49 protein-coding genes (2 of these 49 running past the window's edge) are annotated in these 57,671 nt (G+C 68.7%); 16 read left to right on the forward strand and 33 right to left on the reverse strand.

Annotated features, from left to right (window positions below; genetic code table 11):
• Window positions 1-339 carry the 5' end (the start) of a DUF222 domain-containing protein gene (locus tag R3E10_11350; GenBank protein MEZ4416330.1) on the reverse strand. 1,002 nt of this gene lie to the left of the window's left edge, so 339 of the gene's 1,341 nt are visible here — the first part of the coding sequence; its start codon is at window positions 337-339; its stop codon lies beyond the left edge, outside the window.
• A gap of 513 nt (window positions 340-852) precedes the next feature.
• Between R3E10_11350 and R3E10_11355 the strand changes: the two genes are divergently transcribed.
• Window positions 853-1,005 (forward strand): lasso RiPP family leader peptide-containing protein, encoded by a 153-nt coding sequence (locus R3E10_11355; protein ID MEZ4416331.1) that lies wholly within the window; start codon window positions 853-855, stop codon window positions 1,003-1,005.
• A gap of 147 nt (window positions 1,006-1,152) precedes the next feature.
• Here R3E10_11355 and R3E10_11360 read toward each other — a convergent pair whose 3' ends face one another.
• The 10 genes from R3E10_11360 to R3E10_11405 all read right to left on the reverse strand — a co-directional run bounded on the left by R3E10_11360 (window position 1,153) and on the right by R3E10_11405 (window position 12,889).
• Window positions 1,153-1,569, reverse strand: coding sequence for a hypothetical protein (locus R3E10_11360; protein ID MEZ4416332.1), 417 nt, complete (start codon window positions 1,567-1,569; stop codon window positions 1,153-1,155).
• 20 nt (window positions 1,570-1,589) lie between these two features.
• Window positions 1,590-3,212, reverse strand: a complete 1,623-nt coding sequence (locus R3E10_11365) for a hypothetical protein (protein ID MEZ4416333.1) — start codon at window positions 3,210-3,212, stop codon at window positions 1,590-1,592.
• Between the two features lie 201 nt (window positions 3,213-3,413).
• Window positions 3,414-4,643: a hypothetical protein gene (locus R3E10_11370; GenBank protein ID MEZ4416334.1), complete on the reverse strand. Its 1,230-nt coding sequence runs from the start codon at window positions 4,641-4,643 to the stop codon at window positions 3,414-3,416.
• Window positions 4,640-4,999: a hypothetical protein gene (locus R3E10_11375; protein MEZ4416335.1), complete on the reverse strand. Its 360-nt coding sequence runs from the start codon at window positions 4,997-4,999 to the stop codon at window positions 4,640-4,642. Before R3E10_11375 ends, R3E10_11370 begins: the two co-directional genes overlap by 4 nt.
• 10 nt (window positions 5,000-5,009) lie before the next feature.
• On the reverse strand, window positions 5,010-5,441 hold the full coding sequence (locus tag R3E10_11380; GenBank protein ID MEZ4416336.1) for a hypothetical protein: 432 nt from the start codon (window positions 5,439-5,441) through the stop codon (window positions 5,010-5,012).
• 239 nt (window positions 5,442-5,680) lie between these two features.
• Window positions 5,681-6,865 (reverse strand): serine hydrolase, encoded by a 1,185-nt coding sequence (locus R3E10_11385; GenBank protein ID MEZ4416337.1) that lies wholly within the window; start codon window positions 6,863-6,865, stop codon window positions 5,681-5,683.
• Window positions 6,862-7,644, reverse strand: coding sequence for a helix-turn-helix domain-containing protein (locus tag R3E10_11390; protein ID MEZ4416338.1), 783 nt, complete (start codon window positions 7,642-7,644; stop codon window positions 6,862-6,864). The genes R3E10_11385 and R3E10_11390 overlap by 4 nt, the downstream gene beginning before the upstream one ends.
• Window positions 7,645-7,793: 149 nt before the next feature.
• Complete coding sequence (katG, locus tag R3E10_11395; GenBank protein ID MEZ4416339.1) at window positions 7,794-10,004, reverse strand: catalase/peroxidase HPI; 2,211 nt, start codon at window positions 10,002-10,004, stop codon at window positions 7,794-7,796.
• Between the two features lie 129 nt (window positions 10,005-10,133).
• Entirely contained in the window at window positions 10,134-11,783 is a 1,650-nt protein-coding gene (locus R3E10_11400; protein MEZ4416340.1) for an FAD-binding dehydrogenase, read from the reverse strand.
• Window positions 11,759-12,889, reverse strand: a complete 1,131-nt coding sequence (locus tag R3E10_11405) for an MBL fold metallo-hydrolase (protein ID MEZ4416341.1) — start codon at window positions 12,887-12,889, stop codon at window positions 11,759-11,761. The genes R3E10_11400 and R3E10_11405 overlap by 25 nt, the downstream gene beginning before the upstream one ends.
• Window positions 12,890-13,019: 130 nt before the next feature.
• On the opposite strand from R3E10_11405, the gene R3E10_11410 reads away from it, so the two are divergent.
• The 4 genes from R3E10_11410 (at window position 13,020) to R3E10_11425 (ending at window position 15,986) form a co-directional block, all read left to right on the forward strand.
• Window positions 13,020-14,609, forward strand: coding sequence for a serine hydrolase domain-containing protein (locus R3E10_11410; protein MEZ4416342.1), 1,590 nt, complete (start codon window positions 13,020-13,022; stop codon window positions 14,607-14,609).
• 78 nt (window positions 14,610-14,687) lie between these two features.
• Entirely contained in the window at window positions 14,688-15,248 is a 561-nt protein-coding gene (locus tag R3E10_11415) for a sigma-70 family RNA polymerase sigma factor (protein ID MEZ4416343.1), read from the forward strand.
• Window positions 15,241-15,597 carry a hypothetical protein gene (locus tag R3E10_11420; protein MEZ4416344.1) on the forward strand — a complete coding sequence of 119 codons (357 nt, stop codon included), beginning with the start codon at window positions 15,241-15,243 and terminating at the stop codon, window positions 15,595-15,597. The genes R3E10_11415 and R3E10_11420 overlap by 8 nt, the downstream gene beginning before the upstream one ends.
• The gene (locus R3E10_11425; protein MEZ4416345.1) at window positions 15,594-15,986 is read left to right on the forward strand and encodes a hypothetical protein; all 393 of its coding nucleotides are present in this window, start codon (window positions 15,594-15,596) and stop codon (window positions 15,984-15,986) included. The genes R3E10_11420 and R3E10_11425 overlap by 4 nt, the downstream gene beginning before the upstream one ends.
• Window positions 15,987-16,047: 61 nt before the next feature.
• On the opposite strand, the gene R3E10_11430 is transcribed toward R3E10_11425, so the two are convergent.
• Window positions 16,048-16,962 carry a retropepsin-like aspartic protease gene (locus R3E10_11430; protein ID MEZ4416346.1) on the reverse strand — a complete coding sequence of 305 codons (915 nt, stop codon included), beginning with the start codon at window positions 16,960-16,962 and terminating at the stop codon, window positions 16,048-16,050.
• A gap of 179 nt (window positions 16,963-17,141) precedes the next feature.
• Entirely contained in the window at window positions 17,142-19,157 is a 2,016-nt protein-coding gene (locus R3E10_11435) for a hypothetical protein (protein ID MEZ4416347.1), read from the reverse strand.
• Window positions 19,158-19,430: 273 nt separating this feature from the next.
• On the opposite strand from R3E10_11435, the gene R3E10_11440 reads away from it, so the two are divergent.
• The 4 genes from R3E10_11440 to R3E10_11455 all read left to right on the forward strand — a co-directional run bounded on the left by R3E10_11440 (window position 19,431) and on the right by R3E10_11455 (window position 26,425).
• Complete coding sequence (locus tag R3E10_11440; protein ID MEZ4416348.1) at window positions 19,431-20,711, forward strand: aminotransferase class V-fold PLP-dependent enzyme; 1,281 nt, start codon at window positions 19,431-19,433, stop codon at window positions 20,709-20,711.
• Between the two features lie 148 nt (window positions 20,712-20,859).
• On the forward strand, window positions 20,860-21,987 hold the full coding sequence (locus R3E10_11445; protein ID MEZ4416349.1) for a serine hydrolase domain-containing protein: 1,128 nt from the start codon (window positions 20,860-20,862) through the stop codon (window positions 21,985-21,987).
• A gap of 95 nt (window positions 21,988-22,082) precedes the next feature.
• On the forward strand, window positions 22,083-24,083 hold the full coding sequence (locus tag R3E10_11450) for a sulfatase-like hydrolase/transferase (GenBank protein ID MEZ4416350.1): 2,001 nt from the start codon (window positions 22,083-22,085) through the stop codon (window positions 24,081-24,083).
• Between the two features lie 245 nt (window positions 24,084-24,328).
• Window positions 24,329-26,425 carry a tetratricopeptide repeat protein gene (locus R3E10_11455; GenBank protein ID MEZ4416351.1) on the forward strand — a complete coding sequence of 699 codons (2,097 nt, stop codon included), beginning with the start codon at window positions 24,329-24,331 and terminating at the stop codon, window positions 26,423-26,425.
• A gap of 65 nt (window positions 26,426-26,490) precedes the next feature.
• On the opposite strand, the gene R3E10_11460 is transcribed toward R3E10_11455, so the two are convergent.
• From R3E10_11460 to R3E10_11515, 12 genes are all read right to left on the reverse strand, one after another.
• Window positions 26,491-28,140 (reverse strand): M1 family metallopeptidase, encoded by a 1,650-nt coding sequence (locus R3E10_11460; GenBank protein MEZ4416352.1) that lies wholly within the window; start codon window positions 28,138-28,140, stop codon window positions 26,491-26,493.
• Window positions 28,141-28,233: 93 nt separating this feature from the next.
• Entirely contained in the window at window positions 28,234-28,944 is a 711-nt protein-coding gene (locus tag R3E10_11465) for a hypothetical protein (GenBank protein MEZ4416353.1), read from the reverse strand.
• On the reverse strand, window positions 28,941-29,789 hold the full coding sequence (locus tag R3E10_11470) for a glycosyltransferase family A protein (protein ID MEZ4416354.1): 849 nt from the start codon (window positions 29,787-29,789) through the stop codon (window positions 28,941-28,943). The genes R3E10_11465 and R3E10_11470 overlap by 4 nt, the downstream gene beginning before the upstream one ends.
• Window positions 29,790-29,833: 44 nt before the next feature.
• Window positions 29,834-30,685, reverse strand: a complete 852-nt coding sequence (locus R3E10_11475; protein MEZ4416355.1) for a hypothetical protein — start codon at window positions 30,683-30,685, stop codon at window positions 29,834-29,836.
• A complete protein-coding gene (locus R3E10_11480; protein MEZ4416356.1) occupies window positions 30,682-30,990 on the reverse strand; it encodes a PqqD family protein in 309 nt (102 codons plus the stop codon). The genes R3E10_11475 and R3E10_11480 overlap by 4 nt, the downstream gene beginning before the upstream one ends.
• On the reverse strand, window positions 30,978-31,205 hold the full coding sequence (locus tag R3E10_11485) for a hypothetical protein (protein MEZ4416357.1): 228 nt from the start codon (window positions 31,203-31,205) through the stop codon (window positions 30,978-30,980). Before R3E10_11485 ends, R3E10_11480 begins: the two co-directional genes overlap by 13 nt.
• A 168-nt stretch (window positions 31,206-31,373) precedes the next feature.
• Window positions 31,374-31,502 (reverse strand): lasso RiPP family leader peptide-containing protein, encoded by a 129-nt coding sequence (locus tag R3E10_11490; protein ID MEZ4416358.1) that lies wholly within the window; start codon window positions 31,500-31,502, stop codon window positions 31,374-31,376.
• 88 nt (window positions 31,503-31,590) lie between these two features.
• Window positions 31,591-33,498, reverse strand: coding sequence for an asparagine synthase-related protein (locus tag R3E10_11495; GenBank protein ID MEZ4416359.1), 1,908 nt, complete (start codon window positions 33,496-33,498; stop codon window positions 31,591-31,593).
• A complete protein-coding gene (locus R3E10_11500) occupies window positions 33,495-34,760 on the reverse strand; it encodes an amidohydrolase family protein (GenBank protein ID MEZ4416360.1) in 1,266 nt (421 codons plus the stop codon). The genes R3E10_11495 and R3E10_11500 overlap by 4 nt, the downstream gene beginning before the upstream one ends.
• A 23-nt stretch (window positions 34,761-34,783) precedes the next feature.
• Complete coding sequence (locus tag R3E10_11505) at window positions 34,784-36,301, reverse strand: serine hydrolase domain-containing protein (GenBank protein ID MEZ4416361.1); 1,518 nt, start codon at window positions 36,299-36,301, stop codon at window positions 34,784-34,786.
• A gap of 208 nt (window positions 36,302-36,509) precedes the next feature.
• Window positions 36,510-36,914: a hypothetical protein gene (locus R3E10_11510; protein MEZ4416362.1), complete on the reverse strand. Its 405-nt coding sequence runs from the start codon at window positions 36,912-36,914 to the stop codon at window positions 36,510-36,512.
• A gap of 16 nt (window positions 36,915-36,930) precedes the next feature.
• On the reverse strand, window positions 36,931-38,163 hold the full coding sequence (locus R3E10_11515; GenBank protein MEZ4416363.1) for a hypothetical protein: 1,233 nt from the start codon (window positions 38,161-38,163) through the stop codon (window positions 36,931-36,933).
• 214 nt (window positions 38,164-38,377) lie between these two features.
• Here R3E10_11515 and R3E10_11520 point away from each other — a divergent pair, with 214 nt between their 5' ends.
• A complete protein-coding gene (locus R3E10_11520; GenBank protein MEZ4416364.1) occupies window positions 38,378-40,456 on the forward strand; it encodes a PQQ-binding-like beta-propeller repeat protein in 2,079 nt (692 codons plus the stop codon).
• 48 nt (window positions 40,457-40,504) lie between these two features.
• Here R3E10_11520 and R3E10_11525 read toward each other — a convergent pair whose 3' ends face one another.
• Both R3E10_11525 and R3E10_11530 read right to left on the reverse strand, forming a co-directional pair.
• Window positions 40,505-41,464: an aldo/keto reductase gene (locus tag R3E10_11525; GenBank protein ID MEZ4416365.1), complete on the reverse strand. Its 960-nt coding sequence runs from the start codon at window positions 41,462-41,464 to the stop codon at window positions 40,505-40,507.
• A 35-nt stretch (window positions 41,465-41,499) separates the two neighbouring features.
• Window positions 41,500-42,624, reverse strand: coding sequence for an epimerase (locus R3E10_11530; protein MEZ4416366.1), 1,125 nt, complete (start codon window positions 42,622-42,624; stop codon window positions 41,500-41,502).
• A 216-nt stretch (window positions 42,625-42,840) separates the two neighbouring features.
• On the opposite strand from R3E10_11530, the gene R3E10_11535 reads away from it, so the two are divergent.
• Together R3E10_11535 and R3E10_11540 are read left to right on the forward strand one after the other, a co-directional pair.
• Complete coding sequence (locus R3E10_11535) at window positions 42,841-44,172, forward strand: MFS transporter (GenBank protein ID MEZ4416367.1); 1,332 nt, start codon at window positions 42,841-42,843, stop codon at window positions 44,170-44,172.
• 75 nt (window positions 44,173-44,247) lie between these two features.
• Window positions 44,248-45,393, forward strand: coding sequence for an NAD-dependent epimerase/dehydratase family protein (locus tag R3E10_11540; GenBank protein MEZ4416368.1), 1,146 nt, complete (start codon window positions 44,248-44,250; stop codon window positions 45,391-45,393).
• Between the two features lie 16 nt (window positions 45,394-45,409).
• On the opposite strand, the gene R3E10_11545 is transcribed toward R3E10_11540, so the two are convergent.
• From R3E10_11545 to R3E10_11555, 3 genes are all read right to left on the reverse strand, one after another.
• On the reverse strand, window positions 45,410-47,794 hold the full coding sequence (locus R3E10_11545) for a molybdopterin cofactor-binding domain-containing protein (protein MEZ4416369.1): 2,385 nt from the start codon (window positions 47,792-47,794) through the stop codon (window positions 45,410-45,412).
• Window positions 47,794-48,312: a (2Fe-2S)-binding protein gene (locus R3E10_11550; protein ID MEZ4416370.1), complete on the reverse strand. Its 519-nt coding sequence runs from the start codon at window positions 48,310-48,312 to the stop codon at window positions 47,794-47,796. The genes R3E10_11545 and R3E10_11550 overlap by 1 nt, the downstream gene beginning before the upstream one ends.
• A gap of 129 nt (window positions 48,313-48,441) precedes the next feature.
• Window positions 48,442-49,143, reverse strand: a complete 702-nt coding sequence (locus R3E10_11555; GenBank protein MEZ4416371.1) for a DsbA family protein — start codon at window positions 49,141-49,143, stop codon at window positions 48,442-48,444.
• 253 nt (window positions 49,144-49,396) lie between these two features.
• Here R3E10_11555 and R3E10_11560 point away from each other — a divergent pair, with 253 nt between their 5' ends.
• The 4 genes from R3E10_11560 (at window position 49,397) to R3E10_11575 (ending at window position 53,577) form a co-directional block, all read left to right on the forward strand.
• Window positions 49,397-50,179, forward strand: coding sequence for a hypothetical protein (locus R3E10_11560; protein ID MEZ4416372.1), 783 nt, complete (start codon window positions 49,397-49,399; stop codon window positions 50,177-50,179).
• Window positions 50,176-51,618, forward strand: coding sequence for a hypothetical protein (locus R3E10_11565; GenBank protein ID MEZ4416373.1), 1,443 nt, complete (start codon window positions 50,176-50,178; stop codon window positions 51,616-51,618). Before R3E10_11560 ends, R3E10_11565 begins: the two co-directional genes overlap by 4 nt.
• Before the next feature lie 104 nt (window positions 51,619-51,722).
• Entirely contained in the window at window positions 51,723-52,226 is a 504-nt protein-coding gene (locus R3E10_11570) for a hypothetical protein (protein ID MEZ4416374.1), read from the forward strand.
• A complete protein-coding gene (locus R3E10_11575) occupies window positions 52,210-53,577 on the forward strand; it encodes a lanthionine synthetase LanC family protein (protein MEZ4416375.1) in 1,368 nt (455 codons plus the stop codon). The genes R3E10_11570 and R3E10_11575 overlap by 17 nt, the downstream gene beginning before the upstream one ends.
• A 42-nt stretch (window positions 53,578-53,619) precedes the next feature.
• Here the strand turns inward: R3E10_11575 and R3E10_11580 are convergent, their stop codons facing one another.
• The 3 genes in view from R3E10_11580 to R3E10_11590 are tightly spaced (at most 14 nt apart) and all read right to left on the reverse strand, a layout consistent with a single transcriptional unit that may run on beyond the window.
• Window positions 53,620-57,183: a choice-of-anchor D domain-containing protein gene (locus tag R3E10_11580; protein ID MEZ4416376.1), complete on the reverse strand. Its 3,564-nt coding sequence runs from the start codon at window positions 57,181-57,183 to the stop codon at window positions 53,620-53,622.
• Window positions 57,180-57,521 (reverse strand): hypothetical protein, encoded by a 342-nt coding sequence (locus R3E10_11585; protein MEZ4416377.1) that lies wholly within the window; start codon window positions 57,519-57,521, stop codon window positions 57,180-57,182. The genes R3E10_11580 and R3E10_11585 overlap by 4 nt, the downstream gene beginning before the upstream one ends.
• Window positions 57,522-57,535: 14 nt before the next feature.
• Window positions 57,536-57,671, reverse strand: partial view of a hypothetical protein gene (locus tag R3E10_11590; GenBank protein MEZ4416378.1) — the 3' portion only. 104 nt of this gene lie beyond the right edge of the window; the window shows 136 of its 240 coding nt (coding positions 105-240); its start codon lies off the right edge, out of view; it ends in the stop codon at window positions 57,536-57,538.

Consider the following 57,671-nt stretch of genomic DNA (forward strand, 5'->3'; position numbering starts at 1 on the left):
GATCTGCGGCAGGCGCCCCAGCGCCCGAGCTGCCCGCACCTTCTCGCGCGCCGAGCCCAGGTCGATGCCGGTGCGCCAGGCAAGCCAGTGCGCGCACGTGATGTGGCCGGACAGCTCCCATCCGCGTCGCTGGTCGAACTCCGCGATCAAGGCGAGCTGCCGATGGGTGGCCGCGCTGATCTGAGCGGCGAGACTGGCGATCTCGTCGCTCAGGTCCTCGAGTGCATCGAGTTCGTCGTTGGAGAGTTCGAAGGGAGAGCGCGTGCCTTCTGGTGGGGGAGCCGCCTCAGGGATGGACGGTGGAGCGAAGGCAGTGGCGGCGGCAGGAGCGAAACCCATAATGAAACACCTGTGAAGCGAAGAGGAGTGGGCGTCGAGCAGCGGCCCACAGGGTGCGCATGCGTGACTCCTCAAAGTTACGGGTGGGTTTCGCAGCGCCTCAGGGACCACGAGGGGGCACAATCTCGACGTCGGGCGACCAGAAGGAGTGCCTGCCGTTGCGATGCATCATTGGGCGGCTGCGAGGGCCGTTCAGTGAGGCGCTTGAGGGAGGTCTCGGACCTCATCGCCACCGGGCAGCCGAAAGGCGTCAATGGCAGAATGGGACAGGAGGCCATCTCGGAGTCGCCCACTCAGGCAGACGTGCCCAGCTTCAGAGTGATTGGACTGTCGCGACGGTGACACACCTGTTGTGGGATCCGCGCACGCCAACCGCGCTCAACAGAGGTCAGCGACCGGCCGCGATGGCGCCACGAAGCCATCAACGCCGGTTGGAGTAGCGCCTTCCGTCCGGCACGCCGATTGCGCCTGGAGGCGCCGATTTCGGAATCACACCTTTGGCTCGAGGCATCGATGAAGACGGCTCAGACGTCGCAGATCACCCAGTCCTACCAGGCGCCGCAGTTGACGCAGTTCGGGAGCTTCCGGGAGCTCACGCTGCGGGGTGGCGGCGGCTGCTCAGACCACCCGATTGGTGACGCGGTCGCCTGCCCGACGCGTAGCTAGGCGGAGTTCGCTGACCCGGAACCGGCAAGGCCAACCGGGTCACGCAGGACCAGTCACGCAGGAACGGAGGGGCCGGCATCCCGAGGGGTGCCGGCCCCTCTTCGCGTTGGGGTCCAACGCGCCGGCCCAGGTGCCAGCGATCGAACCCTACCCCACCACCTCCGACTGCTTGGGCAGCGTGGCGCGCTTGCCTCGGACCTTGCCTTCCTCCGGGAGCGAAGGAAGCCGCGCGGGCAGCTTGGCCCCAGTGTCGGCGAACTCGGTCCCGTCCAGAGAGAAGCGCAGCCGTTTGCCCCGGTGGCGGGCGAAGAACTGACGGTCGGAGACGGTGAAGTAGATGCCGTCGCTGTATTCCCAGTATTTGGGGATCAACTCGTCGCCCGCATACAGGCGCCAGGCAAGCCCCGTGGCCGGCGGCTTCTCCTTGAGGCGCACCAGGACGACGTACACGGCAGCGGGCGGTTCGGCGCGTCCTGCCTGCGCGCTGGCCACGCGGTCGACTTCCGTGGGCTGCGCGGCGACGACCTGGACCGCAGCGATCTTCGGTGGTTTCGGAGGCCGCATGGGGTCAACCTCGTTCGAAGTCAGGTGGTGAATTGGACGTCACCTACATAGAGGACGCCTCGTCTACGGCGATCGAACACGAATGCGATGGTACGAACGTCGCTGGGGTCCACTCCGCACTCGAGCAGTCGGGACACGGGAAGGCGGAGCGTCTGCAGGACGATCTTGGCCGGTCCGAACGGAGGCGGATCGGGATAGAGGAGCCGGTGCAGCGAGCTGGCCGGGAAGGTGGCCGTGCGTGAACCGCTCGACACCTCGAGACTGAAGTCCTGGTCCCGGTCCGCCGCGTTCGCCGCTTCGTTGGACTGGGCGATGCGCAGCGCCAGGATCGGGTAGCGCTCTGCGGGTACGGTGGCCGGGTCGACCCGCAGCAGGAAGCGGGCACCCAGTGTGTTCCAGGCGAGACGCAGCGTGATGGTGGTCGTGGGCGCGCCACCGACGAGCGGCGTCAGTTGTCGCTGCGCCGTGACACCGTTGCGCGCCACCGTACCCAGCACCGGCAGCGAGATCACCGGGGGCGCGATGCCTTCCTGATTGTGCTGGACGTAGAGGCGATCCCGACCCATGAACTGCGACACGAGCTCCGTGCCAGGGGGATCCCACGCGGACGCCACCCCGTGATCCTCCAGCACCGCCCCATAGCGCCGGTGGTCGAGCAGCGCGAACTGGGCGAGGGCCCCGAGGTGGACCTTGGCGATCTGCTCCTGGCTGGCGCGCGACATGGCCGCACCCGGGGCGCTTTCCGGAGCCCACACACTGTTGAACTGGTTGTGGTTGGCCTTGTGCACCCAGAGCATCCCTTTGAAGCCGCCGGCGGACGTGGAGGGGTTGGCCGGATCCACGGCGTGGGCGCGTTCGTACGTGTGGTACCCCTCGAAGTTGAACACGTCCGAGTCCTGGCTCCCATGGACGATGTAGTAGGAGTCAGGAACGACCGTGGGGCCGGAGGCTGGAGTGAACTGGCCGTCCGTGGGTGCGATCGCTGCCACGGCGCTGAGGCGGAAGCGGTAAGGGCCGAGCCCGGCCGAGCCGTCGAGCGGTACGGGCCCGATGGACGGCAGGCGGTTGAAGAAGGAGGCGTGGCCCACGCCTTCCCCGCCGCGGGAGTGGCCCACGATCAGGATCCGATTCAGGTCCACCCGGGCGTGCAGCGGATGCGCCGGCGTGTGATTCCAGGTTCGGAACTGCTTCAGGTGCTCGAGATGGACGATCGCTCGCCCGTCGTTTTCACCGAAGTTGAACCCGTTGAGGAAGTTGACGTCGATGGTGGCCGCGATGATCCCGTGCGAGGCGAGCAGCTCGCAGAGGTAGAGATACCCCGGCGTCGAGTTCTCGAACGCCGAATGATTGCCGTGCGCGAACACCGCGAGGGGAAAGGGGCCCCGGCCCTGAGGCACGCACACGTGTCCGTTGAGAGGAACGTTCGCGTTTGTGAAGGGCCAAGCTCCGGAACCGAGGTTCGCGAAGGCCGAGACGTTGATGCGACCCGTGACGTAGTCGGGGTGCGGCGCGTTGTAGATCGTGTACTGCGAAAGGGACGCCGGGTAGGCCAGGGGCGGCGCGCCGTACACGAACGTGTCGAACGGGTTGGCCCCCGGCAGGGCGGGATTCCGGAGCTCCCGGGCTGCCTCCGTCACGGACATGGTTCCTCCTGGGCTCGAGGCCGGTCCTGGTACGACGACAAGGGGCCGACCCATGGAGGGGAGCGGGCATGGTTCCATGGATGCCGCGGCGCTCCTGACTCGGCAAGCGTGGTGCGTGGCGTGCCGAGATGGGCGACCCATCTCCAATGGCGCAGGGAGCGGGAGGGACCGGACAGAGCGCCCTGCCGGCGTGGGCGTGCGCTACCCCTCCGGTTGCATGACCAGCAGCTTGGCGGTGACCGAGCGAGTCCCAGACGAAGCGGTCCCCCGCACTACGAACACGTACTCGTCCACCGGGGCTGCCGCGCTCGTCTTGAGGGAGAGCTTCACGGTGGCGTCGGGGGCCACCGGTGAGGCCGGACTGAACGTGACAACCACGTCCTTCGTCAGTCCGGCGGGCACGCTCAAGGTCACCGGATCGGCGACCGAGGGGTTCAGCCGCACGAGCTCGACGTTGTAGACGGCCGTCCCTCCGGGAGCGACCACTCGCGTCGGCGGCAGTACCCGCAACAGGAAGTCGGCCCCGGGGCACTTATCCGGGCAGGCGTCGGCACTGAAGAACGGGTTGGCGTCGGTTGCCTTCACCAGATAGTCGACCGACGTCACGTCGTGGATCTCGTTCCAGCCATGATCTCGATCGTGGACCCACTCCCCCTGGATGGTCAGGCAGGAGCCACACATGGCGGTGCCCCAGACGTCGTGGAGGTCCTCGCCCGCGTCGACGATGGAGCCGATGCCGTGTCCGATCTGGGCACCGATCTCGGTTCCCAGCAGCGCGATGAGCGCGGAGAGGATCAGCACGAACAGCAGGCAGAACGGGGCGAAGACACCGAAGGCGGCACACGTGGGTGCGGCGCTGGTGAGGACTGCCAGTCCCAGGGCACCCCCCAGCAGGGCACCCGCCTTTCCGAACTCGCAGCCCAGGGACTGCTTTGAAGACGGGATCTCGCAGTGGAGGGTGGGTTGCCCGCGCGCCTTGTCTTCCGAGTTGCTGCCGCACTCGAGCACGGGCTTGTAGCAGCGCACGTATTCGGCGCCCTCGCAGATCAATTGCGAGGGGTTGTTCCGCGTCGAACCCCTGGGGATCAGATCGAACGTCCAGTCCGGGTCGTAGGTGATCCCTGCGAGGAAAGGCGGGTGCTCGTTGCGGGCGATCCGCGCCACCAGACCCGACACGCAGCGAGATCCGCGCTTGGGGTCGAGCCGGCCCGACCTCGCCAGGCAGTAGCCCCAGGCAAAGCCGATGACGCTTCCGGCGCCGCCGCCCGCCGCAGCGAGCGCGCCAGTGAGCTTCGGGTCGGCTCCCGCCAAACCCGCGATCCCGGCCAGCAACGTGATCAAGGTAGGACCGCCCACGATGGCGAGGATCAGCCCAGTCTGCGCCGAAGGAGGGACGATCTCCTCACCCTGCCATCCGCACGTGCAGCTCATGGCTCCCTCCTGGGTCCGCAGCGCCAGCAGAGCAGCAGCCCCACGAGCATCCCGAAGATCGGCCCCGCGATGAGGCTGACGGCGAGCGGAAACGCGTAGCCGAGGTAGGCGCCGCCCGCTCCCGGGATCAGCCCGAACAGCCCACCGACGAGAAGCCCGGCGCGCAGGTCGCAGCGGTAGGGCATTCGGAAGAGGTACCCGAACAACGCCCCCGTCGTGGCCCCGATGGCCAGACCAGCGAGAACCGCGGGGGCGGCGGCCAGCGGCGCCTGGAGGGCCGCCAGCTCGGTCAGCAGCGCCCCGTAGAAGGCGGTGGCCGCGCCCAGCAGCGCACACACGACCGCTCTACCGCTCATGCGTGTCTCCTCAGTCCACCAGCACATGATAGGTGAACGTTACTCCCTGTCCGAGATTCAGGCCCTTGAGCAGCGGACCGGAGACGACCTTCACGTTGGGACTGAATCCCATTTGAAACGTGCCGATGTCGTCCGGCACCAGGACTCCGGTCAGGTGCACGACGTGGCTGCCGGCGTACGTGTCGAAGGTGGTTGTGGCCTTGGTCACGGGGGCGGGTGGGTGCAGCACGACACGGCCGTCGAAGCGGACCTCGAAGATGTCATCCACGTCGCCGCCCCAGTCTCCGACCCACACGGTCACCGGAACGATGCGCAGCAACCGCTTGGGCAGTGGGAGGCAGGGATAGGGCTTCTTGGAGTCACAGTGCGCGAAGAAGCGGTTCAACAACGCGCACCACCGCTGTCGGGGCGACAGCGTGCGCACCACCTGCATGGCCGTCATCGGGACCCGCCCGGAGAGACGTTGCGGGGGGCTGATCCACCATCGGTCGCCGGCGGCTCACGCGAACGTCGCCAGGCCGACAGGATCAGCCTAACGGGCCCGTGGGCGCCCGCCCATCGGAAGGCCCCCTCGCCCGCGTGTGGGGGAAGGCACTCCGCTTCCGCGGTTCCCGGGGCAACCCGTGACCCTGGTTGGAGGGCGGTCGCACCCGGCGCTCAGGGCTCCCTTGGCGATTCGGATCAGGTCGGCGCGCCCTGGTCCAGCTCCCGAACACGACGTGCCACCAACTCGAACACCGAAGGCCAGCGCACGTCCCCGTCCTCGGATCCCGTCCGCACCATCACCAGTTCGAGATCGGGGACCACATAGATGAACTGCCCGAAGCGCCCCTCGGCGAACCAGCTCGGGTGCTGGCCCTCGACGGGGTTCACCCACCAGAAGTAGCCGTAGCGGTCCTCGAGGGGGCCGGCGGTCACGGACGCTCGCACCCAATCGGCGGAGAGGAGCGCTTCTCCGTTCCAGCGACCCTCATGGAGAACGAGTCGACCCAAGCGCAGCAGGTCCCGGGGGGCGGCGTTGAACCCGCTCTCCATCTTCTCGAATCCATGCTTGCGACTGTCCAGGCTCCAGGACGCATCGGCTTCTGCACCGATGCGGCTCCAGATCCCTTCGGACAGCAGTGCGCTGAGGCTCATGCCTGATGCCCGCTCCACGGCGAGCCCCACCAGGAGCGGGTTGTAGAAGTTGTACCGGAAGTCCGTGCCCGCGTCGCCGGAGATGTCGCGGCTCAGGGCCACACTCCGCAGGTCGGGATGGTAGTAGGAGCGCGCCTCGTCTCCCCACGGCATCTTGCTGCGCTCGAAGCGGACTCCGGACGTCATCGTGAGCAGATGCTCGAGCGTCACCCGCTCGAACCGGGGGTCGCGCTGCGCGAGCTCCGGTAGATAGGTGGTGATGGGATCGTGGACCGAGGCGATGAGGCCACGGTCGATGGCCAGGCCGACGCCGAGGGAGACGAGGGACTTCGACACCGAGAAGGTGGTCTCGACCTCGCCGCCGTCGTGCCCCGCGAAGCCCCGCTCGTAGACCAGGGTGTCAAGCCGAAGCACGAGGAAGGTCCAGCTCTGCCTCGACTCCAGGAAGGCGTCGAGTCCAACCGTATCGCTCGCCTGGTCCCGCTGCACCACCAGTGGTGCGAAGACGCCGTCGTAGCGCCCCGGCGTCGCTGGCGCGAAGGCGAAGGGCGTGCCTTCTCCCGCTGCAATGACGCGAGCGGGGAAGCGGTCGATGTCGCCCATATCCGCGTCCATCCAGAGAATGGCGCGACCCATCATGGAGCGCTCGGTGATCCAGCCGCACGAGCTGCAAGCCAGGCCCAGCACCAGCGTCAGAGCGCAGCCCACGGTCAGGTACAGACGGTTCACGAGCGCTTCCGTTGGAGAGAGCGGCGAGGGGAGGCCCCGTCACGCACGCCCGCGTCCGTCGCGGGAGGCGCCTCCGCGGGTGTGAAGGCGGCGACCAGCATGCCGATCACCGTTTCGCGTGAGACGTCCTCGTCCAGGTAGTCGGAGTCCGGCCGCACGTGACGATGCATCGCGAAGAAGGCAATCGCCTCCACCACCACCCGCAGCGCGTGATCCGGGTCCGGACGGGAAGCGTCGGGATAGGCGCGGATGACTCCTTCGGCCATGCGTCGCTGAAACAGCCCCGCCGCTTTGGCGAAGACTCCCCGTCGGAACTGCTTGTAGTAGAGCATGTGCAGATCCGGCCAGTCGCGTGCGCAGCGCTCGATCAGCTCGATGGCCCGCCAGTAGCGGGACTGCCAAGCCCACACCTCGCGCAGCACCTGCTCCAACTCCGATAGCGGCTTCGCCGGTGCCGGGCGCGCCGCCGCGGCGTCGAGTGTCGGGAAGTGCGCGATCTCGCCGAACCGCTCCCAGACCCAGGAGACCAAGGCCGAGCCTTCGGTGCTCTGGAAGGGGAGGGACTCGAGGTCCGGCGGTGGCTCCCGCAGCGCCGCGCGCAGCACGAGCTCGAAGAGCGCTTCCTTGTCTGCCACGTACGAGTAGACGCTCCCTACGGACACCTCCGCGCGCTCGGCAACGTCCTGCAGCGTGGCTCCCCGGTACCCGTTCTCGAGGAAGGAGAGGAGTGCGGCGTCGAGGATGCGCTCCAGCCTGGATTCCGTCCGAGTTCGTGCCATGGACAATAAATGAATGAATTGTTCATTCATGTCAAGAGGCGCTCAGCTCGTTGCTTCGAGAAGAGGGGTGGTGCCCCCGCCTGCTGGGACACCACCCCCCTGACGCCGACGGGCGCCCCGACCGACCCGAAGGGCTTGTTGTGCGGGTGCTACCGCACGTCGAAGCGGTCGAGGTTCATGACCTTGTCCCAGGCCGCCACGAAGTCACGCACAAACGCCTCCTTGGCATCGTCACAGGCATAGACCTCCGCGATCGCCCGTAGCTCCGAGTTCGACCCGAAGATCAGGTCCACGCGGGTGGCGGTCCACTTGAGGTCGCCCGTGGCGCGATCGCGCCCCTCGAACAGGGTCTCATCGTCCGAGGTGGCGTTCCACCGGGTCCCCATGTCCAGAAGGTTGACGAAGAAGTCGTTGCTGAGCGCGCCGGGTCGCCCCGTGAAGACCCCGTTTTGCGACGCGCCGACGTTGGCGTTCAGGACGCGCATGCCCCCGACCAGCACGGTCATCTCCGGCGCCGTCAACGTAAGCAGCTGCGCCTTGTCCACCAGCAACTCCTCGGACGTGACGCTGTAGCGTTCCTTTTGGTAGTTGCGGAACCCGTCCGCGAGCGGCTCGAGCACCGCGAACGCCTCGACATCGGTCTGTGCCTGGGTCGCGTCTGTGCGCCCCGGCGTGAAGGGCACCTCCACCGTGTGTCCGCCGGCCTTGGCCGCCTGCTCCACGGCCGCACAGCCACCCAGCACGATCAGGTCGGCGAGCGAAATCTTCTTCCCCCCGGACTGCGCGCCGTTGAACTTCTTCTGGATCGCTTCCAGCTTGCCCAGCACCTTGGCCAGCTGGGCGGGCTGGTTGGCGTCCCAGTCCTTCTGGGGCGCGAGCCGGATGCGCGCGCCATTGGCGCCACCGCGCTTGTCGGAGCCACGGAAGGTGGAGGCCGACCCCCAGGCCGTCGACACCAGCTCGGAGACGGAGAGCCCCGCGCCGAGGATCTCTGCCTTGAGGGAAGCGACGTCGGCCGCGTCGACCATTGGGTGATCGACCGCGGGAACCGGGTCCTGCCACAGCAACTCCTCGCCCGGGACCAACGAGCCCAGGTAGCGCGAGCGCGGACCCATGTCGCGGTGCGTCAGCTTGTACCAGGCCCGGGCGAAGGCGTCGGCCAGCTCGTCCGGATTCTCGTGGAAGCGCTTTGCGATAGGCGCGTAGATCGGGTCCATGCGCAGGGCCAGGTCCGCGGTGGACATGATGGGGGCGTGGCGCTTCGAGGCGTCGTGCGCGTCCGGTACAGTGGTGGCTGCAGCCGGATCGGTCGGCACCCACTGCCAGGCACCGGCCGGGCTCTTCACCAGATCCCACTCGTACCCGAAGAGCGTGTCCAGGTAGGAGTTGTCCCACTGGGTCGGAGTCGGCGTCCAGGCCCCTTCCAGGCCACTGGTGGTGGTGTCCCCACCGAGGCCCGAGCCGTGACGATTGAGCCAGCCCAGGCCCTGCTCGGCGATGGTGGCGCCTTCGGGCTCTGGGCCCATCAGGGCCGGGTCGCCCGCGCCGTGGCATTTCCCGAAGGTGTGGCCGCCCGCGATGAGTGCCACCGTCTCCTCGTCGTTCATGGCCATGCGCGCGAAGGTTTCGCGGATGTCGCGACCCGAAGCGATGGCGCTCGGCTGTCCGTTGGGACCCTCCGGGTTCACGTAGATGAGACCCATCTGCACGGCAGCCAGCGGGTTCTCGAGGTCACGGTCTCCGGTGTAGCGCTTGTCGCCCAGCCACTCGGTCTCAGCGCCCCAATAGATGTCCTCTTCGGGGCCCCACACGTCCTCGCGACCCCCGCCGAAGCCGAACGTCTCGAAGCCCATCGACTCGAGCGCGCAGTTGCCCGCCAGGATCATGAGGTCGGCCCAGGAGATCTTGCGGCCGTACTTCTGCTTGATGGGCCACAGCAGGCGCCGCGCCTTGTCGAGGTTGCCGTTGTCCGGCCAACTGTTCAGCGGCGCGAAGCGCTGGGTGCCGGACGACGCACCGCCCCGTCCGTCGCCGATGCGGTACGTGCCCGCGCTGTGCCAGGCCATGCGGATGAAGAGCGGACCGTAATGACCGTAGTCGGCGGGCCACCACTCCTGTGAGTCGGTCATCAGCGCGAAGAGGTCCCGCTTCAGCGCCTCGAGGTCCAGCGTCTTGAACTCCTCGGCGTAGTTGAAACCGGGCCCCATGGGGTCGCGTTCCACCGTATTCTGTCGGAGGATCGCGAGGTTCAGTTGATTGGGCCACCAGTCCCGATTCGAGGTGCCTCCGACCGTGGAGTGGATGGGCGCTCCGTGAGCGACCGGGCACTTGCCTTCGTTTCCTGCAGCGCTTCCGTCCATGACTTCATCCTGAGTCCGACTGTTGATGCGACCGGCGAATGGAGAGAGGTGGAAAGACCCCCGAGCCGGGGCCCGGTTTCATTCTTCAAGATTGCGTGGAATCGCTGCCCGCGACGCCGAAATGGGCGCTCAGCCGACTGCGGCGGCGGCTGCCCGGCCGGCGATCCGCCCGGAGAACAGGCACCCACCCAGGAAGGTGCCTTCCAGCGCGTTGTAGCCGTGCATCCCACCGCCACCGAAGCCACTGGCCTCGCCCGCTGCGTAGAGCCCGGGGAGCGGCGCATGCGCCGGCGTGAGCACGCGCCCTTCCAGGTCGGTGTGGAGGCCGCCCAGCGTCTTGCGCGTGAGCACGTGGAGCCGCACGGCGATGAGCGGCCCGTTCCTGGGGTCGAGCATCCGGTGTGGCCGGGCCACGCGCACGATGCGGTCGCCGAGGTAGCGGCGGGCACGATGGATGGCTGTGATCTGTTCGTCCGCGGCCTGGGGATCGTGGATCTCCTGGTCGCGCGCCTCGATCAGTCGCCGCAGCGGCTCCAGCGCGATGCGTTCCGCGCCCACCAGTCGGTTCATTCCAGCGACGAGCTCCGCCAGAGTAGAGGCGACGACGAAGTCTTCGCCGTGCCGCTTGAAGGCCTCGACCGGACCGGGTGCGCCGGGCCCGAGCCGCGACAACAGCAGGCGAAGGCTCTTGCCCGTGAGGTCCGGGTTCTGCTCACTGCCAGACAGCGCAAACTCCTTCTCGATGATCTTCTGCGTGAGCACGAACCACGAATAGTCGTGACCGGTGCCGCGCAGGTAACGCAGCGTGCCCAGCGTGTCGAAGCCTGGAAGAAACGGGGCGGGCAGGCGATTGCCCCGGGCGTCGAGCCACAGCGACGAGGGGCCCGGCAGGATACGGATCCCGTGGTTCTCCCAGATCGGATTCCAGTTGCGGATGCCTTCGGTGTAGTGCCACATCCGGTCGGGGTTGATGATGGCCGCCCCGGCGTCCGCGCTGATCCCCAGCATGCGCCCGTCCACGTGGGCGGGAACGCCGGAGACCATGTGCGCCGGTGGCGAGCCCAGCCGAGCAGGCCAGTTGTGCCGCACCAGGTCATGATTGCCGCCGATGCCGCCCGAGGTGACGATCACGGCTGCGGAGCGCAGCTCGAACGAGCCTACCGCGACGCGCGAGCTGGCCGTGCCTCGCGCCGCGGCGGAGGACTCGAGCACCGTACCGCGCACGCCCACGACGGAACCGCGCTCCTGGATCAGCTCGTCCACCCGGTGGCGGAAAGCGAAGCGCACACGGCCCTGTTCCACGTGCTCTCGCACCCGCCGCTCGAACACGTCGACGAGGGCGGGACCGGTGCCCCAGGTCACATGGAAGCGCGGCACCGAGTTCCCGTGCCCTCCCGGACGGCCGTCGCCTCGTTCCGCCCAGCCCACGACGGGAAACCAGCGCACTCCCAGCGCCCGTAGCCAGGCACGCTTCTCTCCGGCAGCGAAGTGCACGTAGGCCTCCGCCCAGCGGCGCGGCCACTGGTCCTCGGGCCGGTCGAACTGGGCCGAGCCCAACCAGTCCTGCCAGGCCAACCCGAAGGAGTCCCTGACGCCCAAGCGTCGCTGCTCGGGCGTGTCGACCAGGAACAGCCCCCCCAGGCTCCAGAAGGCCTGCCCGCCCAGGCTCTGCTCGGGCTCCTGATCCAGAAGCAGCACCGTGCGGCCCCGGTCGGCGAGCTCGGCGGTGGCCGTCAGCCCCGCCAGGCCGGCGCCTATGACGATGGCATCCGCTTCCATGGCATCCCCGTGCACGTGTCGAGGACACAAGACAGACCCGACCCCGCGTGTGGCAAGCGGTCGAGGGCGTCCCACACGGCGGCCACGTTCGAGCGATGCAGCAGCCCGTAGTTCGTCCAATCGGCGTACTCGGTCATGGCCACGCGTTCGAGAGCCTGCTCACGGGTGGGGCCGGCAGTGCGGGCTTCTGTGACCTCGCGCTGTAGAGCGGACCAGTAGGCGAGTGCCTCGCGAAGGATCTCCGGTCCGCCTGTGGGGCCGTGGCCGGGCACGACGTGCTCGACCTCCTCGCGCTCGGCGAGCGCGACCAGGCGCCGCAACGCCAGGATCCAACCGCCCAGGCTGCCGGACTGGGGGTCCAGGCCGCTGAGACCCCGAGCCTGGGCCAGGTCACCCACCACCAGCAGGTGGAGCGACGGCACGAACACGGCGAGGTCTCCGGGCGAGTGGGCGGGTCCGAGCGCGAGCATCCGGAGCTCGGTGTCCCCGATCGTCCTCGTGGCGTCGGCGCTCAGCACCTGATTGGGAGGCGTGATGCGCACGTCGGCGTGTCGTTCCAGGTTGGTGGCGATCGCTTGCCGGCGCTGCTCCAACGCGCTTCGCGCGGACGCGTCCAGCTCCGCGCGTTTCAGTGAATCGGCGAGGTGCGTCAAGACGCCCGGCGCGCGGGCCAGGAAGCTCGCCATTTGAGGGATGCGGGCTTCCATCTCCCGGAGGGTCGCCTCGTGCGCCAGGATGGGGACTCCGTCGAAGACCTGGTTTCCCCAGGTGTGATCGTCGTGCGCGTGCGTATTGATCACGAGCACGACCGGGCGCCCCAGGTCGCGTTCGGCTCGCTCGCGGAAGGCCCGCGTGAAGGTGCGGAGCATGAAGTCGTCGATCAGCACCACACCCGCGGATGTGGCCAGCGCCGTTGAATTGGCCTCCCAGATGCTGTCGGTGCCCACCCGGATGTCCGGTCCCAACGGCTGCACCTGGACGCCGACCTGGGCGGTGCCGGGTGAAACCCGGCTCAGGGCCATGACCAGGAAAGCGGCGCCGAACAGCGCGCGCTGTCTCTCCGGCCCTCCCCCAGGGGCGGCCCTTGCTTCGCTCTCCTCTGCCATCCCGCCTCAGCGATCCTGTGCCTTGCTGTCCTCCGCAAAGAACTATAGCTAGAATTGCAATATACCTTACACTTCTACGAGGCCGGGCGGCGCACGTCCTGCCGCTTGGGAGAATGGAGAGGAGGGAGCGATGTGGGGGTGTCGGTGGGGGTTGGGGCAAGAGCGGCGGGGTGGAACGCCGCGGTGGCGTTCGCTGATCATGCTCCTTCCAGTCATGTCAGCCGCCGCGGCGGCAGGGCTGGGGGCACAGGAGTCGAGCGCTCCGCAGGTGGAGCGCCTGCGACGAGCGCTCGAAGCGTTCGTGCAAGCAGCCGAAGTCCCGGGAGCCACAGCGGCGGTGGCACCGATGGACGGAGGTCCGGTGGTCGCGGTGGCGGCCGGGCTCGCGGACGTGGAGCAAGGTGTGGCCATGACGCCGTCGCACCGAATGCCCGCGGGGAGCGTGGGAAAGACGTTCGTGGCGGCAGTGGTCCTTTCGTTGGTACAGGACGGAGTCCTGCACCTGGACGACTCCGTGTCCCGGTGGTTGGGAGGTGAGGCGTGGTTCGAGCGCGTGCCGAACCACGAGGCCCTCACCATCCGCTCGCTCCTCTCCCACACCAGCGGCATTCCCGATCACGTCTACGAGGACGCGTTCATCGCAGACGTACGACGACGCGTCGGGCAAGGCTCGAGCCCCGACTTCCACTACCAGCCCGTCGAGCTCGTCGAGTTCGTCCTGGACCGCCCCCCCTTTGCTCCGGTGGGGCATGAGTACCACTACTCCGACACCAACTACATCCTGCTCGGCCTCATCGTCGAGACGGCGACCGGACGAACCTACGAGGACCTTCTCCGCTCACGCCTTCTGGAGCCACTCGGCCTGACCGTCACCACACCTGCGCAGTCCCGATACCTTCCAGGCGCCGCGGCCGGCTACGCTCCCGGAAACGCGCTGGGATTGCCGGAGAAGGTCCTCACGAACGACACCATGGTCTTCCACCCGCAGACCGAGTGGACGGGAGGAGGACTGGTCACCTCCGTGAGCGATCTGGCCCGCTGGGGTCGCGCGCTCGTTCAAGGGCGCACCGTGCTGGATTCGGCTACGCTCGCGCTCATGGCAGAGCCCACCCCGGCCTCGAGGGGCCGCTATGGTCTGGGGCTCTCGACAGGCGGCGGCCCGTGGGGGCGGACCGTCGGGCACGACGGCTGGTTCCCGGGCTACCGCACCAAGCTCGCCTGGGTGCCCGGCGCGGGTGTCGTGGTCGCCGTACAGGTCAACCGCGATGTCGGCGTCGATCTGGGCCGGGCCCTGCAGAGCCTGCTGGACGCGTGGGCGGGCAAACCGCCGGAGACGGGAGAGGCGCCAAGCGCGTCCGCCTCCTGTCAGCCGCCCCCAGAGGGCTACGAAGGCCACTGGCAACTCAGCGCCACTTCCGGAAGCGGGGCCCGGCTTCCCATCGCACTGGAGCTCGCGCGGGACGGTGACGGCTATCGGGGCACCTGGAATCCCGGACCCGACGTGGTCTGGAACGTGGTCGGCGCGGTGTCGGAAGGGGCGTTGCGCCTACGTACCGAAGGGCCGGCCCGAGGGAGCCGCAGGGGTGAGGCCCTGCCCGATGGTCTCGTGATCGAGGCGACACGCGACAGGGACGGCATCCGTGGATGGTTCAGTCCGGTGTTGGGCGCTGGAACGGGGCGTATCCGTCTGGAATGGTCTGGACGCTACTCGTGTCCCTGACGAACCCGGCAACGTTCTGACCCTCCCGGGGCGTCCGACTCCTGGAGGTCGCACGAAACCGGGCAGCCAGGGGAGCGCTTGGGCAGCACCGAGTCGAATCTGGTCGCCCGGGCGCTGGACGGGGACGCCGCGGCGTTCGCCGCGCTGGCGGAGCTGCATTTCGACGCGGCCTTCGCTGTGGCACTGGCCATCACGGGCGTTCGCGAAGACGCCGAGGACGCGGTCCAAGAAGGGCTGGTGCGCGCCTGGCGGAGACTGCGTCAATGTCGCCACCCGGAACGTTTTCGTGCGTGGTTGCTCTCCGTGGTGCGCACCGTGGCCTTGAACGCCATCGCCCATCGTTCGCGGCGGACCATGGTCTCGCTTTCGGAGGCGATCCCTGCCCAGACGCCGCGCCCCGATCACCGAGTCCTGAGAGGTGAGCTGCGAGACCGCCTCGAGGCCGCCTTGCAGTGGCTCACTCCCGTGCAGCGCCAGGTCCTCTTGCTGTATGACCTGGAAGGCTTCCGGCACCGCGATGTCGCGGAGTTGCTCGACATCTCCGAGACGATGAGCCGCCGCCACCTGTCCGACGCCCGTGCAGCCATGCGTCGCCACTTGAGCCGGGGCCAGCCGGATGTCAGGATCAGACATGCGTGAATCGGAGCCTCTGGATCTCGAGGCACTGCGCGCGCCTCCGGGCGCCCGGCGCCGGGTGATCGATGCCGCCATGGCGCAGATTGGTGCGGAGCAGCGGCCTTCGGTCCTGGAACGTCTGCTGGCTTTCCAGGCACGCCAGGCGCGCTGGCTGGTGCCCGTAGCCGCCGTGTTCTGGGCTTCGCTGCTGTTCGGTGGGAGGGGCGACGGGAGCGACCGGGACACTGTGCCCGGCGGTGTGGGTCCCTCGGCCGCCGAGCTGACGTCTCTATGGGGGATCGACACCGGCACGATCGCACGCCTGCGCGGGGAACCGGAGCAACTCCTCGTGGCCACGGATCCCGTACGATGAGGACCGACCGCACCGTGCTGGCGCTCGGTACCGCCTCGCTTCTCGCCGCCTTCGCCTTCGGCGTGGCGATAGGGCGGTTCAGCGCCGGCCCGCACAAGGTCACCAAGGTCGTGGTGGTGGACCAGAACTCCATCTTCGCCGACCTCGACCTTACGGCGGAACAGCAGCAGCGGATCGACGGCGTACTGGCGGAGCTGGCCGAGTGGACCGATTCGCTCGCGGCCGAGTCCGAGGGTGTGCTGGAGGAGCGGACGGCCCGCACTCAAGCCGCGATCCTGGAGGTGTTGACTCCGGAGCAGCGCGAGCGGTACCGGAGCAGGATCGACTCCGCGCGCGTGATCATGCGCGTCCGCCGAGAAGCGGTGGGGCTCCCCCCCAGCGAGCCCTAGCCCCGCGTCGGTCGCGGAGACGCGGGGCTAGGGTGGCTCGCTCGGCGTGGGTGAGGAATCGTCACCCGCTCCCAGCGCCGCGGATCGAGCCGGGCTCCTGGCCGCGCCCCAGCCAGTACCTGCGGTTCGCTTGATCCACGGACAAGGTCAGTCCGAGGAGCGCAGGCGTACCGACGTTGGCCCGATCGAAGCGGCTTTGGAATAGGACTTCGTGGCTGGACAGAAGCACGTCCTCCAGCTTGACGGGCACAGCCGCTTCCGAACGGAGCACCTCGTAGGCGCCCGTCACCATTCGCACCGTGTCGGGGACGGGCGGCGCGCTCAGGGTGAGCTGCTCCATGAGAGCGCGAGGCAGGAACGTGGGTCGGCCGTTGCCGGTGTCGATGTCGGCGGCCACGGTCACGTCTCCCACCCGCAACGTACCGTTCGGCACGACCTGGTCCGTGGCGAACGGGATGACGCCGTCGCTGTCGGGCAGCGAGCCGGGCGTCACGCGGATCTCGGAAGCTGCGAAGTCGAAGGTGACCACGTTGCCCATGAACACCGTAGTGCTCAGCACTCCGGGGGCGCCGATGCTCTCGAAGAGGCTCTCGTTGCCCAGCGCGATCAGAGGGATGTCCGGCAACGTGAGGTCTCCCAGTCGGAGCGAGCTCGCCAGGAAGATCTCCGCAGGCTGTGGGTCGCCCGCCGGGTCACCTACCATGGCGTCACCGATGGAGGGGAGGTCCAGGCCGGCGGCGAGCGAGGCACTCACCACATTGCCGAGAGCTCCGGTATCGACGATGAACGGGACCGGTGCGTGGGCGCCGATTGCCAGCATGATCACCGGGCGACCGTTGAGGATCTGCATCGGCAGAACCAGCGGCGCACGGAGCGGCCGAGACTCGAAGGTGGGACTCCTTCGCACCTGCGCGCCGAGCGGCGGTGCGCAGAGGGAGAGGGCGATCAGGGCTGGGATCAGTACGGGCCGTCTCACGCGACCTCCGGGCCGGGGGTGTGGCGAGCCCACGGAACGGTGTGGGCTCGCATCCCCTAGACCGCACCACCTGCGGATCTGTGAGGAGCGAGGGGGAAGCCCGTGCGTCGGCGGCGGCCGGGCCGCCCCGCGCCACCGGACTCACGTGGATGCCGGGACTGCCCGCCCGCTTCCGCCGACTATTGTCGACAGACGTTGGCGGGTTCGTAGAACGCCCAACCCGGATCGTTGGGACCGGTGGGCGCCGTGTCCACCAGCCGGAAGAACTGCGTGTAGTCGTCCAGCAGCGTCCAGCGCTCCCCAACCGTGGTGCGCACGTTGAAGACGCGCTCCAGGCACGGGCACCACTCGCGGCCCACCCGGAATCCGCCCTCCTCGATGTAGCGTTGGCATCCTGCCCCGAACGTGAGGGGCATGGCGATGAGGTCCGGCAGCGTGGCGGGCACGCGTTCTTGTTGCAGCGTGGGTAGCGAGTACGCCAGGCGGCGCATGTTCTCCTGGAACTGCTCGAGCACGGGCGACTCACACCCCTGTTCGAAGAGCACGTCCAGGTCCTGGCGAATCTCCAGGACCATCCGCGCCATGAGCAGCGATGTGCGGATCATCTCCCCCATGGCCACCGGATTGACCACGGCCTGCAGGACCTTCTCCACCACGCGCCCAGGATTGCGGGAGTCGAAGCCTGGGGCGTAGAGCGCGGGGGCTGCGGGCGAGTCGGCATCCCACAGCTCGAAAGGCCGAACGAAGTCGGTGTGGATGTACGCGGTGTCCTGATCGACCACGTGAGGTGCCGTGTAGTCGTCCCAGGCGACCGTGGTGACAGTCCTGGTCACTTTGCTGCCGAGAGGGATCAAGTCCGCGCAGCGATCCGAATACCTGAGCACGGTGCGCTTGTAGATCTGCCCGAACTCCCACTCCTCCGTGGCGTTGGGGAAGAAACCCTCGAAGATGGCCCGGAACTCCCCGCTCGCCTGGAAGCGATCCCAGAACGTGGGGTCCACGTAGGCCAGGCCGCGGGCCGGCCAGGTCCGGGCACGTTCCTGCTCCAGAGCAGCGCGGCGCGCCAGCTTGGCCTGGCGTTCAGCACGTTCCCGCGAATCGCGCTCCGCACGGGCCGCCGCGTACAGCGCCTGTTGTTTCGCGTAGGCCTCCTGGATCTCGCGGATGGCCAGCACGTTGTTCTGGAGGGGTGGCTCCACGCGGTTCCGGTCGTCCCCCGACATCCAGACGAACGGCTGGGTGGGGTCGGAGCGCCGACCGAACCAGCGCTCCAGTGTCATCGGGACCTCTACCGTCTCGTCGCTGGTGAGAGGATGACGCTCGTAGGCCCACTGGAAGTTGGTGTCGGGTTGGCGGAGCAGGCGCACATCGGTGCCGTAGTGCCAGATCTCGATCTGCGCCACGGCGTTCCCTGTGGGTCGCAGCAGGGGAACGATCTGCTCGCGAAAGCGGCGGCTGGTCTCGGTTCCGTAGCGGAGCACCGGCCGGCCGTACATGTCGGTCTCACCGCTCTCCTGGAAGTCGAGGAGCGGCTGGGTCTCGGTGACGGGGCGCACCACCGCCAGCCACACCCTCCACTCCCGCTCCGCCAACAGGTAGACGGCGGAGCCGTCGAACGTGCCTAGCAACTGCGAGGCGGGCCAGCCGCGATCGCGCAGCGTAGGTGGCCATGCACCATCGGTGCTCGCCTGCACGACAGGCGCCTGGTAGAGCGGGTGCTGGGACCAGAGGGGGATCGCCACCAGATAGCGGCCACTGCCTCGGGGGGACTGGGGCAGCACGTCCTGGGCGAGTACTTCGCGCAGGACCTGCGTGGCGGCACGGGACAGCATCACACCATCGCGGCGGAGGTTGCCGGGGGCGGCGGGAATCACCATGGCCGCGGGGCCGGCGTCCTGCACGGAATAGCGGCCTCCGCTTTCCACCAACGCCGCCGAGAGCAGGACGCAGGCGCCCACCATCGCTTCCAGGGGAAGTTGGATGCGGAGCGCGGGCGTCGCCTTCAAGGGGCCGAGTCCGTCGTACAGCAGCGGAGTGCGGATCTGCTGCTGCACGGTGCGGATCCGTGCGGCGATCTGCGGATCCATGCAGGGGTTGGCAGAGCCGCTGACCTGGGCCCCGGCCGCAGCGGCCGTGACCCACGAGAGGACGAGTGCCAGGAGGAGGGGACGGAATGGGAAACGCATCGACGACATGACGTTCACTGCGGTGAAGGGCCTGCAGGCGGGTGGTCTGAGGAAACTCCAGGTGGGAATCGAGCGCGGCAAGGGTGGCGTGGTCCCCGGGAGTCCGCGTGGGCCGCGAGGCAGCGCTGCGGGGACCCCGCTTTACGGGCTTGACTCTCCCCCCCCCCGCGGCAGCGCTGCGGAGACCCCCGCTGGACGGGCCCGGGCGCCCCCGTCAGCTTGCCAGAACCCCGGGAAGCGCAAGTCGTACCGGGAGTGCGGCGCCAACGGAGGAGCCAGTCGATGGAGCACAGGACGGGTGGGGGGTCGCTCACGCGACGGCAGCTTCTGGCGGGCGCGGGTAGCCTGGCTGCTACGGCCTGGGTGCCGGGGCTGGTGCGCCCCGTCCACGGCACGGCCGCCGGAGCACCCGCAACGCAGCAGGCGTTTCCGCGCAAGGCGGACTTCGTCATCCCGGAGGGCGTGACGTACATCAACGGCGCCTACATGCATCCGATGCCGACCGTGGCGCGTGACGCGGTGGGGGAGTATCTGGAGCGCAGGGCCGGCTTCACCACCCAGACCAGCGCCAGCCCCGACATCAGCGGCGACGTGAAGGCGGAATTCGCCGCGTTGATCAACGCGGCTCCGCACGAGATCGCCTTCGTCCCCAACACGTCGACGGGCGAGGTGTTGGTGGTGCACGGCCTCGGCATTCCCGGTTCGGGCGGAAACGTGGTCACGGACGCACTCCATTTCGAGGGCGCCATCGTGCATCTGCAGGCGTTGGAGCGGAGCGCCGGCCTGGATCTCCGGATCGTCATGCCGTACGAGGGAGCCATTCGGCTGGAGGACCTGGAGCGAGCCATCGATCGCGACACACGGTTGGTCGAGCTTTCGCTGGTCACCATGTACAACGGCTTTCAGCACGACCTCGAGGCCGTCTGCGAGCTGGCCCACGCGCACGGCGCCTACGTGTATGCGGACATCATCCAGGCAGCGGGAGCCGTGCCGATCGACGTGCGCGCCAGCGGCGTGGACTTCGCGGCCTGTTCTGGGTTCAAGTGGTTGATGGGCGACCTGGGGCTGGGGTTTCTCTACGTGCGTGAGGACCTGATCGGTCGGGTGCTCGAACGGACGCAGACGGGCTACCATTCCGTGAGCCGCTACGGCACGCACTTCCTGCCGTTCGACCCACCCGGGTCCGCTCCCTTCACCTGGGACTTCGGGACGTCGGCCAGCGCGCACTTCGAGGTGGGTAGCGTGGCCGGGGCGGCGCGGGCAGCACTTGGTGCGTCGATCCCCTACCTCCGCCACCTCGACCCGGCCCGCATCGAGGCCCACCGCCAGCCGCTCCTCGGGCGGCTTCGCGAGGAGATGCCCCGCCTCGGCTTCGAGTGCGTCACGCCCGAGGGCACGACCTCACCCATCATCACGTTCGCGATGGCGGATGGGACCGGCGTGGAGGAGCGCCTGAAGCGGGCGGGTGTCGATGTGCGCGTGGCCGAGCACTACATCCGCTTTTCCCCGTCCGTCTACAACGACATGGCGGACATCGAGCGGGCCCTGGAGGCGCTTTCCTGAGACGGGCCCAGTCCCATGATACGCACCAGGTCCCGAGATCCAGTCGGTGCGGATGGGGCCGGGGTGGGAGCTACCGCCGGTCGGCCCGGTAAGGTCGGTGCCCTTCGCGCGCATCTGACAGAATCGGCATCGCGAACAAGGAGGAAGCGTGACGCGATGGTTGACGGTCTGGGTGGTTGGGGTTGGACTGGGCAGTCCTCTGACGGCCTGCTCCCCGGTGGATTCCCTCGCGGACGGGGCGCCGCTGCCCTTGTCTGAAACGTCTCCTCGGCTGCAAGCCGCCATCGACACCTGGGCAGCCACCGCCGGCCACCGAGGGGTCAGCGCGGCGGTGATCCTGGCCAGTGGCGAGGAATGGGTGGGGGCCGCCGGCACCGAGGCCGCCGGCGCCGAGCTTGGACCCGAGCATCTGATCTGGATCGCCAGCATCACCAAGACGATGACGGGCGCGGTCATCCTACAGCTGGCAGAGGAGGGCGTGCTCGACCTCGAGGACCCGGTTTCTCGCTGGCTGCCGACCCTCCCCAACGTCGACCCGGACATCACCCTGCGGCAGCTGCTCAACCACACCAATGGCCTCGCCAACTACACCGCCAGCGCAGCCCTGGGCGCTGCCATCGACGCCGATCCGCTTCACAGGTTCACTCCACTGGAGCTCCTCGCCTACGTCGGGCCACCCAGCTTCGTTCGCGGGCAGCGCACGCAGTACACCAACACGTCGTTCCTCCTGCTGGGAATGGTCGCGGAAGCAGCCACCGGCGAAGCGATCACCGATCTCTACGCGGAGCGTCTCTGGGCGCCCCTGGGCCTGACGGAGGTCTTCCTGCCTGGCGCCCAGGCGGCTCCGGCCCCGGTGGCCGTGGCGTGGGCCGGGCAGAGCGCGGAGAACGCGGTCGCGCCCCTGGACTGGATGTCACTGGTGACGATCGGGCAGAGCGCCTTCGGTCTGTTCTCCAACGCGCGCACCGTGGCTCGCTGGGGCAGGGCACTCTTCACGGGATCCGTGCTGCAGCCGACCACGCGGGCCCGCATGCTCGAGCTGGTTCCGGCCGCAGGCAACATTCCCGGAGAGTCCGGTGCGGGCTTGGGAATCCGGGCCTACGGATACCTGGGCCGCACGCAGTACGGGCACAGTGGCGGCGTCTCGCTCGGGAGCAGTCTGCTGCTCTTCGACCCGGAGAGCGGGATCACGGTAGCCGTGCTCATGAATCAGGGTTCGGGGGCCGCCCACTTCAGTCTGGCCCCGCGGCTCCTGGAGATCGCGGCCGGACGCTGAGGCTACCCCTGCGCGCGCGGCTTGCCGCTCACGGCCCGGCGGGGCATGCTGTCCCCGCCACGCGTGTCGCATCCCTCCGAACACCAGGCCCGGCTATGACTGGCCCCTCCAATGCCGTTGCCCGCGCGCTGCGCGTCTCGGCCCTCACGCTGGGTCTGGCAGCTGCGACGGGCGCGGCGGCAACCGGCCAGAGCTCCACCGCAGCACGTCCCAACGTGATCCTGATGTTTCCCGACAACCTCGGCTGGGGCGAGGTGGGTTCGTACGGTGGCGCCCGGGGCGTGGCGACGCCCAACATCGATCAGATCGCGGCCGAGGGCATGCGACTGACCAACTTCAACGTCGAGTACTCGTGCGTGGTCTCGCGCATCGCCCTCCTGACGGGCCGGTACGCTCCACGGACGGGTGAAGGATACCGAGGGGGGATGACCCTCTGGGAGGTGACACTCCCCGAGGCGCTCAAGTCGGTCGGGTACGCGACCGGGTTGTTCGGGAAATACCACGTCGGCGGCGACGACTGGCAGGGGCGCCGCGAGCCGCAGCAGCAGGGGTTCGACGTGTGGTGGGGCATTCCGGGAACCAGTCATACCGCCCAGTTCACCACGATGCCCGGCTTCGACTCCACGCGGACGGAGATCCCCTACCTCTGGGAGGGCCGGGTGGGTGAGCCCTCACGACGGGTGAAGCCCTACGATCTCGTGACCCGGCCTACGGCCGATCGCGAAGCCGCGGAGCGGGCCATCGACTTCATGGAGCAGAACGTCGAGGCGCAGACCCCGTTCTTCGTCTTCTACCCCATGACGCAGATCCACTTTCCGGCCCTGCCTCACCCCGACTTCGCAGGTAGCACCGGTGCGGGTGACATCGGCGACGCGATGGCGGACGTGGACTACAACGTCGGCCTGATCCTGGACGCTGTCGAACGCCTCGCCATCGCGGACAACACGCTGATCTTGTGGTGCACGGACAATGGCGCCGAGATGCGGCGACCGTGGCGCGGCGCGGCGGGGCCCTGGCGAGGCTTCTACAACTCGGCAATGGAGGGCGGCGTGCGTACGCCCTGCGTCATCCGCTGGCCCGGGCGCATTCCCGCGGGTCAGGTCTCCAACGAGCTGGTCCACGAGGTGGACCTGTTTCCGACCATCGCAGCCGCCGTGGGCGCGCCGGAGATCGTTCCCGACGACAGAGAGATCGACGGCGTCAACCAATTGCCGTTCCTGGAAGGGAAGCAGGCGCGATCCGGCAGGGAGAGCGTGTTGTTCCTGGCGCGGGAAGGCCACGCGATGGCGGTGAAGTGGCACGACTGGAAGCTCTGGTACCTGTTTCGTACCGAGTTGGAGCCGGATTCCGACAACCTGGTGCGCCTGTTCGATCTGCGCGTGGACCCCCGGGAAGAGATCGACGTCAAGGACTTCTATCCCGGCGTGATCAGCGTGATGGATGGGATTCTCGCGGACTACGAGGCCTCGCTGCGACAGCATCCACGCGTTCCCGGCGGCATCGACGACCCCTACGAGCCGCCTTCCCCCGGTTCGGTGCCGCCGGCTCCGACGTTCCGGCGCACAGATCGCGGGGGCGTGGGACCGCGCTCGCCGGCGCTGCCCCATCCCGATTTCACGGGTGCCTGGTCAACCGCCGCGGTCAGCTCGGCGCCTCCCACGGGCGGAGGTCCCCCTGGAGTGGTTCCGTCTCTCGGCAGCGGTTGGGGTGACCGGATCGCCATCGACCAGCGTGAGGGCATCCTGACGGTCGAGCGAGTGGTATTCACGCCGCGGGAGATCCAGCCCCTGGTCCGGTATCGCTTTGCGCTCGACGGCTCTGTGAGCGAGCACGACATCGGCATGGGACGGAGTGGGCCGCCGACCCGGTCGACCGCCGCATGGGACGGGGACCGACTGGTCATCAGCACGGACCACCCCTTCCAGGACCCGACCACCGGTCGGTGGCGCGCCAGTCGGACGACGCAGACCCTCTGGCTGCAACCGGGTGCGGATATGCCATTCGAGGCGTCGTTGGTGGTGGAAACCACACGTGGCAATGAGCTGGGAGGCGTCCCCTCCACCAATCGCACGGTCTACGTGCGGGGATACCGCTGATCCGGACCCACGGTGCGGCGTCGATCCTGAACGCGCCGGGGCAGAGTCGTTCCCGGTGCGGTGGGCCAGGTGGGCTTGGCCACACTCTGCTCCGAGTGGCCAACCTGGGCATCGTTGTCGGTTCCGTTGCCTGCCGAGGGGAGGCGCCGCCGCCGCAGCAGCCCGTCTATGTGGGAGGAGTCGCCTGTGCCTCCTGTCACGAAGCGGAGGCGGCCGCATGGACCGGCTCTCATCACGACCTGGCCATGCAGGAGGCCACGCCCGAGACCGTGCTCGGGGATTTCGCTGAACGAGCGTTCGTGCACGGTCGGGACACTACCGTCTTCTCGCGTCGCGACGACCGCTTCTTCGTTCGTACCACCGGTGCGGACGGAGGGATGCACGAGTATCCCGTGGCCTACACGTTCGGGGTCACGCCGCTGCAACAGTACCTGATTCCGTTCGCGGACGGCCGCTATCAGACGCTGAGCGTAGCCTGGGACTCACGGCCGCTGGAGGAAGGAGGCGGCCACTGGTTCGAGCTCTATCCTGATGAAGACGCTGGCCCCGCGGGCCCGCTCCACTGGACGAGGCCGAGCCAGACCTGGAACGCTGCGTGCGCTGCCTGCCATTCCACCTTCCTGGAGCCGGGCTTCGATGCAGAGACCTCTACGTTCCGCACCACCTGGGTGGATCTGGACGTGTCGTGCGAGGCCTGTCACGGACCGGGCTCCGCTCACGTGGCCGCGGCGAAGTCCACCTCCACTGCGCCGCCCGAGAACTGGGCACTGACGGCCGCACTGGAGCCGTTTCCGGCACGGTGGTCGCGCGCTGCAGGCGCGGCGACCGCGCAGCGCGTTCGGCCTCTCCCGTCCCGCGCCGAGCTCGATGCGTGCGCGCCCTGTCATTCGCGTCGGGCACCGTTGCGAGCGCAGGCGCGTGCCGAGGATCACTTCCTGGACGACTACGAACCCAGTCTGCTGCACGAAGGGCTCTACCACCCCGACGGGCAGATCCGCGACGAGGTGTACGTGTACGGATCGTTCGTCCAGAGTCGCATGTACGCGGCGGGAGTCACCTGCTCGGACTGCCACGACCCACACACCCTCGCCGTGCGAGCGCCCGGCAATGCCCTGTGTACGCGTTGCCACGACCCGGGGCGCTTCGATACCGACGCGCACCACCTGCACCAGCCAGGGTCGGTGGGCAGTCTGTGCGTCGACTGTCACATGCCGTCCACCACCTATATGCAGGTGGATCCGCGCCGGGACCATGGGCTACGCGTGCCGCGCCCGGACGTGGCCACCGCCTTGGGAACGCCCGATGCCTGCACAGGTTGTCACGTCGACCGCGGACCGGTATGGGCGGCCCAGGTGCTGGAGGAGCACTACGGAGCCAAGAACCCCCGCGAGCACTTCGCGACGGCGCTGCAGGCAGGTCGTATGCAGGATCCGGTCGGCGTCCCGTTGCTGACGGTGCTGGTGTCCGATACCGCCCGACCCGCGATCGTGCGTGCCACCGCCGCGTCGCTGCTGGGTGGCTACCGGCGCGCTCGAGTTCCCGACGCCATCCTTGCAGCCCTCGCGGACTCCGAGCCCTTGCTGCGCATCGGAGCTCTGTACGCACTGGAGGGCCGCTCCACGTCTGAGCTCGCTCCGCTGGTCAGTCCCCTGCTGGATGACTCGGTCCGGGCCGTCCGCGTGCGCGCGGCGCGACTGGTGGCCCCGTTGCTGGCATCGCCCGCTTCGCCGGAACAAGCGGCGAGGTTCGCGACCGTAGAGGCCGAGGTGGACGGGATCCTGCATGCGAATGCAGGCCGCTCGTCGGCGTGGGTGGGTCGGGCGGAGTGGGATATGGCCCGCGGGCGGCCCGTCGCGGCCGAAGCCGACCTGCGGCGTGCCCTCGCCCTCGACTCGCTGAACCTCCCGGCTTGGCTCAATCTGGCCGATCTGCAGCGAGCGCTGGGCCAGGACGATCGCGCTTCGGCTACGCTGGCCCAAGCCCAGGCCCTGCACGGCTCCGCTCCTGCGCTCCAGCATGCGCTCGGCCTCCTGCGCGTGCGCGAGGGAAGGCTGGCCGCAGCCCTACCGCTCCTGGAGCAAGCTGCCGGAGCAGGTCGCGAGAACGCGCGCTTCGGCTACGTCTACGCGGTCGCGGTCGCCGCCGCGGGCGACACGCTGCAAGCCGTGCGCGTCCTCGAGGACGTGCTGAGCGACCATCCCTACGACGCGGATGTGTTGAGCGCCCTGGTCGGCTATGCGGAGAAGCTGGGAGAGTCGGCCCGAGCCCGCGTCTATGCGGAGCGCTTGGCGGCGGTTGCACCTGAGGCTCCAGGGACCCGCGCGTTGCCGTCGGCTCGCTGAGCGCTCGCCGCTCGGGGTTCCCTCGGTAGGTCCGACGCCGCGCGCGTCGAGGTCGTCGACCCGCGTCACCGGACGCCGAAGGTCCACTCCGCGAGCAGGTTGGTGCGCGGATCCAGCTCCACCCGCGCTGGGGGAGCGGCGAGCGGCAGCGACAGGGTCCGCCGAGAGCGATCGGAGAGGCGCAACACGTGGATGGTGGGGAGATCCGCACCCTGCTCGTACACGCCGATCTCGACCGGCAGGTCGAACAAGTAACCGTCTGTCTGGACCTCCGACAGCTCGACGGTGAGCGTGCCATTCTCGAAATGCCAACTACCCTCCAGCACGGGGTGACCGCCTTGGCGTAGCCACTGGTCGAAGAAGGACCCCAGATCCTGACCCGAAGCGGACTCCATAGCGTGCTCGAGGTCGTCCGAGGTCGCACTTCCGTTGAAATGCGCCGCGTAGTAGTCACGGATGCCCTGCCGGAAGGCTTCGTCCCCGATGCGCCGCCGGAGCATGTGCATCACCCACGCGCCTTTCTGGTAGGTGTGGCTGGACGTCACCTTGGACATGTCCTGCAGGTTCCGGTGGATGATGGTGTAGTCCGGATTGTCCTGGTGGAATCGCCACACCGTCCGGCGCGCATCCTTCAGACCCGCCGCGAAGTCCTCCCATCCGTAGGCATGCTCGCGGAACAACAACGTGAAGTAGGTCGTGATGCCCTCACTGAGCCACACGTCGTCCCAGGTGGCCTCGGTCACCGCATTGCCGAACCACTGGTGCGCGATCTCGTGGATGATGGCGTTGCGCCTCCAGAACGCGGCCTCTGCCCCCGTCGAGGACGCTTCGCTGTAGAAGATGGCGGAGGCCGCCTCCATGCCTCCAGCCACGCTCGGCGCTTGCACGTTGGCCAGCTTCTCGTAGGCGAACGGCCCCACGTAGTCGGAGAAGAACTCCAGCGAGGGTCGGGTGGGCCCATTGAGGTCCGCGAAGCCCGCCTCCCGGTCTTCGGGGAACACCCAGACCTGGATCTCCTTGCCGTCGAACTCGCCCAGACGCTGTACGGCGAACTCTGCCACACCGAGGCAGTAGAGCCAGGGCGCGGTGGGAACGGACTGCCGCCAGTGGGTGCGGCGCACCCCCTGGCCCAGGTCCGTCTCTTCGATGCGCAACCCGTTCGAGACCACCTGGAACCGCGCGGGCGCGTCGACGATGAACTCGTGGGTGGCCTTGTCGCCGATGTGGTCCACGGTGGGAAGCCAGTGGCGGGCGCGATCGGGCCAGTTGTCGCTGAAGAAGGTCAGGTCGCCGTGTCGGTTGGGCCCGATGCGGAGGCCGTTGGCGGGCGTGCCGCGGTACGTCACCTGAACGGCAAGCCGATCGCGCTCCGCGGTCGCCGCCGGCAACGCGATGGTGAGCACGTCCTGGTCGTGCGAGTAGCGGGCGGTACGGCCGTCGATCGCAACCCGCTCCACGCGCATGCCTTGGCCGTCCCGGTCGCCGGTGGCCTGCACGAGGTCGAGGCGCAGCTCGCTCGCGGCCCCACGGGTGCGGTGGACCGTCAGGGTGGCTTCCCCCAGGATCTCCGTGCTCCCTTCCGAAAGGACCAGGTGGAAGGCGTAGTGCTCGACGTCGATGCCTGGTTGGAGGGGGTGTGGATCGGTGGGTGCGGCCTGCGCAGGGAGCGCGAACGCGCACAGTGCGATCAGGAAACTGTGAACTCGTCGGCGCATCGGCAGGAAGGTCGGTTTCGGATCTCGGGCGGCAGGTCCCCATCCGCCTTGGCCCGCCGACGGTACGCCGGCTGCCCAGCGACAGCAAGCGCGCTACCGGTGCCCCGCGACGGGTGGGGGCCCGCCGACGGGCCCGGCGCTCTCGTCACACGGGCGCGGGGACGCCAACTGCCGGCATCCGAACAGCAGTAGGCTCGCACCCAGGAGCTCGAGACCTTCCTCCGCGGCGACCTCGAGCGAGTAGAGTCGGGCGGCTTCGTGCGTGCGTAGCCAGCCGTAGCTGATGATCTCCAGCACCACGGCGCCGCCGCAGAAGGAAAGCGCCCCGGCCAGCAGGTAGCCGCCGGCGCGCCTGTGCTCGCGAGCGATCCAGCCCAGGAGGGGCCTTCCCGCCAGGAGGCCGACGGCGCCGAGCATCCCGTACAGTGGAATCCACATCCCGTGGTCTCCCTGGAAGCGTGGAAGCTCGTCGAAGCGGCGAAGCACGTATGTGATGCTTTCATGGATCGACGACGCCTCATCGGCGGACAGAAACACGAATGTCGCGCCGGCCAGCAGGAGCAGGCGCGAAGGGCGGCCCTCGGTGCGGTTCGCTCGGGTTCCCGCCCACAAGAGACAGACGCCGGCGAGCAGGAGCTGGGTGGACGAGTACCACGTGGGCAGGTTGGCCTCGCGGTCCAAGCCGAACAGCGCGCTCAACAGCTGAGACGGCTCGTCCCGCGAGAAGACCAGGAGATGGATGAGGACCAGCAGCACATCGCCGGTGATGAGTGCCGCCAAGGCCAGCATGGGCCGCTGCGTCATGCGCCCAGACCGACGCGCGCCGGGAGTCGCAGGAACGACCCCAGGAGACCTCCGCGCTTCAGGCCCGCCATGCGCAGATCCAGGGCGACGCTGCGGGCAAGGGCCGTCCAGCCTCCGCGCTGCACGTAGGTGGCGCGGTGCTTCCAAACCACCCGGAGGTGGCCCGTTAGGTAGCCACGCCAGTGGGCCGAGTGATGACCGTGGTCCTGACGGCGCACGCGCACCATGGGGACGGGCAACCGTTGCACGACGTATCCCGCGAGGGCCAGTCGGATGTGGAGATCCCAGTCCTGGGTCCGCCGCAGCGACTCATCGAAGCCGCCCAGGCGGTCGAATACGTCGCGGCGGATGACGAGGCTGGGCGTTGCGATGGGTGGCCGAAGCAGGGCGTTGTCGACATCGAGCTGCAACGCACCCAGGAACGGTCGGTGCTCGGCGCCGACTTCATTGAACAGGACGACGTCGGTGTGCGTGGCGGCCAGTTGCGGCCAGGCATCCATCAGGCTGACCTGACGCTCCAGCTTGGCCGCTTCCCAGAGGTCGTCGGCGTCCTGGAACGCGATGAACGGCTGTGTGCCCAAAGCAGCCCCGAGATTGCGAGCACGCCCTGGAAAGCTCCGGCGGGCGAGTCGGGTGATCACGAGTCGTATACCACCCGGACCGTCGGCGCCACCGTGGGCTGCGAAGAGGCGATGCTGCAGCGTGCGCAACGCTTGAAAGGACGAAGGCTCCGAGCCGTCGTCGACAAGGATGATCTCCCGCGGCGGAGTGGTCTGGGAGAGCACGCTGTCCACGCACGCCGGGATGAAGCGCTCTGCGTTGAAGTGGGGTATCACGACCGTCACAGGCGCAGTGCTGCGCTGCGATCCGAGCAGAACGGAGTGCGCAGTCACGCGACGCAGCCGGGACGATCCTGCGCGATGTTGGCGATCGCGTCGCAGGACGGCAGCAATGCTGCTGTGGTGATGTCCCAGGCGGAACACTGTGTGGCCACTGCAGCCGTCGCTGCCAGGCCTGCATTGGAGTGCGCCAGCGCGTTGAGGACGTTGGGGTACAATCGCGCGGCAGCTTCGGCCGGCCGAAGGCGCGTGAGGGTCGGCGCCTCGGCGCGGGGGTCGTGACGCACGAAGAACAGCTCAGCGATAGGAAGGGCTCGCTCCAGGGGCACGGAGCGTTCCGTCGGAACCATGACGTGCGCTCCACGCGATGTGCGGAGCGCTCGGGCGTCGGAGCCCAGGCCCCCCGGTGGCAGGGTCTTGAGGTGCAACGCCCGTGGGAACGGCATCACCGTTCCTTCATCGACGTCGATCGGCGCCAACTCGTCGCTGACGAAGCGAAAGCCTCGTTGCAGGAGCCCCCAGCACGTCGTCGACTTCCCAGCCCCGGAGGCGCCGATCAGCAGGTGGGCCCGCCCCGCCGATTCGACTACGGCCGCATGAACGAAGAGCAACTCCGGGCGGAGCCGCTGCACCTGGACGATCAGGTCGGAGTCGAGCGCATAGAGAAGCTCCCCGAGCGACCAGGCGCGCGCGCGCTGTCCGGTGTCGAGAACCTCCAGTGTATAGCCGGACAGGCCTTCGCGCCGGACCGCGTATCGGCGCCCTCCACCCCCCGGCCCGAGACGGGCCTCCTCGCGACCACGCTCGAAGCGGCCCAGGTGAGCCCGCAGCGCGCGTACCGCACCGCGAGAGGCCACATCGATGGTGATGGGCACTCCCAGCACGGTCAGACGCAGCGTCACTCCACCAGCTCCAGCGCACGCATGCGAACGATCGTGCGCTCGACATCGCCGGTGACCTGCGCCGCCGGAGCGTCGAAGTCCGCAGCGATCGCCCGCGCGATCTCGTCCGTCGTCGCGGTGCCGTCACAACGGAGGAGGATCTCGGCGGCGACCTCGTTGAGCCGGTGCAGCCGCTCGTGCGCGCGATCGAGGACCAGGACCTCGTCGTCGATCGCCTGAGTGTGCAAGCCGGGAACGGCACGCGGCGTCCAGGAGTGGGCGCGCGGACGGTCGTCCACGCGCCCGGGCGGTGCTAGGTGAGGCACTGCCATCCGATGCCCGGAATGAAGCCTGGCACCGTCCCTGGGGGGCAGTTGATGGGTGCGCTGGACCCGGTCTGGGCCAGCGCCGGGGCCGCAGCCAGCGTCACCAGAACCGGGGCCACGTAGGCGGCGGCCTTGATGAAGCGCCGTCGCGAGCCCTGCTCACCCGGCTTGCTCTCCGAGGCTTCCGCCTCGGAGCGGTCGATTCCTGGGGACATCCCCTCTCCTGGTTGAAATGGCTGAACGCGCGGTCCAGGGACCGCACACCAGGAGAGCGCTGTTCGGAGCCCGGTGGGTCAGACGGGGCGGGATGGCATCGTCACCCGCGGGTGCGGCGGGCAACGAGGGCCGGTGGGCACCAGAGGCACCCACCGGCAACCGTCATGTCAGGAGCGTCCCGGCGGTGGGGGCGCGACCTGATCCGGAAGTCCATCCGGCGAGAAGTCCGGTGGAGGCACCTGCTGCGTGAGCTCGCGGAACGAGCCCAGGCGCCTCACCGAGGGTTTCTGATACATCGGACGCTCCTTGCGAGAGTCCACCGATCGCTCCCCGTCTGCGTGACGGGGGTTCGGAGAAGCAGGCGAGAAATGGGGACGGCGTGGGTCACGGCGCAATGTTGCGCTTATGCCGCAACCACAGCTCGGTTTGGAGAAAGTGATAGAGCTGCAACGCTTTACCATAGTCGGGCTGGCCCGAGATCGCGGCGCGGTGGGCGGCTGCCAAGCCGGTCGGGTCCACGATTCCCAGCTCGACCAGCGCGACCGGCTCTCGCTGGATCCGCTCGAGCCAGGGTCCGAGTTCTGAGTGGATCCAGCCGCCGAAGATCCCCTGCGGGGTTCCAGTGCGCTTCCCCCGCTTGGCCAGCACCGACGCGGGGAGTCGGTCCGCCATGGCCCGCCGCAGCAGGCGCTTTCCCTCGCCCAGCCGTCGCCGCTCGCCGACGGGGCGCTGAAAGGACAGCTCGGCCACGCGCCGGTCCAGCAGTGGGTGACGCAGGTCGACGCCGGCCCGCAGCGCGGTCGCCGTCACGGTGGCGGTAAGACGCGCCATCATCGAGCTGCTGGCATACCAGAGTGCCTCACCGCGAGCGGCGCTGCCTCGAAACGGGCGGGGGGTCACGCTCGCTTCTCTGTCACGAAGGCCCGAACGCCTGACGAAGGCGGGATCGAGGAACGACGCTGCAGGTCGCTCGAACTCCACGAACGGACGACGCCCCCCGCGCACTGCCCCGATCAGGGGATAGAATGCCCTCGGGATCAGCGGCTTCAACGCCCAGCGATAGCAGAACTGGACCCCGGGACGGTTCCAGGCCTGCCAATCCCGCCACAGCGCCACCCAGCGACCGGTGCGCAGGAAGTCCGACCAGTAGACGAACGACCCGTCGAAGTTCTGATCGCCACCCGCTCCGGTGAACGCTACGCGCGCGCCTTGCGCAGCGGAGGTCTCCGCCAAACCACGGTGCAAGCCGGAGAACTCGGCCCGGAAGGGCTCGTCCCGCACGCGTGCTTCCCCGTCCAGATCGCCATACATGTCGAGCGACGAGGATGCCTCCCGTCGCACGTTCACGTTCCAGTACTCCGCCACTGAACGCACGAATGCGTCTTCGTTCCCGGGATCGTCGCTGGGAAACGTCACGGTGATCGGGACGAGCCGACTCAGGTCTCCTTGTTCACCCAGCCCCCGCGCTCCGCTGGCGAAAACGGCCGGGGAATCGTAGCCGCCGCTCAGCCAGATCGCTGTGGCACCGGTCGGGGCCATGCGCTCCACTACGGCCCTCTCCAACCGTCGCGCCAATTCCCGGGCGGCCTCCGGCTCGGGGGCGCGGCTCCATTCATCGGAGGCCTCCCCAAGGCGCCAGGAGCTGACCTCGTGGGTGGCGGTTTCCGTCCAGATCAGCGTGCGGCCAGCTGGAAGCGCGCGCACGGCCTCGTAGGCCGTGTCGTCCAATCCCACGGAGAGCATGCCGGAGGCACAGGCGGCCAAGCGTCCCAGGTTGAAGGCGGTGGGCACGGTTCCGTGCGCGAGCACTCCTGGAACCGTGGAGGCCGCGATCAGCAGTCGACCGGAGTCGAAGAGAAACAGCGGACGTTGACCGGCCGGCGAGCGTGCGCAGACGGCGGTGCGCGTCTCCGCGTCCCAGAGCACGAACGCGAAATCTCCTTCCAGGTGGTCGGCCAGGCCCGGCCCCCAGGCCCGGTAGGCGGCGAACACGAGGGACGCGTGCGCTTGGGTGTCGGAGTGGACGCCCCGGGCGTGCAAGGCTGCTTGTAGATCGGTGCGGTAGTAGAGCGCTCCGTCGAAGGCCAGCGACAGGTCGCCCTCGGAGGCCAATCCGACCCCCTGACCGATCTCCCTCTCCCACGGGAGCGCAGCGCCTCCCAGCAACGCCGGACCCGAGCCCACGGGTTGGCGTGGCGTATCTCCTCTCCAGCGCATGGCCGCCAGCATCGCGCTCAGCCGCCCGGATTCGGGCAGCTGGGATCCGTCCAGGATGGCGGCGATGGCACTCATGGCACGACGATCGCTCCACCGAGCATCACCCAGCGGACGCGGCCGAGGGCTTCGACGTCGGTGGAAGGATCACCCTCCACCGCGATCAAGTCCGCGACGTACCCGGGCGCCACGGTCCCCAGGCGGTCGCCCATCCAGAGCGAGGCGGCCGCGAGCGACGTCGCGGCGATCACGGCGTCCATGGCGGGCTGTCCGCCCGTGCGCACCCGGTAGATCAGCTCCTCTGCGCCTCGTCCGTGGGCGCCGGCCACTGCGTCCGTCCCGAAGACCACACGGAGCCCCGGCACCGTCAGGGCTGTCTGGAAGGACTGCAGGGCCAGGGGGATCATGTCCCTCAGCTCGTCGAAGGTCGCGTCCGTGTAGCCGCCCACGCCTCCGTAGCGGTTCCGGTTGTCGAGGTAGTTCTGGAACACGAGATGCACGTTGGGATCGTAGTAGGTCCCGCGCTGCGCGAGATGTTCGAGCGTGGAGCGGTCCAGCAGCACGCCGTGCTCGACTGCGGTGCAGCCAGCGTCTGCCGCGCGCAGCGCGCTCTCGCTGCCCTGCGCGTGCACGACCGCGCGTAGCCCGAGCGCGGCCGCTTCGCCACAGGCCGCGTCCATCTGCGCCTGACTCAGTGTCGGCGCGCCTCCGCTGCGGATGCCCTCGGACGCGAAGATCTTGATGACGTCGGCTCCGGCGTCGGCGTATTGGTGCACCCAACTCCGCATGGAGTCGGGCCCACCGGTGCCCGCGGCCAGGTAGCCGAGCGACGTCAGCAGGCGCGGGCCGGGGGTAGCGCGCTCGGAGAGCAGGCGCTTGGCGGTGCGGTCCTCGATCCCTCCCAGGGACTGCACCGTGGTGAACCCCGAGCGGAGCAGGGCATCGAGATTCTGGACGGCGTGCCTGGCGCGCTCGTCCTCGGAGCCGCCCACGGCGATGCGGCCGTCTGGCCCGAAATACCAGCCGGCGTGCACGTGGGTGTCGATCAGTCCCGGTAGCAGCGTGAAGCCCGCGAGATCGATCACGTCCGTGCCGGAGGCGGCGCCGGTCGGCGCATCCGCGGCCGGACCCACCCGGGTGATGATCCCGTCGTCGACCACCACCACCTGGTCGGTCAGCCGCCCTCCACGCCCGTCCAGCAACACCGGCGCCTGGAGCACGACGTGCCCCGACGCCACGCGCAGTGGGACCTCGTGCTGGGGCTGGGACGGGACCTGATCCGCAGCTCCCGGTCCGCACGCGGAACCAAGCACGACCAGTGCGGTCAGGGTGCGCATCATCGACAACGGTTCGTCCGGCCGCCTCAATACGTACAGCGCCCGATGCGCCGCAGCCCCTGATCCGACGGTTCGGCCTCGGTGACGCGTAGATACTGGACGAGCGGGGGCGTCGTGGGTGCCAACGTGATGGAGACGGTCAGCGCGCCGCGCTCGCAGGGCAGGGTCCAGCGCCCGCGCAGCGCATTCTCCACGAAGTCGAAGCCGTCGCCCGCGCGACAGGGACCGACCTTGGCCACCAGAGCCTCGATGGCGGCGCGCCGTCGGTCGCGAGAGGTGTCCAGGAACAGATTGACAGCGGCCAGTCGGTCGGCGAGGGCGTCGTCCCAGTGGAGGATCAAACGCGTCACCGCGTCCCGCTGCTCCACCAATGCAGCCGATGGCGTGGGCATGCGGGGCTCCAGGCCTCCGGTCCCGGCCAGCAGCGCCAAGGCCTCGTCGGCAGGGCCGCCCCAACTGGTGTAGGTGCGGTTGCCGAACGCCAGCACGCCCACACCGTACTCGGGCAGCCAGCGCATGATGGATCCGAACCCGGGTAGCCCGCCGCTGTGCGCCACCACGTGCGCGAAGTCGCAGGTGCTGGTGATGCCCAACCCGAAGCCGTATCCGCCGCTCGACAGCTGGGGGGTCCCGTCCGCACCGCGGAAGATGGAGGCCGGCCTGGGGCGGTGGATCTGCTGCATCTCCCGCAGGGCCGCACGACCCACGGGGCCCGTCTCGCGACCGTCGTGCGCGGGCCAGGCCTCCAGGAACTGGCCCACCCAGATGGAGAGGTCCTGCATGGAGGTGAGCATCCCGCCCATGGAGCCGAAGGCGCCGTCCGGGAGCTGCGGCTCCAGCTTCCACTGCTCGTCCTCCCAGCGGTAGCCCTGCGCCACGCGGCCGGGGGCGACGGAAGTGGGTTCCAGCGTGGTGGAGGTCATCCCCAGCGGCTCGAGGATGGTCTGCTGGATGTAGCGTCTGTAGGGCATCCCCGACGCTGCGGTGACGATCCGCCCCAGGATTGCGAAGCCGAAGTTGGAGTACTCGTAGGCGGTGCCGGGGGCGTTGGAGAACGGGATACCGCTGCGCATCATCGCCGACATCTCTTCATCGGTGACGGCGAGCTGCTGGTCGCCCCAGGGGTTGTCCTCCGGAAACCCCGTCGCATGGGAGAGCAAGTGGCGGATGGTGATCTTGGGGGAATCCGAGGTGGGGTAGTCCAGCCCCGCCAGCTCGGGGACCCAACGTTCCGCCGGATCGTCGAGCGAGAGCTTGCCCGCATCGCGCAGCGAGAGGATGGCGAGCGCCGTGAAGCTCTTGGTCATGGAGGCGATCCGAAAGACGGTGTTCGACTCCACCGGAGCGCCGGTGGTGAGGTCGCGGCTCCCCGTCGTTCCCACGTGCGCGAGCCGGCCATCGATCACGATGCCCCAGATCGCGCCAGGAACGTGCTCGCGCTCCGTGAAGGCCCGGAAGGCGGCATCGATGTCGCCGAACGCGGAGGAGAGCTTGGTGACGCGTTGCGGATCCGTGAAGCGGGCCAGGGGCGCGGATTGGGCCACGAGTCGGGTGGCGGGAGCCGCTCCGGACAAAAAGCCCAGTACAAGCAGAGCGCCGCACAGCGGCGCCGGAACCGATCGGGAACGCCGGACGACTGGAAGGCGGGACACTGGACCTCGCTCGCTGTGCGGACGTCTGAGGGCCGGCCGGCCCCCTCAGTCCCGAGGATGCCCCACGGCGGGGAGCCGCCGCAAGCGGCCCCGTCGGGGATCAGCCCGCGCGCCGCAGTGCATTCAATACGGGCGGGACGAACGCGTCCAGGTCGAGGTCTCCGGTCCCCGCGTTGCGCAGCTGGGCGACCCAGCGACCGGCGCCGATCAGGCGAACCCCACGCCAGCTCCAGAGCAATGCACCGTCCTGGGTGCGCTCAGGCTCGACCTGGCGCGGCTCGGCGGAGTGGAGGGCGTCGCGCAGCACTCGCAGCACGGCGTCCATGCCTCCGGCGCCGGAGGCGTCGAAGAGGTCCAGTCGCAACAACCGGTCGGAGCCACGGGAGGTCAACTCCACAAACTGCATCTGGCGTCGTGCTGGAAAGCGGTGCCCGGCCGGCCGGTCTACCGTGCGCAGTGCCGCAAGGCCTGGAAGCTCGATCGCAGGAAATGACCCTGTCTGCATGCTGCTTCCTCCCGGCTCAGAAGACTGCGCGGCGAATGGGCGGCGTGCCGTACGGCTGGAAGTCGGGCGCCGCTTCGGCCTCGGTACGCGGCGTGGCCGCCCGCCACACATAGCTGCCGACCCAGGGAGCCGAGTGTGGAATCCGGCGTGGGATCAACGCGCTGTGAGGTGGATTGGCGGGGTCGGGATCCCCGTCGAGGGCCGCGCAGGCGTCCCAGATGAGGTCACTGCCGACTCCGGTGCCATGCCAGGCCACTTCGTGCCAGCCGAACGGACCGACGCAGCTCGACCAGCCGGCCGTGTCACCGATGAGGCGGAGCACGCCGTTTCCCAGACCCCAACTGAACTGCTGTTGTCCCAGATCATGGCCGATCAGATCGGCGAGGGTCGACACCAGGGACGCGCAGTCCGAGCAATTGACTCGTCCTCCGTTGCCCGGCCCGCCGCGAATCCGCTCAAGCGCAGCGGTGAGATCGAGGTCGTCGTAGGAGTAGTAGGCGGAGCCCCCGTCGCAGTCGTAGCCGAACACCGCAGGGCCGGCGTTGAAGATCCGCTCGGTGATGATCGCGGCCGCCTCGTCGGCGGTTTGAGCGCCAGAGGCCCAACTGCACACGACGTCCAATGCATCGATCCAGGGCAGGGACAGGGGTGGCACGTGGTTCGGTGGCTGCCCCCACGGTGCGGTCGGTGTGTCCAATACCGTGTAGATCCGGTGCTTGGTGGACGCGAAGGTCGTCCAGGTCGTCTCGCCTTGAACCTGATACTGCCAGAACCAGGCGATGTCATGACGACCGATGCCCACCTCCGCGATGCGGCTGCCGGTCAGCGGCAAGGTCTGCTCGTGCGAGTGCAGGTGTCCGATCAGCGTATCGGTGGGAGGCACCACCCCAAGCACGCCCGGAGGGGCGGGTGGAGGAGGGCTTCCCCTCAGCCGAGCGAACAGGCCGGGCAGGCACCCCGCCAGCGGCATCGCATCCAGGGTCCGTATTCGGATGGTGGGCGGAATCTCGACCGACTGCGGGTCCGCTGACTCGTCCGACCGGATCACGGCCTTGATCGTAATGGTGTTGCCCGCCACCCGGTCGCGCGCGTACGCAGCCACCGATGCGCCGTACTCGTCCGCGGTGACACCATGGACCCATTCGGGGGGGCATACGGGAATGCCAGCGTTGCGCCGGATGGTCAGGGCATCCGCACTCGCTGAGGTCTGATCGTGATCGAAGGTGACGGATTCGAGCGTGAGCTTCACTGGACTCTCCGGAACCAGGCCGAACCCCTTTGGATCGCGTCCTGATCTTCAAGCGCAGGAAGGGCGGGCGAGGGGCCACGGACCCGCGGACCCCGACCCCGCCAGGAGCGCCTTCTTGCTCGCGTGAGCCCGTCCGGAGTAGCCTGGACGGGATCCGGTGGCGGCGACGGAGCCGTCCCCACGTCCATTCTGATCCGCCCAACCCGAGTGGTCCATGTCCGTCCGTCTCCGGCCGATCGGCGCGCTGGTCTGCCTGATTGCACTGAGCGCCTGCTCGGGTGCACCCCGCTACGACCCGTCGGATTGGCCGGTGTACGGCGGCAACGACGACCACACGCACTACAGCACCCTGTCGCAGATCTCCCCGGACAACGTGGCTCGTCTGGAGGTGGCGTGGACGTTCGACACGGGTGACGCATTTCCAGGCTCGGAGATGCAGGCCAACCCCATCGTGATCGACGGCGTGCTCTACGGCACCACACCCAAGCTGCACGTCTTCGCGTTGGATGCCGCCACGGGCCGGGTGCTCTGGCGATTCGACCCCAACGACGGGGAGCCGCCCGCGTCCCGCATCCGTCATCGTGGCGTAGTGGTGACCGGCGACCGGGTGCTCTTCAACTACCGGAATCGACTGTATGCGCTGGACCGGGTGACCGGCCGGCCGATCCCGTCGTTCGGCACCGACGGGATCGTGGATCTGCGAGAGGGTCTGGGCCGCCCCGCCGAGGGGCTGTCGGTGAGCGCGAGCACGCCGGGCGTGGTCTTCGAGAACCTGCTGATCATGGGCAGCTCGGTGCCGGAAGCCCTGCCCAGCGCGCCGGGGGATATCCGCGCCTACGACATCCGCACCGGTGCGCTGGTGTGGAGCTTTCACACGATTCCCCATCCGGGCGAGTTCGGGTACGACAGCTGGCCCGAGAACGCCTGGCAGATCGCGGGGGGCGCCAACGCCTGGAGCGGCGTGACGCTGGACCGCGAGCGCAAGATGGTCTTCGCGGCGACGGGATCGGCGTCCTACGACTTCTACGGCGCCAATCGCGCCGGCGATAATCTGTTCGCCAACAGTGTGCTGGCGTTGGACGCGCGCACGGGCGAGCGCCTCTGGCACTTCCAGGGCCTGCGCCACGACCTGTGGGATCGCGACTTCCCGGCTGCGCCTGCGCTGGTCACGGTGCGCCGGAACGGACGGTCCGCCGATGCCGTGGCGCAGATCACCAAGACGGGCCACGTCTATGTGTTCGAGCGGACTACGGGGGAGTTGCTCTTCCCCGTCGAAGAGCGGCCGGTACCGCAGGGTGGCCTGGAAGGTGAATACACGGCTCCATCGCAACCCTTCCCGCTGGCGCCCCCTCCCTTCGCGCGCCAACACCTCACCGCGGACGACCTGACCCAACGTACGCCGGAAGCCCACGCAGCCGCGCTGGTGACGTTCCAGGCCTACCACACCGACGATCCCTTTTCGCCTCCGGACACGAGTGGGATGATCATCTTCCCGGGAGTGGACGGCGGGGGCGAGTGGGGTGGGCCCGCCTTCGATCCCGAGACGGGTTTGCTCTACGTCAACTCGAACGAGATGGCCTGGCTGCTGAAGCTCGTGCCCCAGAGCGACGAGTCGCTGTACGGGGCGACCTGCGGCAATTGCCACGGGAGCCAGCAACAGGGCACGGCGTTGGGGCCGTCTCTACAAGGCGTGTTCGACCGCCGTACGCGTGAGCAGGTGGTTCAGCTCATCCGGGATGGCACCGGACTGATGCCTGCGTTCGGTGCCGCGATGGGTGGGGCCACCATCGAGGCGATCGTGCGCTACCTGGAGACCGGGATCGACGTGGCGGCCGGGACGGTGGGTTCCTCGCCCTATGTGCTTCCCTACCGTACCGCGTTCTTCGACATCTTCCTGGACCACGAAGGCTATCCCGGCATCCGTCCGCCCTGGGGCACGCTCAACGCCATCGATCTGAACGAGGGCACTCTGCGCTGGTCCATCCCCTTCGGGGTGTATCCCGCCCTGGCGGCCCAGGGCCTCACCGACACGGGCACCGACAACTACGGTGGCGCGATCGTGACGCAGAACGGACTGCTGATCATCGCCGCTACCACGTACGACAACCGCATCCGCGCCTACGAGAAGAGCACGGGCACCCTGCTCTGGGAGGCGGAGTTGCCCGCGGCCGGCAACGCCACGCCGGCCACCTACATGGTGGACGGAAAACAGTACGTCGTCATCGCCTGCGGGGGTGGAAAGAACGGAGCGCCCAGCGGCGGCACCTACGTGGCGTTCGCACTCCCGGATTGAACCGGTGACCGGCGGCGGGCCCCCATGGGCCTGCCGCCGGCCCGCGCGCTATCTCGAGGCAGCGGGCAGCGCCTCGACCAACTCCACCATGCGACGCAGGTGGTCCGGCGTGGGCAGACGACCGGAGCCACCGCCGAGGTTGTCGATCATGTGGCCGGGGTCACTGGTGCCGGGCGTGGCCACGGTCACCGCCGGGTGCGCCACCACGAACTTCAACATGAACTGCGCCCAGCTGTGGGCGTCGAACTCCGCCGCCCACTCCGGCAGCGGACGATCCCCGATGCGGGCCCACATGCGGCTACGGCCGAACGGCAGGTACACCAGCACGCCGATCTTGCGCTCCTGCGCCAGCGGCAGGATGACCTCTTCGGCCGCCCGATTATCGACCGCGTAGTCGATGCCGATGAAGTCGAGCGGTTCGTTGCGCATCACGGCTTCCAACTCGCCGTATTGACGTTCGCTGGTGGTGGTGATGCCGATGTAGCGCACCCTCCCCTGGTCCTTCTGCTCCTTGAGGATGCCGAGCTGAGTGGGCGGGTCGGCCATGTTGTGGACCTGGATGAGGTCGATCACCTCCCTGCGCAGGCGCTCGAAGGAACGTTCGACCTGTTCGCGGGCGGCGGCCGCGTCGGCCATGCCGCCGCCGCGGCCCACCACGTTCAGCTTGGTGGCCCAGAAGATCCGGTCGGCGATGCCGAGCTCCTCCGCGACCTGGCCGGCCACCTCTTCCGAGGCTCCATAGCCGGGCGCGGTATCGAACAGCGTGCCGCCGCCGTCCACCAGCGCCTTCAGCACACCGCGCACCGCCTCGAAGTCCTGTTCGCGCGCCACCTGTGAAAACGTGTTGGCGCCGCCGAGCCCGATCACGGGGATCTCCTCTCCCGTGGAGGGGATCTTCCGCAACAAAGGCTGCTGCTGCGGAGCGAGCGCATCGAGCAAGCGCGGTTGCAGGCCCAGGACCGCGCCAGCACCGGCCGTGATTCGAAGCCAATCGCGACGTGAGACCATCCAGTTCCTCTCCTCGGGTTCCCTGTTCAGGGTCGTCAGCGGTTGTGTGCGTGCCAGGCCGCGAGCACCTCGGCTTCCCGCTGGGCATTGATGCCCGCGCGGAACGCCGCTTGCCGCTCCGGTGACCGGGACAGATGGAAATCCAGCGTGTCCTTGGCCGTAACAGCCAGGGGGCGGAACGTGAGGCCCGCTTCCACTTCGGGTGTGAGGTCGAAGCGGGCGAAGCCCTCATTGCCCGGCGTGGGCGGCCGCCAGACCGGCATGTCTGAGTATGGGCGTACCCCCAAGTCGGTCAGGAAATCCGTGGGAACCCAAGTGAAGCTGGTTTCCGCGGTGGTGACGGCGCGAACGCCATAGAGCAGCTCCGACATGGGGCGAGGGATCCGCGGTCCCACCACGTTGAAGACGCCTGCCCGGTTGTCCTCGGCCAAGCGGATGGTCCACTCCGTGAAATCCCGCACGTCGATGATCTGCACCGGATCCGTGGGATCGCCCGGCGCGAGGACCTCGCCTCCGCGATTGATGCGAGCCGGCCAGTAGGTGAAGCGGTCGGTGTCGTCGTCGGGCCCGATGATGAGGCCCGGCCGCAGGATGGTGGCACGGCCCGGAAAGGCGCGCTGGGCTTCCCGCTCGGACTCGGCCTTGCCCAGGCCGTAGTTGACGGGATCGCCCCGCTTGATGCCGGCTGTCTCGTAGGTCCAGGTGGGCGCGTCCGAGGTCATGGGCACGCGGCTCAGATCGGCGTAGGCCGACCTGGACGACACGTAGAGGTAGAGCCCCACCGAGTCCTTGAGCACCTCGCCGGAGAGTCGCACCCAACTGGGTTCCTGACGGGCGTTGTCGATCACCGCGTCCCAGCGGCGACCCTTCAACGACTCGAGATCTCCGGTGCGGTCGCCGATCAGCGTCTCCAGCTCGGGGAACATGCTGTTGCCCGAGCCGCGATTGAACAGCGTGACGTTGTGTCCGCGCGAGAGGGCGTAGCGGACTTGGTAGGGGCCGATGAATCCCGTGCCGCCGAGGATCAGGAGATCCAGCTTGCGACGTGGCGCCTGCTGGAGCGCTACTCGAGCGGACAACCGTTCCGGCGCGATGCCGAGTCCCAGTGCGGTGCCGGCCGCGGCGGAGAGCTTGAGGAAGTCCTTACGTGTGGTGCCCATGCGTGGGTCTCCGTACGGGGTGGGACAGCGGTCCTCGACGATAGCGCCCCGGGGCCGGGGGCGCACTCCTGGAGACGGTGCCCGGGATGGCCGCGGGGGGAGCCTGCGGGGCGCCGGGCCGCAGGGTCCGGATGGTCTCGGCAGCGTCTCTGTCGCCCGCCTGGCCGACAGGGTATCGTCGAGCCCACGCCGCCCGCCGACCGGAGCACGAGAGCCATGCACACCCGACCCCCGTCCAACGCACCACCCTCGCCGCTGACGCGGCTGCTGCAGCGGGGCGCGACCATCGAGCCAGGCGAGACCGCGGCGGTGGTGACGGCCTTCCTGCTGTTCTTCTGCGTCATGTCCGGGTACTTCTCGGTGCGCCCGGTGCGCGAGACCGTGGGGACCATCCTGGGTCCGGAGCGGACGGCGGACCTGTATATCGCGACCTGGATCGCGTCGCTGGCCATCGTCCCCGCCTACGGATGGCTGTGTGCCCGCTTCCGTCGAGGCGCCTTTCTCCCCTGGATCTACGGGTTCGTGGCCGTGGCGCTGGCGGGCGTGGGATTCGTTCTCCGCGCGGCCGGTGACAGCGTGGTCGCGGCGCAGTTCTTCTTCGTGTTCATCAGCGTACTCAACCTGTTCGTGGTCTCCGTGTTCTGGAGCTTCCTGCTCGAGCTCTTCGACATGGATCAGACGAAGCGTCTGTTCGGTGTGATCGCCGCCGGGGGAACGGCCGGCGCGCTGGCCGGGCCTCTGCTGACCAGCCTCATCGTGGAGCGGGTGGGCAATGCCTCCATCCTGTTCATCGGAGCAACGCTCTTCACGGGTGCCATCGTGTTTCAGCGCATTCTGCTGGGGATCTGGTCCAGGAGCGATGGCGAGCCCGGTTCCGTGAAGCCTCCTCAGGACGTCCCTTTGGGTGGCAACCCGTTCGCAGGATTCAGCCTGATCCTGAAATCACCGTATCTGCTGGGCATCGCGCTGTTCGTGGTGTTGGCTGCCACCGCCAACACCTTCCTCTACTTCGCCCAGCTCCGCATCGTGTCCGAGACCTTCGCGGACACGGCCGTGCGCACGCGCGTGTTCGGCCAGCTCGATTTCACGGTGCAGAGCCTCACTTTCCTCGCACAGATCGTATTCACCGGGAGGATCGCGTCCAAGTTCGGAATTGGAGCGTTGCTGACGGCCGTGCCGCTCGCGGTCATGGCGGGCTTCTTGTTCCTGGCCGGCTCCCAGACGTTCGCCGTGTTGGCGGCCGTGATGATCACACGGCGGGTGGGGGAGTACTCGTTCGTGCGCCCGGGCAGGGAAATGCTCTTCAGCCGCGTGGACACCGAGACGAAGTACAAGGCGAAGAACGCCATCGACGTCCCCGTCTACCGCGGCGGCGATGCGCTCGTGGCCCAGGTGGATTCCGCGCTGAGCGGAGCCGGGATGAGCCCGTCGGGAATCGCGCTGCTCGGAGCCGGCGCCGCCCTGGCCTGGGCAGCCAACGGCGTGCTGCTGGGCCGGGCGAAGCGGGACGTGGAGCGCGCGGCGCTGGCCCACCAGGCTGCCGGCTAGCGTGGGAAGGCCCGCTCGAATCGCCGGACCTCAGCCCTGGGCGACACCTACGACTCGATCCGTTGGGAGCAACCGATGAGCACGACCCGCAGAGGCTTTCTGTACACGACCGCAGCCGCCGCAGGAGCTGTGGGACTGGGCGTGCCCCTGTCCGCAGAGACGGCCCCTGCCGGGCGCGGCCCACGTGCGGACGCACCCGCCCGCAAGCTTCGTCTGTTGATCCTGGGTGGCACTGGGTTCACAGGTCCGCACCAGGTCCGGTATGCCGTGGAGCGAGGGCACACGGTCACGGTGTTCAATCGGGGACGCCGACAGGCCGATCTGCCCGAATCCGTCGAACACCTGGTGGGCGATCGCAACGGAGACCTGGAGTCGTTGAAGGGGCGCACCTGGGATGTCGTGATCGACAACCCCACCACGCTTCCCAACTGGGTGCGGTTGTCGGGTGAGCTGCTCAAGGATGCCTGTGAACAGTACATCTTCATCAGCACCATCTCCGTCTACGCCGACAACAGCCGACCGGGCATGGACGAAACGACACCGGTCGCTGTCTACGACGGAGAGGCGGACCCGTTCACGCTGCCGGTGGAGGAGTCGGGGCGCTTCTATGGGGCGCTCAAGGCGCTGTCGGAACGGGAAACGGGGTATTGGTTCCCAGGCCGGGCCACCATCATCCGGCCCGGCCTGATCGTAGGCCCCGGCGACGAGACGGATCGGTTCACCTATTGGCCCGCGCGCATCCATCGTGGAGGGGAGGTGTTGGCACCGGGCACCCCCGACGACGCCACGCAGATCATCGATGCCCGTGACCTCGCGCACTGGACGATCCGCATGGCCGAACAGGGCACGGTGGGCGTGTTCAACGCGACCGGACCGGAGGAACCGCGCTCCATGCGCGAGATGCTGGAGGGCATCCGCGCGGCCCTCGGCTCCGACGCGAGGTTCACCTGGGTGGAGCAGGACTTCCTGGCGGTGCAGGAGGTGCGGGGCTGGTCCCACATGCCCGTGTGGGTGCCGGTCACGGACGAGAGCGCCGCGTTCATGCGCGTCAGCGTCGAGCGGGCTCGCGCGGCCGGGCTCACCTACCGTTCGCTGGGCGAGACGGCGCGTGCCACCCTCGCCTACTACCTGTCGCGCAGTGACGAGCGCAACGGAACCATGCGAGCAGGATTACCCGCGGAACGCGAGCGCGAGGTGCTGGCCGCCTGGCATGCGCGCTGAGGCAGGAAGCCGCCTCCTACAGCCCCGCAGCCTCCAACGCCGCTTTCACGCGCTCCGGTCGCAGGGGAAGCCGGCGTAGGCGTACGCCGGTCGCGTCGAAGATCGCGTTGGCCACCGCAGCGCCCACGGGTCGATGGGAGGGTTCCCCCGCTCCGTAGGCGGGCAGATCGGGGCGGGCCGGGTTCGGGTCCCCGTTTACCAATACGATGTCGATGCGCTCGGGCGCATCCTGGTGGCGCAGGGTCGGGTGGGTGCGCCAGTCCACGCTGGTCACCTTTTCCGTGTCGAACCGGACCTCCTCGAACAGAGTGCGGCTGAGGCCATGCAGGAGGTTCCCCTGGATGGCGCTGCGCACGCCGTCCGGATTGACCACCAACCCGCAGTCGTGCGCGCAGACCATGCGCCGTACACGGACGGCTCCGGTCTCGCGATCCACGTCCACCTCCGCGATTTCCGCGACCACGGTGCGGGCGCGGTGCGCATACGCGATGCCCCGACCCGTGAGGATCCGTTCGCTTCCGATCTGCTGCACCGAGGGACGCGCGGTCCATCCGTACTCGCGGGCCGCTGCTTCAATGACCGCGATCGCTCTCGTACGAAGGAACGCCTCGTCGTCGTCGCTGCTGGCGCGCAGCAGGTCCAGGCGGAACTCGACCGGGTCCCGACCCGCCGCAGCGGCCAGCTCGTCGATGAACGACTCTCCGGCGAAGGTGACCTGGGGGCCGCCCGGGTCGCGCAGGTTGCCCGTGCGCAGGGGTGTCTCGAAGGCCAACGGGAACCGCACCACGGCCGTGTCCTGGCGCCGGCTGGGAATGTGATAGGATTCGTCCGGAGGAGACGCCCCGCCCGGGGACGGCCGCGCGGGGCGGATGCCCATCAGCTGTGCAATGAGCACCGTGTCCGGCTCGTTGTAGCCCACATGCGCGTAGTCCGCGACACGCGCACGGTAGTCGAGAGCTACCAGCTTCCCGGAGGCGTCCAACCCCCCGCGCAGATCGAAGGCGAACGCGGGACCCTTGGTATCCCAGGCGGTCTCCTCCTCGCGGCTCCACTGCACGCGTACCGGGCGGCCCATCTCGTGGGCCAGATAGGCGGCTTCGAACCCGGCATCGTCCGCGGCCGTTCGTCCGTAGAGCTGCGGTCCATCCATCCAGATGACCCGCACCTGGTCGCGGGGCAGCCCCAGGAAGTCCGCCACTCCCGTGCGCAGGCTGTAGGGCTTCATGTCGTTCGTATAGATCGTCAGCTGGCCGTCCGAGGGATCGGCCAGACCGTGTGCGGGGCCGATGGCGGTATGCCCTTGAAACGGAACGTCGTAGGAGGCCTCGATCACCGTGGCCGCGGCGGCCAGTGCTCCGTCCGGATCACCGACTGCGCGCGGCGGGCGTCCGGGCTCCGGAGAAGTGCGGCGCAGGTAGCTGAAGAGGTCCTCGGAGGAAGGGAAGGGCGCCCCGGCGGGAACGCTCCACGTCACGTCGAGACGGCCCGCCGCCTCGATCGCTTGCTCCTCCCGTTCGCAGAGGACCGCGATGTAGTTCCCGCGATGAATCACCCGCAGGAAGCCAGGGAGGTCGCGCACCGAGGATTCGTCGATGGCGATTACGCTGGCACCAGCCGCGGGAGGGCGCACATGGCGCGCGTGCACCATGCCCGGTAGGCGCACGTCGACGGCCCATTGCAGGGAGCCGTCGACCTTGGCGGGGATGTCGTAGCGTGGAATCGATTGACCGGTGAGCCTGAGGTCCTGGACCGCTTTGAGCGGTGCCTGACCCGTGGTCTCATTCACGTTGTCGCCGCGGAGCGCCACGTCGAAGCGACGCGCGCCCACGAGTTCCCCGTAGGTGACGCGCCGAGCGGGCTCGCGAGTCAGCCAGATCACGCCCTCACGCACCGAGAGTTGCTCCGTCGTGACCTGGAAGTGCTCGGCCGCGAGCTCGAGCAGCACGCGTCGAGCTTCCGCGGCGACGCGTCGCGCCGGCACCGCATCGCGCTCGATGGCGTCGGACCCTCCCGACCCGCCCTGATCGACGGTCAGGTCGGTTCGCCCCATCACCAGCGTGGTCCGGTCGTAGGCGATGTCCAGCTCGTCGCACATGAGTTGACGGAATGCGGTCCCCGTACCTTGGCCGCCATCGGTCTTGCCGACGTAGAACGTGGCCGAGCCGTCCTCGTGCACGACCAGCCAGGAGTCGAGCTGCAGGTAGTCCGGGTCGGGGTAGGGGCCGGCGGCAGCGCCGCCGCGCCCGCCCCTGGCCGCGGGGGTGGGCCGCAGCGCACCGCCTCCGCTGAAGCTCAACACGAACAGGCCTGAGGCCTTCAAGAAATCGCGGCGCGAGGTGCTCCCCTGCCAGGGCCCCAGCGCACGGGCCAGCGCTTCGGCGCGCTCCGGGAAAGAGCCCATCACCGGACCTCCTGCGGGCGCTCCGGCCCAGAGCCACCGCGGCCGCTGGCACCATCCGCCGCCATGACGGCGGCAGCCCTGCGGACCGCGGATTGGATGCGGTAGTAGGTCATGCAGCGGCAGAGCACACCGTTCATCCCCTGGCGGATGTCCTCGTCCGTGGGCTCGGGATTGCGGTCCAGCAGCGCCTTGGCCGTCATGATCTGACCGTTCTGGCAGTAGCCGCACTGTGGCACCTGCTCATCGATCCAGGCCTGCTGCAACGGATGGAGGCGCCCGTCCTGCGACAGCCCCTCCAGAGTGGTGACCTCACCGCGGATGGACGACAGCGCACGGCTGCATGAGCGGGTGGGTCGACCGTCGACCAACACGGTGCAGGTTCCGCATTGCCCGAGCCCACATCCGAAGCGGGGGCCGCGGAGCCCCAGGTCGTTGCGGAGCACGTAGAGCAGCGGAGTGGAGGGGTCGACGTCCAGCGTATGGACTCGGCCATTGACGGTGAGCTTGACCTCGCTCATGCGCGCCTCCTGCGTGATCGAAAGCCGACCGAAACGGGTGGGGCGCTCAAGGTAGGCGCGCTCCGGCGGGGGGACAACGCACCCAGCGGAGTCCCCCGCCGGGCGCAGCCCGACCGACGCAGCCCGACCTCAACGGCGGGCCAGCGCCTCCTCGACCAGCGCCACCAGGGCGTCGTAGCTGTCCCAGGGATCGAGCACGCGACCCTCCACGTAGGTGGTGGGGGTGCCCGTGATGTGCAGGCTGTCGCCGAGCATGCGGTTGGCCATGATCACCTGCGTGTGCGCGTCGCCGTCCAGGCAGGCACGGAAGGGCTCGACCTGCGCGCCCACCTCGGCCGCGTATTGCTCCAGGCGCTCGAACGGTGGACGGCGATCGAAGGACCACTGCTGCTGCCGCTCGAAGAGCAGATCGTGGAACTCCCAGAACCGGCCCTGCTCGGCGACGCAGCGGGCGGCGCGGGCGGCCAGCAGCCCATGTCGGTGGGAATTGCCTTCCCGGGCCAGGGGGTCGAGCGGATAGTCGTGGTAGGTGTAGCGCACCTTTCCCGTGGCGATGAGCTCGCTCTGGAGCCGCGGCTCCACCACCTCGTTGAAGTGCTTGCAGGACGGGCAGGTGAAATCGCTGAACACCATCACATGGACCGGTGCGTCGGGGCTGCCGCCATCGACTCCTTGGGCTGCATCCAGGAGCGCCTGCGCATCGCCCAGGTCTTCGAGCGGCATCGCGGAGACGGTGGCGCCGCTCGGAGCCCGGGTCACGGAATAGGCCAACCAGCCGGCACCGGCCAGCGCGAGGAGACCCAGGAAGACGTAGAAGCTGCGGGACGGCATGGCGTGCCCTCGGTGGCGTGTGGCTGCGAGGCCGGCGGGCGCGGGGAACCGGACGGGGTGCGCCCCTCCAGAATGAGCGTCGAGGGGCCGAACACGTCAAGTCGGGAGCCCGAGCGTTGATCCGCCACGGCCCGCCGCTGCGCGTGCCGGGGGGCGCGTGGCCGTTCTGGCGAGCCCCTGCGCGCGGGGGTAGGTTCGGCGCGTCGCAGATCCCTTCCGATAGGGAGCACGTTCCCCTCTTGCACGGTCGGCGATGATCGCAGCGACACTCGAGCGGACCGGCCAGGTGTGGGTGACCAATCTGGGCGTGCTGGTCAGCTTCGGGCTCCGTCTGCTCCGAGCAGCGGGCACGGGTCTGGCGGAGATCGGGTCGCGACGCGGCGTGCTGCTTGTCCTCCGGCTGACGCTGGGTCAGATCTTCAGGACGCTGACGCGCGGTGGGTTGGACGTGCTGCTGCTGGGGACGGTCCTGGGACTCGGACTGCGCACGGTGGCGGATGAGCTGGGCGTGATCCGACCGCTCTTCGAGTCGGCGTTCTTGCCGATCTTCATCGCGGGGGGGCTCCCCCTCGGGCTGGCCGTCCTGGTGGCCGCGCGCAGCGGCGCCCCCCTCTCGCTCAAGCTTGCCATCCGTCCGCTCACGCATCGCCTCGCCGATCCGTATGGTCCGCCCGCTGAGCTGAACGCGCAGGTCTTGCCCCACCTGGTTTCGGTTCCGCTCACCACCGCGCTCTTCTTCGTGATCGGACAATACTTTCTCATGATCGGATACACGTTCGACGGCTCGTCCCTGCACTCGGCGCTGGCGGTCGACTACTACACCGCGTTCCTGGACTCGGTGGTCACGGGCTCCTGGAGGTCCATGCTGTTCGGGGGAATCGTCGCGTTCGTCTCGTGCGCGATCGGCGTGGAAGCCGCCGAGCGTCGACCTTCTGACCCGAGGCGTTCCGAGCTCCAGGACGCTGCGTGGGAGAGCACGGTGCTCTCGACCACCCTCTGCACGGTCATCACCGCCGCACTGTGGATGGCCCGATGAGCGGACCGGAGGAAGCTGTGGCCGGTCGGGCGGAGGGCGCCGGACGGGACTCGCTGCGTCTCAACCAGCTCTTCGGGCTGGTGATCGTGTTGGTGGCGATCGGAGCGATCGTCTGGCTCACGGTGGTCGCGCGCGCACGATGCTCGGATGCGGACCTCCCGTTCGTCGCCTATGTGTCGGGGATCGTGGAGTTGCGCGCCGACACGCGCGTCCAGTTCTACGAGCAGTGTGTCGGGCGCATCGCGGCCGTGGAGCCGGGCCTGGCGGCCCTGCAGGTTTCGGTGGAGCGTCCTGGACCGCTGGGCGAGCGCCAGTCCCTGACGCTGAGCGCGCGGGATCCCGTGGCCGAGGTCGGCTCCGGTGCGTTGACCCTACGCTACCAGTCCCCGGAGTCGGTGGTGCTGGAGGGTGGGGAGGAACGCTGGGAGCTGCGGCGCTCGGGCGAGGGCGTGTGGGCCGTGGACGGTCCGGGAAGGGCAGAGGGGGTGCCATCCGGGGAAGTGCGACCGGGGACCGCCCTCACGTTCGGTCCGGTGCGGTTGCAGTGGTCGGACGTCGGGCGCTACACGCGGATCCAAGGCTTCGTCGACGCCTCCGCCTTCGCGCAGGTCTCCGCCGCAGCGGGCTTGTCGCCCGAGGTGTCGAGGTTGGACGCGGCGCTGGGAGTCGGGACCGCGGTCGCGGTGGGGTCCAGCATCGGAATCGGGACGTCCGGTCCGCCGCGAGTGCGTCTGGTGCCGTCGTACTCGAGCACGCAGCTGGTGGCCGAGCGTGAGGGCGTCCGGGAGTTCTCTCCGCAGGAGGGGGCCGACGTCCTGGCGTTCCTGAGCGACGCCATGGACTACCTCAGCTCTCCGGCCAAGGCCGATGCGCCACCCCAGAATCGCTACGAGCGCATCATCGACGATCTCAACGGCTCCCTGGCCGAGATGCGAGGAGCGGTGCTGGGGGCGCGCCGTCTCGCCGATACCCTGGGTGCCGTTGCCGACCGCGGTGGAGACCAGCTCGCAGGTCGGCTGATCCTGGGGCAGCGGCAACTCGAGACGCTGGAAAGCGCGCTGACGCACATCGACTCCGTGCTCACCACGGTGGAGTCCTCGGTGAGCGCCAATCCCGACGCGCCGCTGGGGGCGGCCCTGTTTCTCAACCAGGAGCAAGCCGAGAGCGTGGACCGGACCATCGCCAATGTGCGGGCACTGTCCGATGAGCTGCGCGACGGCAGCAAGACGGTGTTCACCCGGATCGCGGGCGACCGACACGGCGTGCGCTTCGACAGCATCGTGGTGCGAACGGAGCGCCTGAGCGAGCGTGCCAACGAGATGCTCGACCAACTCGAGGAGAGTGGCGGCAGCGCCGCCCGAGGCGCCAAGATCTACGGTGTGGTCACCGCACTGGCCCAAGCCCTGTCCACCATCGCGGTCCTCGGCATCTGGAGGTAGGCGCCCAGCCGGTTTGACGGCGACGCCGGGTCGCGAGATCCTGGAGCAGGCGCCCCGGGTACGCAGACGAGGGGGGCCGTTGTCACGTCCCAGTGGAATCCGCCATGCCGCCTTCCTTCCTGACCAGGCTCGTCCGAACCGGCCTCCTCCTGGGGTTGGTGGATGGCACCTGGGCCCTCGTGCTCACGGCCTTCTACGGCCGGCCGCCCTTCAGTGTGTTCCGGGGCGTTGCGGCCACCGTATTCGGCCCGGAGATGATGGAAGCCGGTGCCCGAGGCGCGCTGATCGGCCTGACCATGCACTTCCTCGTGGCCTTCACCTGGTCTCTGGTGTTCATCGCGCTCGAAACACGCTCGGCGTGGTTGCGCCGCCTGCTGGCCACGACGCGCGGCACGCTCGCGGTGGGCGCCGTCTTGGGGCCGCTGATCTGGCTGGTCATGTCGGGTGTCGTGATTCCGGTGTTCACCGGCAACCCGCTCGCTGCGACGAAGCGCTGGCTGATCCAATTGGTGGGACACGCCGTCTTCGTCGGACAGCCCATCGTCTGGGCAGCACGGCGGCCCTTGTCGAATTCCTCGAGCGGAGGTGCGCATGCCCACACGCCGTGAATGGTTGGAGCAAACCGCGCTGGCCGCCTTGACGGTCGCCGTTCCCGGGACGTTGGGGGCGGAGCTCCGCGTCGGGCCCGCCCGCGAACGTCGCTACCTCGACCTAGCGGTCCGAGCCGCGGACTGGATCGAGTCCAGCCGTCGCGCCACCGAGTACGGCGCCGCCTGGCCGGCCGACCCGCTACGGCCGGAGTCGGTGAGCTTCGACCTCTACAACGGCATGCCCGGCGTGGTGGTGTTCCTGGCCGAGCTGGCCCGGGCCACCGGAGATGACCGTTGGCGCGACGCCGCCGGGCAGGGGGCTGCCCATCTCTGGCACGCGAGTCGGAGTCCGGAGACGGAGCTGGATACCGGGCTGTATTCGGGGCTCGCGGGCCTCGCCTTCACGTTCATGACCCTCTCCGACCTGACGGGTGCGCCGGAAGACGTCGCGCGCGCCCGCACGCTGTTGGACGAGTTGGCGCGAAGAGCCCGGCGGCAGGGGGAGGCGGTGGAGTGGAACGGCTCGTACGACATCATCTCCGGAAACTCCGGTGTGGCGTTGCTGCTCCTGGAAGCGCACCGACGCTGGGGCGACGCCGCCCACCTGGCGCTGGCCGTGCAGGCCGGCCACGGGCTGATCGCGGCCGGAGAGCCCGCCCAAGGCGGGACGATGTGGTATCCCGCGCGGGAGTTCCGACGCAACTACCCGAACTTCTCCCACGGAACCGCCGGCGTCGCCTATGCGCTGGCAACGCTGTACGAGCGGACCGGTGAGACGCGATTCCTGGAGGCGGCCTTGCAGGGCGCCCGCTACCTCGACGCGATCGCCACGCGGGAGGGGGACCGGACGCTCATCTTCCACCATGAGGACGGTGGCGAGGACCTGTACTACTTGAGCTGGTGCCACGGACCTCCCGGAACCGTCCGCCTCTTCACCCGCCTGCAACGCGTCACGGGCGACGCGCGTTGGGGAGAATGGACGGACCGGCTGACCCGCGGGCTGTTCGCGAGCGGTGTGCCCGAGACACGCACGCCGGGCTTCTGGGAGAACATCAGTCAGTGCTGTGGCAACGTCGGCGTCGGCGAATACATGCTGGACCTGGCCACGTTCGCGCCCACCCCGGAAAGCCGGCGGATGGTCGAGCGCGTCGTCGCCGATACGCTGGCGCGTGCCTCATCGAATACGGATGACGGACTCCGGTGGATCCAAGCGGAGAATCGCACGGAGCCGGAGAACCTCGTGGCTCAGACGGGCTACATGCAGGGCGCCGCGGGGGTCGGATCCTTTCTCCTGCGCCTCGATGCCTTCGAACGAGACACGACCAGGACGCTCCGCTTTCCGGACACGCCCTACGGCGAGCCGAGCTAGTCGACTCGCCGCGGGGCGGGCCCGGAGGAGGGAGGGGCCTCCTCAGCGGTGCTTCCCGGCCTTCCAGAGCTCCTGGATCTCGTCGGCCGCCCAGCACTTGAGCGCCGATCGCAGCGTTCGGTGCAACGACCCGGTCACGTACACGATCGTCTCCGGAGCCTCGGGATCGTCGGTCTCGATCCTGAGCTCACAGCACTGTGGCCCCGAACAGTTCGGCGTGAAGCGGATCAGGACCGGCAGGCACGATCCCGGTCGGATCACCGCCGGGAAGGGGTTGCTCACGATCTTGAACGTGCCGCAGCACTGGTCGGACCGCTCGTGAGCGTGGCCGCTTCCGTGCTGCCCTCCGCACCCGCATCCGTCATCGCAGGTGTCGGGGTCGTGACAGCCGGGCTTCCAACAGTCGGGCAAGAATGCTACCCGATGCACCTTCAGGTCGCACTTCCCGACGTTGCAGATCGAGATCGTGCGCTCTGCGCGGCGCCCGAAGTCCACGGGGCCGAAGTGGCCCGAACCCGATAGAGCCAGGGTGCCGCTCGGTGCGAATCCCGACACCGCGATCGTCCGGGGCCCCGTGGGGTCATCGCTGGTTACCGTCAGCACCGCCGACTTCGGTCCAAAGCTGACCGGTTGGAAGCGGATCTGGACGCACACGGCGTCCCCCGGTGCCACGCGTAGCGGGTAGGCGCTCACGCCCGGTGGGATGAACTCCGTGGACGTGGACGTGATGCCGGTCACCGTCAAGGGACAGGTGCCGCTGTTGCTGAGCAGCAGTGGCTCGTCGCGGAATGAGCCGACGCATACGTCTCCAAAGGAACCGGCGTCTGCCATCGAGATGGCTAGGCGCGGAGGCGGCGCGTTGCCGGTCAGACGCACCGACTCCGGGCTCGAGGGGTCGTTGCTGAACAGCGTGAGCGTTGCTGCAGCGCCTCCGAGCACCTGGGGCTGGAAGCGGACAGGCAGCTCGATGGACCCGCCGGGTGCCACCTCCAGCGGGAAGAACGAGACCCGGGGCGCGATGAACGCCGGAGACGATGAGATGATGCCCGTGATCCGAAGCGGACAGCTTCCCCGATTGTTGACGATGAGATCGCGATCGACGAACGCGCCCATGCAGACCGCACCGAAGTCCCCACGATCGGGAACGATGGTCTCCAACGAAGGGACACCGCCTACGCCCGTTGCCATCAGGTCGACGGTCGGGGCACCGGGATCGTTGGTGTTGATCCGCAGGGTTGCCGCCTCGGGGAGGCCGGGCGTGGTGGGAACGAACTCGACCGTGAAGTCGATCTCTTCTCCGGGAGCCAGGATCAGGGGCGTGCCGGGCGACGGAAGCACGCGGAAGCCGGTGGAACCCATCAGCCGTTGGACGCTGGTGATGATCAGGTTCTCGACGCCGACGTTGAAGATCTGCAGCGTGCGGTGCTCGGGACCCGAACAGACCGTCCCGAAGCCCAGCCCGCCCTCGAGGTTCACTGCGATCGCCGGGCCTTTCGGCCGGCGAAACTCGAAGACTCCTCGTCCGTAGGTAGCGGCGCGCAGGATGCCGCCCTGGCGGGAGAGCACCAGGTCGGTGACGGGCGCACGCGGGAAGTGGATGTCGTCGAGCACCGTCCAGGTGGTGCCGAGATCCACCGACCGCAGGACACCCAGATCGGTTCCGACGTAGATCGTGGTCGGCGTGTCGGAGCCGTCCAACGCCAGACCGCCGAACGGCACGTCCAGGGTTGGCGAGATGTCCTGCCAAGCGGTCCCGCTTACCGTGGTGCGGAAGACGTGGCCCCGTTGGCCCGCTCCCCCGTTGAAGCCACCCAGCACGCAATAGATCACGGTGGGGTCGGACGGGTCGAACGCTACGCGCTGGACGCTCCGCGCGGGCAGGTTGCGCGTGATGTTGTTGAAGGTGACGCCACTGGGCGCCCCCACCGTGGGTGCCAACGCGTTGGTCGAGAGAAAGACCTGGCTCCCGGATGCCACGACCACGTTGTTGCCGTTGGTGGGCGCCACGGCGGGACGGCCGGGGAACGCACCGAGATTGCGCCAGTTGGCTCCGGCGTCCTGGGTCTGCCACAGATTCTGGTTCCCGCTCACGTAGATTCGGCCGGCGGCGCTGGGGTCTGCCGCGAGGGACGCGAGATAGCAGCCCTGATCGCTGGTGGTGCCCCACGGTGTGATCTCGTTGGCGAAAGGCCAGCTGGCGCCGTCGTCGTCCGAGCGGAACACCCGCGTGCAGGGCGCGGGGCTCCAGAAACCACTGGTGCCGTACGCCCGTCCAGCCGTTACACCGTCGAACACCGCGTCCCAACCGTCGCCGCCCTGCGGGCTGTTCCACCCGGGGCTCGTGGCCCCGGTCGTGGTTTGGATGCCGTTGTCCTGAAGGGCCCCCAGCGAGACTGACGCACCGGCGTCGGGCTTGATGTCGAGGTTGTAGAACAGCGCGGTCTGCAGGCTGCCGCTGTTGAGGGGCGTCCACGTGGTCCCGCCGTCCGTCGAACGGAACACCCCTCCGTCGTTCCCGCAGTAGATCGTGGTGGGTGTCGGGCTGGGCTGGGGGAAGAACGCCCAGGCGTGGGTGTCGGCGTGCATGCCGTTCAAGGTCGTGAAGTTCTGCCCGGCATCCGTCGAACGAGCCTGCCCCACACACCCCACGTAGACCGTGTCGTTGACACCGTCTCCCGGGGAGGCCGGGTCGACAGCCATGTGGAAGCTATAGCCACCCTGCGTGTTGCCCGGCATGCCGGTGGCCGTCTGCTGCGTCCACGTGGTTCCCTGGTCGGTGCTCACGAAGAGGCCGACCGGATCGGGCGCGCCTCCGCGGCCGGAGAGCGCCGCGTACAGCACCTGTACGCCCGCTGCGTTGGGTGGCGACGTGGGCGGAGCCAGATCCACGATCACCTTGCTGAAGCTCGCACCCGGCGTAGCGCCGACGGCCGTGACCACGGCCGGGGTGGTCGCGCCCAGGATGCGCGTCCAGTTACGACCGCCGTCGGTAGAGCGGATCACCCCGCCTCCCGTGACTCCCGCATAGAGGATGCGTGCAGCTACCGGGGAAGTGGTGTCGAGCACCAGCGACCGCGCGTCTCCGCTGCTGCCGGTTCCGAGCGTCCAGTTCAACCCACCATCGGTGGAGCGGAACACACCGCTGCTCGATGCCAGGTAGACCACCTGGGAATTGGCCGGGTCCACCCGGATGACGTTGATGAACTGATTGAAGAACTGGTTGGCGTTGCCGACGTTGCCGGACGGGTAGCCTGAGCCGAGCCGCACGCAGGAAGCGCCGCCGTCCGTGGACTTGTACAGCCCGGCCTGGGCTTGCGGCGTGACGCGGGCGCTGGTCCCGATATAGAGGATGCTGGTGTCGTTGGGGTCGATGGCGATGGCACCCGGTTCACCGATGCCGAGGGCGATCTGCCGATCGAACAGGGGCGTCCATGTGGAGCCACCGTCCCGGCTGCGCCAGATCCCCCCTCCGGCCGTACCCTGGTAGAGAATGCTGCCGTCATTCGGGTGGATGGCGATGGCGGTGGTGAGTCCGTTGTCCTGACGCCCACCCTGTGCGATGGGGCTGGGCCCGATGGGAGCCCAAATCGTTCCGACGAGGCTCATGGCTGCACCTCCTCGTCGTCTCGCGGCCGCTCCGTACCAGACGTCGCCTCGTCATCGGGAGTGCCGCCGGACTCCTGCGATCCGATCTCGGTGGCAGGCCTCCGGACCGCGCCCGGAAGCTGATGCCACTGCTCGAGCGCACGCTGGTACGCATCGCCTGTGGGTGGCGCTCCCCCTCCGGTATGGCGCTCGACGTACTCCCGGTGGAGTCGCACCGGATCCGCGTCCGGGTTGCCGAGGGTCGGCCGCTCCTGGCCCTCGGGAGCGGGCTCCTTCTTCTTCGGAGGCTTCCGCCCACCTCCCTTGTCCTGTCCACCACCTCCACGCGTTGCCATCATTGCCTCCTGCAGCGCTAGGCTGTGAGTGAGAGACGTTTCCGGGCTTCTCCATGGGCCGCGACCGCCAAGGCGACGGCCACACCCGCGAAGCCCACGAGCAGCAGAACCTCGAACGCACCGCTTCCTCCGTCCGGCGCGAGGTCGAACGTG

The sequence above is a fragment of the Gemmatimonadota bacterium genome (assembly GCA_041390105.1).
Lineage (GTDB): Bacteria > Gemmatimonadota > Gemmatimonadetes > Longimicrobiales > Gaopeijiaceae > JAGQIF01.

Excerpts from the sequence above, each read along its gene's own strand:
- R3E10_11355 (MEZ4416331.1), top strand. The coding sequence starts at position 853 with ATGAAGACGGCTCAGACGTCGCAGATCACCCAGTCCTACCAGGCGCCG.
- R3E10_11360 (MEZ4416332.1), bottom strand. The coding sequence starts at position 1,569 with ATGCGGCCTCCGAAACCACCGAAGATCGCTGCGGTCCAGGTCGTCGCC.
- R3E10_11365 (MEZ4416333.1), bottom strand. The coding sequence starts at position 3,212 with ATGTCCGTGACGGAGGCAGCCCGGGAGCTCCGGAATCCCGCCCTGCCG.
- R3E10_11370 (MEZ4416334.1), bottom strand. The coding sequence starts at position 4,643 with ATGAGCTGCACGTGCGGATGGCAGGGTGAGGAGATCGTCCCTCCTTCG.
- R3E10_11375 (MEZ4416335.1), bottom strand. The coding sequence starts at position 4,999 with ATGAGCGGTAGAGCGGTCGTGTGTGCGCTGCTGGGCGCGGCCACCGCC.
- R3E10_11380 (MEZ4416336.1), bottom strand. The coding sequence starts at position 5,441 with ATGACGGCCATGCAGGTGGTGCGCACGCTGTCGCCCCGACAGCGGTGG.
- R3E10_11390 (MEZ4416338.1), bottom strand. The coding sequence starts at position 7,644 with ATGGCACGAACTCGGACGGAATCCAGGCTGGAGCGCATCCTCGACGCC.
- katG (MEZ4416339.1), bottom strand. The coding sequence starts at position 10,004 with ATGGACGGAAGCGCTGCAGGAAACGAAGGCAAGTGCCCGGTCGCTCAC.
- R3E10_11400 (MEZ4416340.1), bottom strand. The coding sequence starts at position 11,783 with ATGGAAGCGGATGCCATCGTCATAGGCGCCGGCCTGGCGGGGCTGACG.
- R3E10_11405 (MEZ4416341.1), bottom strand. The coding sequence starts at position 12,889 with ATGGCAGAGGAGAGCGAAGCAAGGGCCGCCCCTGGGGGAGGGCCGGAG.
- R3E10_11410 (MEZ4416342.1), top strand. The coding sequence starts at position 13,020 with ATGTGGGGGTGTCGGTGGGGGTTGGGGCAAGAGCGGCGGGGTGGAACG.
- R3E10_11420 (MEZ4416344.1), top strand. The coding sequence starts at position 15,241 with ATGCGTGAATCGGAGCCTCTGGATCTCGAGGCACTGCGCGCGCCTCCG.
- R3E10_11425 (MEZ4416345.1), top strand. The coding sequence starts at position 15,594 with ATGAGGACCGACCGCACCGTGCTGGCGCTCGGTACCGCCTCGCTTCTC.
- R3E10_11435 (MEZ4416347.1), bottom strand. The coding sequence starts at position 19,157 with ATGTCGTCGATGCGTTTCCCATTCCGTCCCCTCCTCCTGGCACTCGTC.
- R3E10_11440 (MEZ4416348.1), top strand. The coding sequence starts at position 19,431 with ATGGAGCACAGGACGGGTGGGGGGTCGCTCACGCGACGGCAGCTTCTG.
- R3E10_11450 (MEZ4416350.1), top strand. The coding sequence starts at position 22,083 with ATGACTGGCCCCTCCAATGCCGTTGCCCGCGCGCTGCGCGTCTCGGCC.
- R3E10_11455 (MEZ4416351.1), top strand. The coding sequence starts at position 24,329 with ATGCAGGAGGCCACGCCCGAGACCGTGCTCGGGGATTTCGCTGAACGA.
- R3E10_11460 (MEZ4416352.1), bottom strand. The coding sequence starts at position 28,140 with ATGCGCCGACGAGTTCACAGTTTCCTGATCGCACTGTGCGCGTTCGCG.
- R3E10_11465 (MEZ4416353.1), bottom strand. The coding sequence starts at position 28,944 with ATGACGCAGCGGCCCATGCTGGCCTTGGCGGCACTCATCACCGGCGAT.
- R3E10_11485 (MEZ4416357.1), bottom strand. The coding sequence starts at position 31,205 with ATGTCCCCAGGAATCGACCGCTCCGAGGCGGAAGCCTCGGAGAGCAAG.
- R3E10_11490 (MEZ4416358.1), bottom strand. The coding sequence starts at position 31,502 with ATGTATCAGAAACCCTCGGTGAGGCGCCTGGGCTCGTTCCGCGAGCTC.
- R3E10_11495 (MEZ4416359.1), bottom strand. The coding sequence starts at position 33,498 with ATGAGTGCCATCGCCGCCATCCTGGACGGATCCCAGCTGCCCGAATCC.
- R3E10_11500 (MEZ4416360.1), bottom strand. The coding sequence starts at position 34,760 with ATGATGCGCACCCTGACCGCACTGGTCGTGCTTGGTTCCGCGTGCGGA.
- R3E10_11510 (MEZ4416362.1), bottom strand. The coding sequence starts at position 36,914 with ATGCAGACAGGGTCATTTCCTGCGATCGAGCTTCCAGGCCTTGCGGCA.
- R3E10_11520 (MEZ4416364.1), top strand. The coding sequence starts at position 38,378 with ATGTCCGTCCGTCTCCGGCCGATCGGCGCGCTGGTCTGCCTGATTGCA.
- R3E10_11525 (MEZ4416365.1), bottom strand. The coding sequence starts at position 41,464 with ATGGTCTCACGTCGCGATTGGCTTCGAATCACGGCCGGTGCTGGCGCG.
- R3E10_11530 (MEZ4416366.1), bottom strand. The coding sequence starts at position 42,624 with ATGGGCACCACACGTAAGGACTTCCTCAAGCTCTCCGCCGCGGCCGGC.
- R3E10_11535 (MEZ4416367.1), top strand. The coding sequence starts at position 42,841 with ATGCACACCCGACCCCCGTCCAACGCACCACCCTCGCCGCTGACGCGG.
- R3E10_11540 (MEZ4416368.1), top strand. The coding sequence starts at position 44,248 with ATGAGCACGACCCGCAGAGGCTTTCTGTACACGACCGCAGCCGCCGCA.
- R3E10_11545 (MEZ4416369.1), bottom strand. The coding sequence starts at position 47,794 with ATGGGCTCTTTCCCGGAGCGCGCCGAAGCGCTGGCCCGTGCGCTGGGG.
- R3E10_11550 (MEZ4416370.1), bottom strand. The coding sequence starts at position 48,312 with ATGAGCGAGGTCAAGCTCACCGTCAATGGCCGAGTCCATACGCTGGAC.
- R3E10_11555 (MEZ4416371.1), bottom strand. The coding sequence starts at position 49,143 with ATGCCGTCCCGCAGCTTCTACGTCTTCCTGGGTCTCCTCGCGCTGGCC.
- R3E10_11560 (MEZ4416372.1), top strand. The coding sequence starts at position 49,397 with ATGATCGCAGCGACACTCGAGCGGACCGGCCAGGTGTGGGTGACCAAT.
- R3E10_11565 (MEZ4416373.1), top strand. The coding sequence starts at position 50,176 with ATGAGCGGACCGGAGGAAGCTGTGGCCGGTCGGGCGGAGGGCGCCGGA.
- R3E10_11570 (MEZ4416374.1), top strand. The coding sequence starts at position 51,723 with ATGCCGCCTTCCTTCCTGACCAGGCTCGTCCGAACCGGCCTCCTCCTG.
- R3E10_11575 (MEZ4416375.1), top strand. The coding sequence starts at position 52,210 with ATGCCCACACGCCGTGAATGGTTGGAGCAAACCGCGCTGGCCGCCTTG.
- R3E10_11580 (MEZ4416376.1), bottom strand. The coding sequence starts at position 57,183 with ATGAGCCTCGTCGGAACGATTTGGGCTCCCATCGGGCCCAGCCCCATC.
- R3E10_11585 (MEZ4416377.1), bottom strand. The coding sequence starts at position 57,521 with ATGATGGCAACGCGTGGAGGTGGTGGACAGGACAAGGGAGGTGGGCGG.